General features: G+C 53.7%; 65 protein-coding genes (2 of these 65 only partly in view). 1 reads left to right on the forward strand and 64 read right to left on the reverse strand.

What is annotated here, in order from left to right; translation table 11 throughout:
• The 56 genes from pyrH to smc all read right to left on the reverse strand — a co-directional run.
• Window positions 1-362 carry the beginning of a UMP kinase gene (gene pyrH / locus KNP60_RS04650; RefSeq protein ID WP_034777246.1) on the reverse strand. Its footprint begins 364 nt before the window's first position, so 362 of the gene's 726 nt are visible here — the first part of the coding sequence; it begins with the start codon at window positions 360-362; the stop codon falls past the left edge of the window.
• A gap of 108 nt (window positions 363-470) precedes the next feature.
• Window positions 471-1,352, reverse strand: a complete 882-nt coding sequence (tsf, locus tag KNP60_RS04655) for a translation elongation factor Ts (RefSeq protein WP_034777244.1) — start codon at window positions 1,350-1,352, stop codon at window positions 471-473.
• A 117-nt stretch (window positions 1,353-1,469) separates the two neighbouring features.
• Window positions 1,470-2,210 (reverse strand): 30S ribosomal protein S2, encoded by a 741-nt coding sequence (rpsB, locus tag KNP60_RS04660; RefSeq protein ID WP_021067146.1) that lies wholly within the window; start codon window positions 2,208-2,210, stop codon window positions 1,470-1,472.
• A 152-nt stretch (window positions 2,211-2,362) separates the two neighbouring features.
• Complete coding sequence (locus KNP60_RS04665; protein WP_138859593.1) at window positions 2,363-2,731, reverse strand: hypothetical protein; 369 nt, start codon at window positions 2,729-2,731, stop codon at window positions 2,363-2,365.
• Window positions 2,732-2,744: 13 nt separating this feature from the next.
• Complete coding sequence (locus KNP60_RS04670) at window positions 2,745-3,515, reverse strand: FliA/WhiG family RNA polymerase sigma factor (RefSeq protein ID WP_034777239.1); 771 nt, start codon at window positions 3,513-3,515, stop codon at window positions 2,745-2,747.
• Window positions 3,516-3,526: 11 nt separating this feature from the next.
• A complete protein-coding gene (locus KNP60_RS04675) occupies window positions 3,527-4,012 on the reverse strand; it encodes a chemotaxis protein CheD (protein ID WP_034777237.1) in 486 nt (161 codons plus the stop codon).
• A complete protein-coding gene (locus KNP60_RS04680; RefSeq protein ID WP_034777234.1) occupies window positions 4,005-4,604 on the reverse strand; it encodes a chemotaxis protein CheC in 600 nt (199 codons plus the stop codon). Before KNP60_RS04680 ends, KNP60_RS04675 begins: the two co-directional genes overlap by 8 nt.
• On the reverse strand, window positions 4,594-5,025 hold the full coding sequence (locus KNP60_RS04685; RefSeq protein WP_034777232.1) for a chemotaxis protein CheW: 432 nt from the start codon (window positions 5,023-5,025) through the stop codon (window positions 4,594-4,596). The genes KNP60_RS04680 and KNP60_RS04685 overlap by 11 nt, the downstream gene beginning before the upstream one ends.
• 12 nt (window positions 5,026-5,037) lie before the next feature.
• On the reverse strand, window positions 5,038-7,011 hold the full coding sequence (locus KNP60_RS04690; protein ID WP_214710608.1) for a chemotaxis protein CheA: 1,974 nt from the start codon (window positions 7,009-7,011) through the stop codon (window positions 5,038-5,040).
• A 19-nt stretch (window positions 7,012-7,030) separates the two neighbouring features.
• Complete coding sequence (locus tag KNP60_RS04695; protein WP_034777227.1) at window positions 7,031-7,870, reverse strand: MinD/ParA family protein; 840 nt, start codon at window positions 7,868-7,870, stop codon at window positions 7,031-7,033.
• On the reverse strand, window positions 7,849-8,928 hold the full coding sequence (locus KNP60_RS04700) for a flagellar biosynthesis protein FlhF (RefSeq protein WP_214797020.1): 1,080 nt from the start codon (window positions 8,926-8,928) through the stop codon (window positions 7,849-7,851). The genes KNP60_RS04695 and KNP60_RS04700 overlap by 22 nt, the downstream gene beginning before the upstream one ends.
• Window positions 8,929-10,902 carry a flagellar biosynthesis protein FlhA gene (flhA, locus tag KNP60_RS04705; protein WP_251126271.1) on the reverse strand — a complete coding sequence of 658 codons (1,974 nt, stop codon included), beginning with the start codon at window positions 10,900-10,902 and terminating at the stop codon, window positions 8,929-8,931.
• A 58-nt stretch (window positions 10,903-10,960) separates the two neighbouring features.
• Entirely contained in the window at window positions 10,961-12,052 is a 1,092-nt protein-coding gene (flhB, locus tag KNP60_RS04710; RefSeq protein ID WP_034777221.1) for a flagellar biosynthesis protein FlhB, read from the reverse strand.
• On the reverse strand, window positions 12,049-12,819 hold the full coding sequence (fliR, locus tag KNP60_RS04715) for a flagellar biosynthetic protein FliR (RefSeq protein ID WP_034777220.1): 771 nt from the start codon (window positions 12,817-12,819) through the stop codon (window positions 12,049-12,051). Before fliR ends, flhB begins: the two co-directional genes overlap by 4 nt.
• The gene (gene fliQ / locus KNP60_RS04720) at window positions 12,816-13,088 is read right to left on the reverse strand and encodes a flagellar biosynthesis protein FliQ (protein WP_034777219.1); all 273 of its coding nucleotides are present in this window, start codon (window positions 13,086-13,088) and stop codon (window positions 12,816-12,818) included. Before fliQ ends, fliR begins: the two co-directional genes overlap by 4 nt.
• Before the next feature lie 11 nt (window positions 13,089-13,099).
• Window positions 13,100-13,765: a flagellar type III secretion system pore protein FliP gene (gene fliP / locus KNP60_RS04725; protein ID WP_034777218.1), complete on the reverse strand. Its 666-nt coding sequence runs from the start codon at window positions 13,763-13,765 to the stop codon at window positions 13,100-13,102.
• Window positions 13,762-14,256 carry a flagellar biosynthetic protein FliO gene (locus tag KNP60_RS04730; RefSeq protein WP_214797021.1) on the reverse strand — a complete coding sequence of 165 codons (495 nt, stop codon included), beginning with the start codon at window positions 14,254-14,256 and terminating at the stop codon, window positions 13,762-13,764. Before KNP60_RS04730 ends, fliP begins: the two co-directional genes overlap by 4 nt.
• The gene (locus tag KNP60_RS04735; protein WP_021067131.1) at window positions 14,253-14,618 is read right to left on the reverse strand and encodes a response regulator; all 366 of its coding nucleotides are present in this window, start codon (window positions 14,616-14,618) and stop codon (window positions 14,253-14,255) included. Before KNP60_RS04735 ends, KNP60_RS04730 begins: the two co-directional genes overlap by 4 nt.
• Window positions 14,619-14,630: 12 nt before the next feature.
• On the reverse strand, window positions 14,631-15,728 hold the full coding sequence (gene fliY, locus KNP60_RS04740) for a flagellar motor switch phosphatase FliY (RefSeq protein WP_214797022.1): 1,098 nt from the start codon (window positions 15,726-15,728) through the stop codon (window positions 14,631-14,633).
• Entirely contained in the window at window positions 15,725-16,717 is a 993-nt protein-coding gene (fliM, locus tag KNP60_RS04745) for a flagellar motor switch protein FliM (protein WP_353048640.1), read from the reverse strand. The genes fliY and fliM overlap by 4 nt, the downstream gene beginning before the upstream one ends.
• Window positions 16,718-16,723: 6 nt before the next feature.
• Complete coding sequence (locus KNP60_RS04750) at window positions 16,724-17,173, reverse strand: flagellar basal body-associated FliL family protein (RefSeq protein ID WP_034777211.1); 450 nt, start codon at window positions 17,171-17,173, stop codon at window positions 16,724-16,726.
• Window positions 17,166-17,384 (reverse strand): flagellar FlbD family protein, encoded by a 219-nt coding sequence (locus tag KNP60_RS04755; RefSeq protein ID WP_034777209.1) that lies wholly within the window; start codon window positions 17,382-17,384, stop codon window positions 17,166-17,168. Before KNP60_RS04755 ends, KNP60_RS04750 begins: the two co-directional genes overlap by 8 nt.
• Complete coding sequence (flgG, locus tag KNP60_RS04760; protein WP_138859600.1) at window positions 17,384-18,175, reverse strand: flagellar basal body rod protein FlgG; 792 nt, start codon at window positions 18,173-18,175, stop codon at window positions 17,384-17,386. The genes KNP60_RS04755 and flgG overlap by 1 nt, the downstream gene beginning before the upstream one ends.
• A gap of 11 nt (window positions 18,176-18,186) precedes the next feature.
• Window positions 18,187-18,618 (reverse strand): flagellar hook capping FlgD N-terminal domain-containing protein, encoded by a 432-nt coding sequence (locus KNP60_RS04765; RefSeq protein WP_214797024.1) that lies wholly within the window; start codon window positions 18,616-18,618, stop codon window positions 18,187-18,189.
• A complete protein-coding gene (locus KNP60_RS04770) occupies window positions 18,590-19,642 on the reverse strand; it encodes a flagellar hook-length control protein FliK (RefSeq protein WP_251128429.1) in 1,053 nt (350 codons plus the stop codon). Before KNP60_RS04770 ends, KNP60_RS04765 begins: the two co-directional genes overlap by 29 nt.
• 20 nt (window positions 19,643-19,662) lie before the next feature.
• Window positions 19,663-20,223 (reverse strand): MotE family protein, encoded by a 561-nt coding sequence (locus KNP60_RS04775; RefSeq protein ID WP_214797026.1) that lies wholly within the window; start codon window positions 20,221-20,223, stop codon window positions 19,663-19,665.
• A gap of 4 nt (window positions 20,224-20,227) precedes the next feature.
• A complete protein-coding gene (locus tag KNP60_RS04780; protein ID WP_034777199.1) occupies window positions 20,228-20,662 on the reverse strand; it encodes a flagellar FliJ family protein in 435 nt (144 codons plus the stop codon).
• Window positions 20,659-21,978, reverse strand: a complete 1,320-nt coding sequence (gene fliI / locus KNP60_RS04785) for a flagellar protein export ATPase FliI (protein WP_034777197.1) — start codon at window positions 21,976-21,978, stop codon at window positions 20,659-20,661. The genes KNP60_RS04780 and fliI overlap by 4 nt, the downstream gene beginning before the upstream one ends.
• A complete protein-coding gene (locus KNP60_RS04790) occupies window positions 21,965-22,687 on the reverse strand; it encodes a FliH/SctL family protein (RefSeq protein WP_214752717.1) in 723 nt (240 codons plus the stop codon). The genes fliI and KNP60_RS04790 overlap by 14 nt, the downstream gene beginning before the upstream one ends.
• Entirely contained in the window at window positions 22,671-23,678 is a 1,008-nt protein-coding gene (fliG, locus tag KNP60_RS04795) for a flagellar motor switch protein FliG (RefSeq protein ID WP_034777193.1), read from the reverse strand. Before fliG ends, KNP60_RS04790 begins: the two co-directional genes overlap by 17 nt.
• A gap of 5 nt (window positions 23,679-23,683) precedes the next feature.
• The gene (gene fliF / locus KNP60_RS04800; protein ID WP_214797027.1) at window positions 23,684-25,252 is read right to left on the reverse strand and encodes a flagellar basal-body MS-ring/collar protein FliF; all 1,569 of its coding nucleotides are present in this window, start codon (window positions 25,250-25,252) and stop codon (window positions 23,684-23,686) included.
• A 21-nt stretch (window positions 25,253-25,273) separates the two neighbouring features.
• Window positions 25,274-25,558, reverse strand: coding sequence for a flagellar hook-basal body complex protein FliE (gene fliE / locus KNP60_RS04805; RefSeq protein WP_034777189.1), 285 nt, complete (start codon window positions 25,556-25,558; stop codon window positions 25,274-25,276).
• A 13-nt stretch (window positions 25,559-25,571) separates the two neighbouring features.
• Window positions 25,572-26,000, reverse strand: coding sequence for a flagellar basal body rod protein FlgC (gene flgC / locus KNP60_RS04810; RefSeq protein ID WP_034777187.1), 429 nt, complete (start codon window positions 25,998-26,000; stop codon window positions 25,572-25,574).
• 2 nt (window positions 26,001-26,002) lie between these two features.
• Window positions 26,003-26,371, reverse strand: coding sequence for a flagellar basal body rod protein FlgB (gene flgB, locus KNP60_RS04815; RefSeq protein ID WP_034777185.1), 369 nt, complete (start codon window positions 26,369-26,371; stop codon window positions 26,003-26,005).
• A gap of 274 nt (window positions 26,372-26,645) precedes the next feature.
• Window positions 26,646-27,425, reverse strand: coding sequence for a GTP-sensing pleiotropic transcriptional regulator CodY (codY, locus tag KNP60_RS04820; protein WP_016508279.1), 780 nt, complete (start codon window positions 27,423-27,425; stop codon window positions 26,646-26,648).
• A 37-nt stretch (window positions 27,426-27,462) separates the two neighbouring features.
• Window positions 27,463-28,833: an ATP-dependent protease ATPase subunit HslU gene (hslU, locus tag KNP60_RS04825; protein ID WP_214752713.1), complete on the reverse strand. Its 1,371-nt coding sequence runs from the start codon at window positions 28,831-28,833 to the stop codon at window positions 27,463-27,465.
• The gene (gene hslV, locus KNP60_RS04830) at window positions 28,830-29,378 is read right to left on the reverse strand and encodes an ATP-dependent protease subunit HslV (protein WP_214752711.1); all 549 of its coding nucleotides are present in this window, start codon (window positions 29,376-29,378) and stop codon (window positions 28,830-28,832) included. The genes hslU and hslV overlap by 4 nt, the downstream gene beginning before the upstream one ends.
• Before the next feature lie 11 nt (window positions 29,379-29,389).
• Window positions 29,390-30,271, reverse strand: coding sequence for a tyrosine-type recombinase/integrase (locus KNP60_RS04835; protein WP_214797028.1), 882 nt, complete (start codon window positions 30,269-30,271; stop codon window positions 29,390-29,392).
• Between the two features lie 186 nt (window positions 30,272-30,457).
• Window positions 30,458-31,765: an FADH(2)-oxidizing methylenetetrahydrofolate--tRNA-(uracil(54)-C(5))-methyltransferase TrmFO gene (gene trmFO, locus KNP60_RS04840; RefSeq protein WP_034777179.1), complete on the reverse strand. Its 1,308-nt coding sequence runs from the start codon at window positions 31,763-31,765 to the stop codon at window positions 30,458-30,460.
• 2 nt (window positions 31,766-31,767) lie between these two features.
• Window positions 31,768-33,864, reverse strand: a complete 2,097-nt coding sequence (gene topA, locus KNP60_RS04845; RefSeq protein ID WP_034777177.1) for a type I DNA topoisomerase — start codon at window positions 33,862-33,864, stop codon at window positions 31,768-31,770.
• A 66-nt stretch (window positions 33,865-33,930) separates the two neighbouring features.
• Complete coding sequence (dprA, locus tag KNP60_RS04850; RefSeq protein WP_214797029.1) at window positions 33,931-34,722, reverse strand: DNA-processing protein DprA; 792 nt, start codon at window positions 34,720-34,722, stop codon at window positions 33,931-33,933.
• A gap of 55 nt (window positions 34,723-34,777) precedes the next feature.
• On the reverse strand, window positions 34,778-35,695 hold the full coding sequence (gene sucD / locus KNP60_RS04855) for a succinate--CoA ligase subunit alpha (RefSeq protein WP_034777173.1): 918 nt from the start codon (window positions 35,693-35,695) through the stop codon (window positions 34,778-34,780).
• Window positions 35,696-35,707: 12 nt separating this feature from the next.
• On the reverse strand, window positions 35,708-36,868 hold the full coding sequence (sucC, locus tag KNP60_RS04860; protein WP_214797030.1) for an ADP-forming succinate--CoA ligase subunit beta: 1,161 nt from the start codon (window positions 36,866-36,868) through the stop codon (window positions 35,708-35,710).
• 111 nt (window positions 36,869-36,979) lie between these two features.
• Window positions 36,980-37,249: an EscU/YscU/HrcU family type III secretion system export apparatus switch protein gene (locus KNP60_RS04865; RefSeq protein ID WP_034777170.1), complete on the reverse strand. Its 270-nt coding sequence runs from the start codon at window positions 37,247-37,249 to the stop codon at window positions 36,980-36,982.
• Window positions 37,246-38,094, reverse strand: coding sequence for a hypothetical protein (locus KNP60_RS04870; RefSeq protein ID WP_214797031.1), 849 nt, complete (start codon window positions 38,092-38,094; stop codon window positions 37,246-37,248). The genes KNP60_RS04865 and KNP60_RS04870 overlap by 4 nt, the downstream gene beginning before the upstream one ends.
• A gap of 11 nt (window positions 38,095-38,105) precedes the next feature.
• Complete coding sequence (locus KNP60_RS04875) at window positions 38,106-38,858, reverse strand: ribonuclease HII (RefSeq protein WP_214797032.1); 753 nt, start codon at window positions 38,856-38,858, stop codon at window positions 38,106-38,108.
• Window positions 38,859-38,899: 41 nt separating this feature from the next.
• A complete protein-coding gene (ylqF, locus tag KNP60_RS04880; protein WP_034777164.1) occupies window positions 38,900-39,760 on the reverse strand; it encodes a ribosome biogenesis GTPase YlqF in 861 nt (286 codons plus the stop codon).
• A 12-nt stretch (window positions 39,761-39,772) separates the two neighbouring features.
• Window positions 39,773-40,315, reverse strand: a complete 543-nt coding sequence (lepB, locus tag KNP60_RS04885; protein ID WP_034777162.1) for a signal peptidase I — start codon at window positions 40,313-40,315, stop codon at window positions 39,773-39,775.
• An 82-nt stretch (window positions 40,316-40,397) separates the two neighbouring features.
• Complete coding sequence (gene rplS / locus KNP60_RS04890) at window positions 40,398-40,751, reverse strand: 50S ribosomal protein L19 (protein ID WP_015881369.1); 354 nt, start codon at window positions 40,749-40,751, stop codon at window positions 40,398-40,400.
• A 114-nt stretch (window positions 40,752-40,865) separates the two neighbouring features.
• Window positions 40,866-41,582: a tRNA (guanosine(37)-N1)-methyltransferase TrmD gene (gene trmD, locus KNP60_RS04895; protein WP_214797033.1), complete on the reverse strand. Its 717-nt coding sequence runs from the start codon at window positions 41,580-41,582 to the stop codon at window positions 40,866-40,868.
• Window positions 41,572-42,087 carry a ribosome maturation factor RimM gene (gene rimM / locus KNP60_RS04900; RefSeq protein ID WP_034777158.1) on the reverse strand — a complete coding sequence of 172 codons (516 nt, stop codon included), beginning with the start codon at window positions 42,085-42,087 and terminating at the stop codon, window positions 41,572-41,574. Before rimM ends, trmD begins: the two co-directional genes overlap by 11 nt.
• A 53-nt stretch (window positions 42,088-42,140) precedes the next feature.
• Window positions 42,141-42,416, reverse strand: a complete 276-nt coding sequence (gene rpsP / locus KNP60_RS04905) for a 30S ribosomal protein S16 (protein ID WP_021067098.1) — start codon at window positions 42,414-42,416, stop codon at window positions 42,141-42,143.
• Window positions 42,417-42,497: 81 nt separating this feature from the next.
• Entirely contained in the window at window positions 42,498-43,838 is a 1,341-nt protein-coding gene (gene ffh / locus KNP60_RS04910; RefSeq protein WP_034777156.1) for a signal recognition particle protein, read from the reverse strand.
• An 11-nt stretch (window positions 43,839-43,849) separates the two neighbouring features.
• Window positions 43,850-44,173, reverse strand: coding sequence for a putative DNA-binding protein (locus KNP60_RS04915; RefSeq protein ID WP_034777154.1), 324 nt, complete (start codon window positions 44,171-44,173; stop codon window positions 43,850-43,852).
• Window positions 44,174-44,269: 96 nt separating this feature from the next.
• The gene (gene ftsY / locus KNP60_RS04920; protein ID WP_034777152.1) at window positions 44,270-45,271 is read right to left on the reverse strand and encodes a signal recognition particle-docking protein FtsY; all 1,002 of its coding nucleotides are present in this window, start codon (window positions 45,269-45,271) and stop codon (window positions 44,270-44,272) included.
• A complete protein-coding gene (smc, locus tag KNP60_RS04925) occupies window positions 45,268-48,825 on the reverse strand; it encodes a chromosome segregation protein SMC (protein ID WP_214797034.1) in 3,558 nt (1,185 codons plus the stop codon). The genes ftsY and smc overlap by 4 nt, the downstream gene beginning before the upstream one ends.
• A gap of 115 nt (window positions 48,826-48,940) precedes the next feature.
• Between smc and KNP60_RS04930 the strand changes: the two genes are divergently transcribed.
• Entirely contained in the window at window positions 48,941-49,135 is a 195-nt protein-coding gene (locus tag KNP60_RS04930; protein ID WP_021067093.1) for a DUF1128 family protein, read from the forward strand.
• 46 nt (window positions 49,136-49,181) lie between these two features.
• Here the strand turns inward: KNP60_RS04930 and rnc are convergent, their stop codons facing one another.
• The 8 genes from rnc to sdaAA form a co-directional block, all read right to left on the reverse strand.
• Window positions 49,182-49,961: a ribonuclease III gene (gene rnc, locus KNP60_RS04935; RefSeq protein ID WP_214752698.1), complete on the reverse strand. Its 780-nt coding sequence runs from the start codon at window positions 49,959-49,961 to the stop codon at window positions 49,182-49,184.
• Window positions 49,962-50,019: 58 nt separating this feature from the next.
• The gene (gene acpP / locus KNP60_RS04940; protein ID WP_021067091.1) at window positions 50,020-50,259 is read right to left on the reverse strand and encodes an acyl carrier protein; all 240 of its coding nucleotides are present in this window, start codon (window positions 50,257-50,259) and stop codon (window positions 50,020-50,022) included.
• Between the two features lie 59 nt (window positions 50,260-50,318).
• Window positions 50,319-51,059, reverse strand: a complete 741-nt coding sequence (gene fabG, locus KNP60_RS04945; RefSeq protein WP_214752696.1) for a 3-oxoacyl-[acyl-carrier-protein] reductase — start codon at window positions 51,057-51,059, stop codon at window positions 50,319-50,321.
• Window positions 51,052-51,972, reverse strand: coding sequence for an ACP S-malonyltransferase (fabD, locus tag KNP60_RS04950; RefSeq protein ID WP_034777148.1), 921 nt, complete (start codon window positions 51,970-51,972; stop codon window positions 51,052-51,054). The genes fabG and fabD overlap by 8 nt, the downstream gene beginning before the upstream one ends.
• Window positions 51,973-51,990: 18 nt before the next feature.
• The gene (gene plsX / locus KNP60_RS04955; RefSeq protein WP_034777147.1) at window positions 51,991-52,980 is read right to left on the reverse strand and encodes a phosphate acyltransferase PlsX; all 990 of its coding nucleotides are present in this window, start codon (window positions 52,978-52,980) and stop codon (window positions 51,991-51,993) included.
• Window positions 52,977-53,546 (reverse strand): transcription factor FapR, encoded by a 570-nt coding sequence (fapR, locus tag KNP60_RS04960; protein WP_021067087.1) that lies wholly within the window; start codon window positions 53,544-53,546, stop codon window positions 52,977-52,979. Before fapR ends, plsX begins: the two co-directional genes overlap by 4 nt.
• A 92-nt stretch (window positions 53,547-53,638) precedes the next feature.
• Window positions 53,639-55,669, reverse strand: coding sequence for an ATP-dependent DNA helicase RecG (gene recG, locus KNP60_RS04965; RefSeq protein ID WP_214752692.1), 2,031 nt, complete (start codon window positions 55,667-55,669; stop codon window positions 53,639-53,641).
• On the reverse strand, window positions 55,656-56,233 hold the 3' portion of the coding sequence (sdaAA, locus tag KNP60_RS04970) for an L-serine ammonia-lyase, iron-sulfur-dependent, subunit alpha (RefSeq protein ID WP_034777145.1). Its footprint extends 310 nt past the window's final position; only the last 578 of its 888 coding nucleotides appear in the window; its start codon lies off the right edge, out of view — the gene reads right to left on this strand; the stop codon is at window positions 55,656-55,658. The genes recG and sdaAA overlap by 14 nt, the downstream gene beginning before the upstream one ends.

Genomic DNA, 56,233 nt, shown 5'->3' on the forward strand with positions numbered 1-56,233 from the left:
TGACGCATCGCCCGGCGACGAATGTACGGTTCAGCCACTTGGCGCATTTCGATTGAGGTTTGGACGCGTGTTTGGACACCGTTCGTTTCAAGGCTATCTTGTAGCGCGAGCGAGTTCAATACCGTGGCGAGCATGCCCATGTAATCCGCATTCGCTCGGTCCATGCCGAGCTCGCTACCGGTCTTGCCGCGCCAGATGTTCCCGGCGCCTACGACGACGGCAACTTCGACGCCCATGGCGACCAATTCTTTAATTTGCCCAGAGATCGAATTGACGATGGCCGGGTCAATCCCGTACCCTTGATCTCCAGCGAGCGCTTCCCCACTCAATTTTAACACAATTCGCTTATATTTCGGTTCCATACTTTGCCTCCTCTTGCTTGAAAAAAGGGAACACGCTCCCTTAACGAACTAACTCAAGGTTATACAGACGTGTTCCCAATTTTGATAGCACCATGTGAATGATGCAGATTATTTTTTAAGTTGGTTCATTACTTCTTCAGCAAAGTTTTCTTCGCGTTTTTCCATACCTTCTCCAACTTCGTAACGTACGAATGAGTTGATACGGCCGCCTTTAGACTCTACGTATTTCCCAACTTTGAAGTCAGCGTCTTTAACGAATGTTTGGTCGACGAGGCAGATTTCCTCGAAGTACTTGTTCATACGTCCCGCAATCATCTTCTCGACGATGTTGGCAGGCTTTCCTTCGTTGAGGGCTTGCTCAGTCAAGACTTTCTTCTCACGATCTGCTTCTTCAGCCGATACTTCGTCGCGTGTCGCGTAAAGTGGGCGTGCTGCTGCTACGTGCATGGCTACGTCTTTTGCAACTGTTTCGTCTGTTGTACCGTCGAGGACAACGACTGAACCGATGCGGCCGCCCATGTGGAGGTACGTGCCGAAGACTGCATCGTCCGCTTTTTCAAGGACAGCGATGCGACGGAGTGAGATTTTCTCTCCGATTGTCGAAGCTTCTTCTTGAATGTGTGTTTCAAGCGTTTTACCAGCTACGAATTCAGAAGCGAGTGCCGCTTCAACTGTCGTTGCGCCTGAAGTGAGAACAGCTTTTGCTACGTCTGAAACGAGTGTTTGGAACTTCTCGTTTTTCGCAACGAAGTCTGTTTCTGAGTTAACTTCGACAAGCGTAGCTTTGTTGCCGTCAACCGCTACTGCCGTCAAACCTTCTGCTGCGATACGGTCGCCTTTAGCTGCTGCTTTCGCGATCCCTTTTTCACGAAGGAAGTCGATTGCTGCTTGCATGTCACCGTTTGTTTCAGTGAGTGCTTTTTTGCAATCGAGCATACCTGCGCCTGTTTTTTCACGAAGTTCTTTTACCATTGCTGCTGTAACTGCCATCGGAAATTCCTCCTTGTAAAACTTACGAATTTTTAAGAAAAAGCACTAAGGCTTTATATACGTGTCCTAAAAAAAGGTGATAAAAGGCTTTCCCTTTATCACCTGTTGTCTGACTGATTACTCAGCTTCTGTCGCTTCAGCTTCTGGAGCTACCGCTTCTTCAGCTACTTCTTCTTCGCCTTGTTTCGCTTCGATGATTGCATCTGCCATCTTCGAAGTGAGCAATTTAACCGCACGAATCGCATCGTCGTTCGCTGGGATGACGTAGTCGATTTCGTCTGGGTCACAGTTTGTGTCGACAATCGCAACGATTGGGATGTTCAATTTGTGAGCTTCTGCAATCGCGATCCGCTCTTTACGTGGGTCAACGATGAAGAGGGCATCAGGAACACCTGGCATGTCCTTGATTCCGCCGAGGAACTTCTCAAGACGTGTCATTTCTTTTTTCAAGATGATGACTTCTTTCTTAGGAAGTACTTCGAACGTACCGTCAGCTTCCATTTTCTCAAGCTGCTTCAAACGGTTGATACGTTTTTTGATTGTTGAGAAGTTTGTGAGTGTTCCACCCAACCAACGCTCATTGATGAAGTACATACCTGAACGGAGTGCTTCTTCTTTGATTGTGTCTTGAGCTTGTTTTTTCGTACCTACGAAGAGGACGTTTCCGCCTTCTGCCGCGAGTTCACGAACGAAGTTGTACGCCTCGTCTACTTTTTTGACCGTTTTTTGAAGGTCGATGATGTAGATGCCGTTACGCTCCGTGAAGATGTATTTCGCCATTTTTGGGTTCCAACGGCGTGTCTGGTGACCGAAGTGTACACCAGCTTCGAGCAATTGCTTCATTGAAATTACTGCCATGATAAATTTCCTCCTTGTGGTTTAAAAAAGTCCTCCGCCTCGTTCATCGTTGTATTCCGACCTTTCGGCACCGAGGAATACCATCCCGAGACGTGTGTGATGTGTTTAACACCAAAAAATACTATAGCATATGTCCGCCAATCCGGCAACTCTCACTTTTTACGAAGTTTGGCATATAAGGCGACTTCTCCTTCGCCTTTTCCAAGGAGTCGGGCCGTCTCCCGGACCGAATGGTGCAATAACACATCCTCCACGTGCGGGGCTGATTGCGTATCGTCGTCCGATGTCTCTCGCTTTGGCTCCGCATGGATCGACTGAGCACCTGCAACCTCTTCGTTTGAGGACGCTGGTTGTTTCACGACATCGTTCATCGATTCCATGAACGACAACAGGAGGGCCTCGGTCTCACGTTTCTCGTGCTCGAGTTGCGTGACGCGAGCGGTCAACGCCTGGACTTGACGAAATAAGATCAGCAGTCCGTAAGCGACGATACAGGCGATTGCGATATATACGATGGTCATCTCCATCCCTCCTTCACGATGTCTTTTCTTCTAAATACGAACGTCCAAGTGCAAGCTTTAACGTCTTTAACGCCTTGGAATGGATTTGGGAGATACGTGACGTCGACAGTTCCAACACTTCGCCAATCTCGGTCAACGTCAACTCGTCGAAGTAGAACAACGAGACGACGAGACGTTCTTTCTCGGACAAGTGCTCGATTTCGGTCGTCAGCACGTCGAGCAGCTCGCGCTGCAATAGCGTATCCTCCGGTTTCTCAGAGTCAGGGTCGAAATACGTGACGGACATGACCTTGCCTTCTTCTTGAAGCGTCACCGCTTCATCGATCGACAACATGTTCGCGAAATACCCTTCCGCCATCGCCTTCTCGATTTCCGACACCGGTAGTTCGCAGGCGCTCGCGAGTTCTTCTTTCGTCGGGGCCCGGTGCAACTTCTGCTCGAGTTGTTCGGCGATGTGATCAATTTTTTTCACGCGTTCGCGCACCGAACGCGGTAACCAATCGATTTTCCGCAGCCCATCGATGATGGCGCCACGTATCCGAAACGCCGCGTACGTGTCAAACTTGTTGTTGTGTTCTGGATCATATTTCATGAGGGCATCGTACAATCCCATGTAACCCAAACTTTTCAATTCGTCGCGTTCGACGCTCTTCGGGAGCGTCACGATCATTCGTTGCACGTGATAATGGATGAGGAACTCGTAGTGCGCCAATAGTTCATTCGCTGTATCCATATCGCGGTCAGTGTTCCAACGATCCCACAACTCGGTAAGCTGAGTCGTCATGTCGATCCCCCCTAGATTTCCTTAGTTCCTACGCTGACCGTTCGAATCGACAGGACGCAAGTCGCCACATCAAATTCGATCGTCCGTCCGTTATGCCCGCCACAGTCTTCTGCGATGAGCGGGATACGGTGCGCTTTCAGTGCGTTGCGCACGGCTTCGGCGTTTCGTTCACCGATCCGCATCGCCTCGTTCTCATACTTGAATTGAAACATTTGGGCGCCGCCGGCCATCTTCGCTTGCAGCCGACCCGCTCCGGCCCGTTTCAACGACGCGACGAGCGCATCGATGGCCGTATCCGCATATTTTCCTACTTCAACCGTTTGGTGTTTCCGGGCAATCGCCGAATCCGGCAACATGACATGGGCCATCGCCGCGATTTGGAGCCGGACGTCATACAAGATGACGCCGACGCACGAACCGAGTCCTGCCGTTCGCAATTTGTTCGGCGCGGTCGTCTGCTTCCATTCCGCGATGCCGATTTTGATGACTTCAGCCATGGCCAATCAACCGCTGTTGTATCCGTTCGAGCGAGCCATGCGTCGGTAGGAACAACACATGCCCAGCACTTACTTTCTCATCGATGCGGAACGTCGTATCGATGTAGAGTGCCGCATCTTCCTCAGGTTGGACCGACGTGACGACGAATTCGACGATCGAACCCGCCATGTCGACCGCTGTCGCCGGGACTTGGATGGAAATTGGGGTATCGAGCCAATCCCCAAGTGCCCGGGCGTAAGCCCCGCTCATGATGTTTCCGATTTCTTCCCATGCCGACTGGCCGAGCTCGTCCGCCGATTGGAACGAGAACGTGCTTCCAATGAGGGAAGCGACCATTGTTTCGGCATCATCGACCGGAAACAAGATGAGAATCATGCCGCTAATGTCACCGCCGAGCTCCAACAAGACGGACGCCACGTGACGTTCCGGCCCGCCGACGCGTTCCGGCAAATACGTGATCGGTTCCATCTCCGCCGAGGAGACGGTGATCGTGACCGGCTTGCCCAAGAGCGTCGACAATGCCGTCGCGGCATGACCAGAACCGATATTGCCGAGTTCTTTCAATAAATCTTGCTCGAACTCACTCAGCATGCTGTTCCTCGAATAATGCGTTGGCATCGAGGAGCGAGAACAATTTGTCCTCGCCCTTGGCGATCGCCGTCAAGTGAGCCGACAACATGTCTCGGCTCGACTCCGGAATCGGCTCGATGCGAACGTCTTCACTTTCCACGACCTCGTTGGCCCGGTCGACGATAAAGCCGGCATCGCCTTGATTGAGTGAAGCGATCAAAATCCGTGTTTCTTCGGTCGGTTCGACTGCCTCGTAACCGAGACGGAGCCGAAGGTCGATGACCGGTGTGACGACCCCGCGCAGATTGATGACACCTTTGACGTGAGCCGGTGCGTTCGGGACGCGTGTGACCGGTTGTACCCGTTCAATCGAGCGAACTGACTGGACATCGATTCCGTATGTGTTCGATCCCAATGAAAAGACTACCCATTTTTGTTCCATCCTTCTTCCTCCTTAGAACAGATCGTTGCTGTCGACAATCAAGGCGACACGCCCGTCTCCGAGTATCGTCGCACCAGAGATGGCCGGAATGCCCTCGAGATAAGTTCCGAGCGGCTTCATGACGATCTCTTGTTGGCCAATCAAGTCATTGACGACCACACCGACGAGCTTGTTTCCTTTGCGGACGACGACGACCGGGAATTGCGTCTTCGTTTCCGTTTCGATCGCGAACATTTCTTTCAAGTAAACGAGCGGGACGAGCTGACCTCTGAAGTCGAAGACGCGTTCGCGATGGGCCGTCAATATGTCGGCCTCGTCGAGGAGCGTCGTCTCGAGAATCGATGACAGCGGAACGGCGTACGTCTCATCGCCGACTTGTACGAGCATCGCCGAGATGATCGAGAGCGTGAGTGGCAAGCTGACTTGGAATTTCGTCCCTTGTCCGACGACCGTCTCGAGCGTGACGACCCCGCCGAGCGATTCGATTTTGTTTTTGACGACGTCTAGTCCGACGCCGCGACCCGAAAGATCGGTGACGACGTCTGCCGTCGAGAATCCAGGTGCGAAGATGAGCATGGCTACTTCGTTGTCCGTCATCGCCGTCGCTTCTTCAGGCGTGATGACGCCTCGTTCGAGTGCTTTTGAGCGGACTTTATCGACATTGATTCCTGCCCCGTCATCCTCGATTTCAATGAAGACACGGTTGCCGCCATGGTAAGCGCGAAGCGCGAGTCGACCTTGTTCCGGCTTCCCGGCTTCGAGGCGGACTTCCGGCAACTCGATGCCGTGGTCGATGGCGTTACGAATCAAATGGACGAGCGGGTCACCGATCTCATCGATGACTGTCCGATCGAGCTCGGTCTCAGCACCGGTGATCTCAAGTTGGACTTTTTTATGGATATCTTTCGCGACCGAACGCACCATGCGCGGGAAGCGATTGAACACTTGCTCGATCGGCATCATGCGGAGCGTCAAGACGAGCGATTGAAGTTCGTTCGTACCGCGTTTGATTTTCTCGACCGTTTCGTTCAGTTCAGGTTGACCGACTTCGTCGGCGAGCCGCTCAAGACGACCGCGATCGATGATGAATTCTTCGAACAAGTTCATCAGACGATCGATCCGCTCTAAGTTGACACGAATCGTCTTCGCTTGTGCGACGGCCTGTTCTTTCGGTTCGTCCGCCTCCACCGCTTTCGGTTTCACTTCGGCCACGGCGACGCTTTCGGCACTGACGGCGACTTCCGGCGCACCGGCCGCCGCACTCGTGTAAGGTGTCACTTGGACGTGCTCGACTTCCGACACTTGGGACACGGCATGCTCAATCACGTCCGCTGACTCCTGTGACACGAACAAGACGTCAAATGAGAGATCGAACTGTTCTTGCTCGATCGCCTCGGTCTCAGGAACCGTCCGGACGACTTCGCCGAGTTCTTGGAGGCGATCGAACACCATGTAGGCGCGCGCCGCTTTCAACACGACGGCATCCGATAGCTTCACATGAAGTTGGAACGCTTCGAAGCCGGTCTCTTTCGCTTGCGTGATGACCGAATCGGTATATAGGTCGGCCGTGAAGACCGTCTCATCGACCACCTCGACTGCTTTCGGAGTGCTACCGATAAATGACTGGAACGCGGACACTGTCGCCGTCACATCGATGTTTGCGCCTCTGCCTCCCGTCTCGATATCAGCGATCATCTCTTCGATTTGCTCCATTGCCGAGAACATCGTATCGAGCAACAACTGGTTGCTCTCTTTCTTTCCGGCTCGAACCAAATCGAGCGCGCTCTCCATCTCATGCGTCAAGTTGGCGACACTCTCGTATCCCATCGTCGCCGACATCCCTTTGAGCGTGTGTGCCGAGCGGAAAATCTCTTGAATCGCTTCCTGACTGCCCGTCTGTTCTAGTTTCAACAGCTGGGTGTTAACCGATTGGATATGTTCTTGAGATTCGTCTAAAAACAATCCTAAGTATTCGTTCACGTCCATCTATAATGCCTCCCTGTCGTTAGACTCGGTTCCACTGACGTTTCAAGTTCCCCATCAAGCGTTCCATAAAATGACGCGGTTTCGGTGGCGTCCCGGTCAATGTCGTTAAAATCCGTTCAAGCCGCCAACTGATGTCACTCTTCCGGTCCAGATGGTAAAACGGGACTTGGGCGATGACCGCTCGTCTGACCGTGGCGTCATCTGGTAAATACCCGAGGAATCGAATCGATTTCTTTAAAAACTGCTCACATGCAACTTCCATTCGTTCAAAACATTGCAGCGCTTCTTCACCCGATTGGGCCCGATTGACGATCACACCGAGCGGTAAGTCCGGACTTTGACGATGAACGAGCTTCGTATAGGCATATCCATCCATGAGCGAGGTCGGTTCAGGCGTCAAGATAAGGAACATCTCATCGCATCCCTCGATGAACTGGAGCGACGTGTCTGTCGCCCCGGCCCCCATGTCGAATAACACATAATCGTATTCGGTCAGCACTTCGAGTTCACGCATAAAAAATTGCATATCTGCATGTGAGAATTGGACTAGTTCGTCGAGCCCACTTCCCCCATGTAATATATCGACACCATGCACGTCTTTCTGAACCGAGGCGGCGAGCGGAATTCGCGCTTTTACCGAATCCATCATCGTTCGTGACCGCGACGCGTTCAATAAGATGTGCACGTTTGCCATCCCGATGTCGAGGTCGACGATCAAGACACGTTTTCCGAGCTCGACGAGACCGATGGCCGTATTGACGCAGACGTTCGTTTTACCGACCCCGCCTTTCCCGCTCGCAAAAGCGATTGTCGTCGGTGCGGTCTCCGTTTTCGCCCTCAGACGTCTTGCTTGGTCCATTGGGTCCACCCTTCTTTCTCAAGTAAACGATTCGTCAATCGGTCCGGCTCTCCGGCGACAAGGTCGTCCGGCACTTCTTGTCCGTCCGTCAGCCAAGCGACCGGCAGTCCGCTCTCGCGGACCATCCGATACATCGCGTGAATGTCACTCGTCTCATCGGCTTTCGTGAAGATGAGCGACTGGAGCGGCAACGGTTCGAATTGGCGATAGATCATGTCCATATCCCGCATCTTCGACGTCAAGCTGAGGACGAGCGACAAGCTCGTTTCCGAGAAATCGTGATGTCGCTCGAACTGTTCGACGTACGCCTCGTCGCGGAAGTTGCGACCGGCCGTATCAATCAAGATGATGTCTTTCCGTGCGAACAGTTGTTTCGCTCGTTTGAAGTCATTGAAGTCGTAGGCGACCTCGACCGGGATGTCTAAAATCTCGGCGTACGTTTTCAATTGTTCGATTGCCGCGATCCGGTACGTGTCCGTCGTGATGAGACCGACCGAGAGCCCATGCTCGAGTTTGTAGTGAGCGGCAAGTTTGGCGAGCGTCGTCGTCTTGCCAACCCCGGTCGGACCAACGAGCATCATATACCGTTTCGGTTCAGGGACAGCCAAGAAGGAACTCCGGATTTGATCACGCACGTAGCGTTCGACGACTTCCACCGATTTTGTCGTGTAATACAGCTCGTTGATCGCTTCGTCCCACGTCTCACCACGGAACGACTCAGAGGCGAGCAGTGATTCGACATGCGCCAGCGCTGCGGGCAACCGTCTCGACGTCGACACGGTCGCCGCCTGACTTGATTCGTTCGTTTGTTGCGGTGGACGCGTCGGAGCCTTCACGGGCTTCGATGGTGCGACGGGTTTCGTCGCGGCACGCGGTTTGACAGCGAGCGGTGCTTTCTCGAGCGCAGCGATGACCTCGACGTGTTGCGATGCGAACAGGCCGAGCCAGCCTTTTTTCACTTGACGGGAGTTCAAAATCACGGCGTCGTCACCAAACTCCTGTTTGACTTTCGCCATCGCTTCCGCCATCGTCTTGCCGGTATATTTTTTGATTTGCATTTAAATCACCCCAATACTTTTCACTTCAATCGAGCTGAGCAGCTCGTTGTAGGCGAGAACCGGCACGTCCGGATAATATCGTTCGAGCAGTTGTCTCACGAACAAACGGATCGTCGGCGAGCATAAAATGACGGCCGAAGCCCCGTAGCGTTCGAACATCGACAGTTGCTCACCCGAGCGTTCGATAATCTCGCGCGCCTGTTCCGGATCGAGCGCCAAATAGTTGCCGAACTCAGTTTTTTGAACGGCGTCTTGAATGAGCTGTTCGGTCTGGCCACCGAGTGTGACGACGTAGAGCGGTCCGTCCGGCGGGCTGACTTGGTCCGTCAATTGACGGGACAGGCCTTGGCGGCAATATTCGCCGAGGATATCGGCATCTTTCGTCACTTTTCCATAATCGGCCATCGTCTCGAACAAGAGCGGTAAATTGCGAATCGAGACGTGTTCTTTCAACAGATGACGGAGCACTTTTTGAATGTCGCCAATCGATAGGACGGATGGTGTCACGTCTTCGACGAGCACCGGGTGCGTCTCCTTCAAGTGTTCGACGAGTTGTTTCGTCTCTTCACGGCCGAGAAGGTCTGCCGAATGTTTCTTGAGCGTCTCCGTCAAATGCGTCGCGACGACCGATGGCGGATCGACGACGGTGTACCCGCTCATTTCAGCGCGAGTCCGCGTCTCTTCGTCAATCCAGAGAGCCGGGAGGCCGAACGCCGGTTCCGTCGTTTCGATGCCGTATACTTCCGGGTCTTCGATGCCAGGGCTCATCGCCAAGTAATGATCGAGCAACAGCTCCCCTTCAGCGACGACGTTGCCTTTCACTTTGATGCGGTACGCGTTCGGAGACAGTTGCAAATGATCTCGGATTCGGACCGTCGGCAAGATGAAGCCGAGTTCGAGCGCGAGCTGACGACGAATCATGACGACCCGGTCAAGCAGGTCGCCGCCTTGCGACTCATCGGCGAGCGGGATGAGTCCGTAACCGAACTCGAACTCGATGGCATCGATTTGTAGCAGCGACACGACGGTCTCGGTCGGTGCCATTGGTTCTTCTTCCGGTAGCGGTGTATCGATAACTCGTTTCATGTTGCGGCGCATCGCATACGCCCCATAGAAAGCGACTCCGGCGATGATGACCGTCACCGGGAGCAGACTCGGTGAGATAAACCCGAGCATGATCACAATCGAGCCGGCGATATAGAGGAGCGTCGGATTTTGACCGAGCTGGTCGACGACGTCTTCTCCTAAATTCCCATCCGACACGGCACGGGTGACGATGATGCCGGTCGCCGTCGAGATGAGGAGCGCCGGGATTTGACCGACAAGCCCGTCCCCGATCGTCATGAGTGAGAACGTCTGGAACGCTTCACCGACCGGGAGGCCCATTTGGACGGTCCCGATGATGATTCCAAAAATCAAGTTGATGACGACGATAATGATCCCGGCGATGGCGTCCCCTTTGACGAACTTCGAGGCCCCGTCCATCGATCCGTAAAAGTCGGCTTCACTTTGAATTTTTTTCCGACGGATTTGAGCGTCCTTGTCGTCAATCAATCCTGAGTTCAAGTCGGCATCAATCGCCATCTGTTTACCAGGCATGGCGTCGAGCGTGAAGCGGGCCGATACTTCCGACACGCGTTCCGCCCCTTTCGTGATGACGACGAACTGGATGATGACGAGGATGAGGAAGACGACGAACCCGACGAGCACGTTTCCGCCGACGACGAAGTTCCCGAACGTCGCAATAACTTCTCCCCCGTACCCGGTCGAAAGAATCGACCGCGTCGTCGACACGTTCAATCCGAGCCGGAATAGCGTCACGATCAACAAGAGCGAAGGAAAGACTGAGAAGTCGAGCGCTTCGCGGGCGTTCATCGCGACGAGCAGAATCAGCAAGGCGATCAGTATATTAACAATGATTAAAAAATCTAATATGAACCCCGGTAACGGGATGACGAGCATGACGACGATCATAAGAACGCCGATCAATACCGCGAAATCTTTCGCTTTTACAGCCAACACATACTCCTCCTCAAGACGGTTGTTTCAATTGATAGACGAACGCGAGCACTTCAGCGATCGCCTGATAAAACGACTCGTCAACGACTTCCCCGATATCCATTTGGGCGTAAAGTGCGCGGGCCAACGGTTTATTTTCCACAATCGGGATGTCATGTTCTTTGGCCACGTCGCGGATGTTGAAGGCGACTTGGTCGACGCCTTTGGCGACGACGAGCGGCGCAAAGTCTTTCGTGTCGTCATAGCGAATGACGACGGCATAATGGGTCGGGTTCGTGATGACGACGTCCGCGTTCGGAATCTCTTGCATCATGCGGCGCATCGCCATCTCCCGTTGTTGTTGTTTGATTTTTGACTTGATGAGCGGGTCACCTTCACTGTTTTTATACTCGTCCTTCACATCTTGTTTCGACATGCGAATCGATTTCTCAAAATCGAATCGTTGATAGAAAAAGTCAAGTAACGCGAGTGCGAGCAAGGCGACGCTCACCCATAGTCCAAGTTCAATCGTGATGCTCGCGAGCGCGATGACCGATTCACGGACATGTTCGACAGCCATCCGGGACAGCTCTTTTTGGTTTTGCCAGAGCACGGCAACAGCAGTCGTCAGGATAATCAATAATTTGAATAAGGACTTTAAAAATTCGACGACCGCTTTCATACTGATAATCCGCTTGACCCCTTTGATCGGGTCGATGCGTTCGAGTTTCGGTTGGATCGCCTCCGCCGAGAACAACGTCCCGATTTGAAGATAGTTGATTAAGATCCCGAACACGACCGCGACGACGAAGAACGGTCCCACAATCAAACCGACACGAAGCAACAAGTCGGTAAGCATCCCGGACAATCCATTCGATAAGTCGAACAACAAGTAACTCGTACCGAGCAAATCTTTCGTCAACCCGAACAGTTGCTTGCCGAGATACGGACCTAAAAACGATAACATGAGAAACATCGCGAACAAGGCGAACGCGCCGGTCAAATCGGCCGACTTGGCGACTTGCCCTTTCTTGCGCGAGTCCTCCCGCTTACGCGGGGTCGCTTTTTCGGTTTTTTCTCCTGCAAAAAATTGAAGATCGACCGATAAGGTATATAGAGGCTTCATGAGGCGTCTCCTAGCAATGTCATAAAATCACGCAACACTTCTTGTAAAATCGGGATGAACTGGCTGATGCCGTTCAAGGTCAACCCCATCATGACGACCATGACCGAGAAACCTGCAATCAGTTTGAATGAGAATCCGATCGCAAAAATATTGAACTGCGGGGCCGATTTCGCCAAGAACCCAAGCGCCATGTCGACAAGCAAGAGCGATGCCATGAGCGGAAAGGCGAGCTGTAAAGCGACCATCATCGTCATCGTGACGACCTTCACGGCCATCATGAGCGACGCTTCACTAAAGTTGATGATCGGCTGGCCCGGTGGATATATTTGAAAGCTATAATAGATGCCATCGATCAGCAGTAAATGTAAATTGCTCGACAGCATGATAAACAATGTGAAGATGTAATAAAAACGTCCGATCAATGGCGACTGGCCTCCGAACATCGGGTCATAGGCCGATGCCATCGCGAGTCCGAGCTGCAAATCGATGACCCCTCCCGCAATCTGGGGCGCGAAGAACAAAATATTGATCAATATGCCGAGCACCAAGCCGATCAGCACTTCGTATAACACTTGCAAGATATAGGCTTGCCCGAGCTCGAGCGGCTCCGTCACCGTGAACATCGCATAGTAGGCTAAAAAAGCACTGAAGGCGACGCGATGCATGACAGGTAGCTGTCGGGATGAAAACAACGGGACGCTCACGAAGAAACCGGACAGACGTGCGAACGTCAAACCGTATAGACTGATAAAGTCGACCGCGTTCATTTCGAGGCGACCTCGACCATCAGTTCAAAAATCAATCGGGTGAACCCTTCGATCTGTTGCAGCATCCAAGGCCCAAAGATGACGAGCCCGATAAACACCGAGACGATTTTTGGGACGAACGATAACGTCTGCTCTTGAATCTGTGTCGTCGCCTGTAAAATCGAAATGACGAGACCGACGACGAGTGAAATCAACAAGAGCGGCATCGAGATTTTTAATAACGTCCACACACTCTCCGTCGCCAAATAGATGACCATTTCCTGCGTCATATTCGTTCCTCCTACATACTTCTAAGCAAGGACTCCACAATCAAGTGCCATCCATCCACCAACACAAACAATAACAGTTTGAACGGCAAGGCGATCATGACCGGTGGAAGCATCATCATCCCCATCGACATGAGGACACTCGCCACAACCATATCGATAATTAAGAACGGCAAGAAGATCATGAATCCGATTTGAAACGCCGTTTTCAGTTCACTAATCGCATAGGCCGGGACCATCGCGAGGAGTGGGACGTCTTCGACCGACTCAGGTTGCTCATAGTTCCCATATTTAATGAATAATTGCAAATCTTCTTGGCGCGTGTATTGGGCCATGAACCGCTTCATCGTATTCCCCGCCTCTTCGAACGCCTCGTCTTGACTGATTCGGTCGTCCATGTATGGCGAGAGTGCCTTGTCATTCAACTCCGATAGCACCGGTGACATGACGAACAACGTGATGAACAGGGCGAGCCCGATAATCAGTTGGTTCGGCGGTGTTTGCTGCGTCCCGAGTGCCGGGCGGATGAACGAAAGTACGACGACGACGCGCGTGAAACAAGTCATCAAGATTAAGAAAGATGGCGCGAGCGTGAGCAGTGTCAACACGACTAACAATTTGATCGAAGTTGATGTGCTGTCTGGCGTCTCTAAGTTGATCAGTTGTTCAATCGTCGTCATCGTTTCTTCCTCACTTCTTCAATCTGGGCCAATTGCTGTTTAAACGTGTCGAGAAAAGCCGATGTGTTCGAGTTGTTCAAGGCTGGCGCGTCGTGGACCGCTTCATCCATCGCTTCGGCATCGACCCGATCAAGCAGTTGAATCGAGTCACCGACTCCGAGCACGTAAACTTGTTCGCCGAGCTTGACGAGTTGCACCGATCGGTCTTTGCCGAGCGGTACCCCGCCGAGATGTGTCAAATGCTGTGCCGTTTTGACGCCTTGCGTGCGTGCGTTCAACCAACGCACGAGGACGAGAAAACCGCCGATGACAACGACCATGCTCAAGATGAGCTTGATCGCTGTCCCGACCGATGAGACGGCCGATTTCACCGGCTGGTCTTCAGCGTCTGGCTGTTGTTGCTCGAACTGTTGATCGACGGTGGCGGCCTCGACCGTGGCCGGGGCGCTTAGCCCGACCACGAGAAGGATAATCAACCACCACTTGTTCATTGTGCGACCGTTTTCGAAACCGCTTCGACGACCCGTTCCGCATTGAACGGCTTGACGATGAAGTCTTTCGCCCCAGCTTGAATTGCGTCGATAACCATCGCTTGTTGTCCCATCGCAGAACACATGATTACTTTCGCGTTTGAATCAAAGCCACGAATTTCTTTCAAAGCGGCCAAACCGTCCATCTCTGGCATCGTGATGTCGAGCGTGACGAGGTCCGGCATGAGTTCACGATATTTTGCGACCGCATCCACGCCGTTCTCCGCTTCCCCTACGACTTCAAATCCATTCTTTGTCAAGATATCCTTAATCATCATGCGCATGAACGCCGCATCATCTACCACCAAAATTTTTGCACTCATTGTTCTTCCTCCTTAAACGATGCCAATCCGCTCGTGCGGTTGGATAATTTCTGTTACACGGACCCCGAAGTTCTCTTCGATGACGACGACTTCGCCGCGGGCAATCCGTTGTTGGTTCACATAAATATCGACCGGCTCACCGGCAAGTTTATCGAGTTCGATGATCGAGCCTTGCGACAACTCAAGCACTTCGCGGACCGAACGTTTCGTCCGCCCGAGCTCGACCGTCACGCTGAGCGGCACGTCATACAGCAGACCGAGGTTTGCTGGAATCGAATCGTTCGTCGCAGGCGCATGCAGCGGCATGAATTCCGCTTGACTGACAGCGACTTCCGGTGCCGACTTCACTTCCTGACGTACAGGTTGTTGGGGAGCCGGTGCTTTTGGCGCTTCTTGCTTCGGGGCGGCCGCAGCAGGTACGACCGGCTGAGGGGATGTGGCCGTCATCAATTCATTGACGAGCTGTTTCCCGAATTGAATCGGTGCGATTTGAACGATTTTTGAGTCGATCAACGTACCGACTTTCAAATTGAACTCGATCAACACCATCGTCTCCCAAAGTTCGAGACGATCGATGATCGTTTGGGTCTTCGTCGCATCGAACACTTCGACGAGCGGCGGTGAAATGTCAATTTTTTTTGAGAACACCGTCGACAAAGATGTCGCCGCTGCCCCCATCATTTGGTTCATCGCTTCTTGCACGGCCGAGAGTCGAATTTCGTCCAACCCTTCCGGATCGACATCGATCCCGTTCCCGCCGAGCATCAAATCCGAGATGATGGCCGCATCCTCACGTGTCAACACGAGGACGTTTTCGCCTTTCAAACCTTCTGTGTAACCGACGCGAAGCGCCACGTGCGGTGTTGGATAACGCTCACGGAGCGCATCGATTGTGACTTCACTGACGATTGGGGTCGTGATTTCTACTTTTTGTTGCAGTAACGTCGATAGTGCCGTCGCCGAGTTACCGAACGAGATATTCCCGATCTCTCCTAAGGCGTCGCTCTCCATCGAGTCAAGATGCTCTTCGGGCTTCGCCTCTGGTTTTGACGAGTCGCTCGTCCCTCGTAATAACGCGTCTATTTCATCTTGTGACAACATCTCACTCATTGCTCTTCCTCCTTCACCCGGTGGAGCACTTGGACGGCCATCCGCTTCCCGCTCACACCGACTTGCCCTTTGAACACTTTATTTTCCCCTACCATGATGGATAATGGGTCTTTCACCAATTGGTCGAGCGTCAAACAATCCCCGACCTCTAAATGTAACAAGTCACCGAACGTGATCTCCGTCTCTCCGAGCAGAGAAACGACCTCAACCGTCGAGTTCATCAATTGGGCTTTGAGCGGTTCCTTGCTGTTGCCGCTCGCATTGCGGCGGTTGGCCTCTTGCATCCAGTAATGGCTCGACAGTTTGGATAACACCGGCTCGATCGTCACGAACGGCAAGCAGACGTTGATCGTGCCGCTCACTTCGCCGATGGTGACACCGATCGAGATAAGGACGACCGTCTCGTTTGGCGAGACGAGTTGAAGAAACTGCGGATTGACCTCGACCGCGGTCATCTCTGACTTGATCTCGGCAATCGACTCCCACGCCTCCCCGTATCCGGCAAACGCTCGTTTATATAACTGGGTCAAGATGCGCATCTCGATTTCTGTGAAGCTCTCGACTTTTTCGATTTCGACCCCTGGACCACCAAGCAGACGGTCGAGCATCGCATATGAGATGTTCGGGTTGACCTCGATGATGAAGCGGCCGTTGAGCGGCGGAGCCTCAATCAAGTTGATCATCGTCATACTTGGAATGGAATGAATGAATTCATCGTACGGGAGCTGCTCGACCGAATTGACCGTGAACTGCACGTACGTCCGGAGCTGAGCCGAAAAGAACGTCGTCAACATGCGCGTGAAATGTTCATGGATTCGGGTCAGACTTCGGATTTGGTCTTTCGAGAAGCGGACCGCCCGTTTAAAGTCATATTGCCGAACCTTCCGCTCTTCTTCTTGATTTAAAAAGGAGTCGGCTTCGACGTCGCCACTGCTTAACGCCGATAGCAAGGCATCAATTTCTTGTTGAGATAAGACTTCTCCCATGATGCCACCTCACTGTATGATTTTCTTCGTCATATAGACTCGTTGGACCTCACCTGACTCCAACAGTCCGTTTAATTGTTTACGGAGCGACTGCTCAAATTTCTGCATGTCTTCCTTCGTCGTCAACTGGGCTTTCGTCATGCCGGCCAAATCACCAAGGATGACGTTATGCACTTGAAACTTGCGAAGTTCGAGATCTTCTTTCGTTTCAGCGGCATCGGTCACGATTGTGAACTGGACGTTGATGAAACGCTCATCTTGAATGTTCGTTGTCATGTCGTCTGTCGTGAAGCTACGTTCGGCCAACTCTTCGGCGGTGACCGGTTTCGTTTTCGCCGTCACGTTGTCTCCGAACAAATATTTATAAGTCATGAATCCGGCCCCGCCCATGACGAGCAGGACGACTAGCAAGATGAGCACCATCTTCATGGCACCACCTTTTTGTTTTTCTTCACTCATCTTCTTCACCTCGTATGCCTGTCGTTCCAATCAGACCGATCGAGGCATAAAATGCCGTCGTCCGGTCGATGATTTGTTGTTTCGTCTCGCTGACGATATACGTTTTTCCGTTATACAAGTGAATGATCGTATCCGGTTCGGCCTTGACCGTCTCGATGAACAAGGCGTTCAATACGAGTTCTTCACCCCGGAGTGTCGTGACGCGAATCATCAGCGTTTCAAGTTGACGAGTTCTTGGAGGATCTCGTCCGATGTTGTGATGATACGAGTGTTCGCTTGGAAACCACGTTGAGCGACAATCATTTCTGTGAACTCTTCCGACAAGTCGACGTTCGACATCTCGAGCGCGCCCGAGACGAGTTCTCCACGTCCATCTTGTCCAGGGATGCCGATGTTCGGTTCACCTGAGTTTTGCGATTGAATGAAGTTGTTTGCTCCGACTTTCGAGAGTCCGGCATTGTTGGCGAACGTGACGACTTGGATTTGACCGACGACCGTCGATTCCCCGGCATTGTTCACATAGCTGACTTGTCCGTCTTTACCAATCGAGAGTGACTTCGCACCGGCTGGGATGTTGAGGCGGTCACCCGTCGTACTGAGGACGTAGGCTCCATCTCCATTGACGAGGTCGCCCGTGTTATCTGTATAGAAGTTACCGGCCCGTGTGTATTGCGTTTGACCGTTCACATCCAAGGCGAAGAATCCTTCTCCTGAGATCCCGACGTCAAGTGCTCGCCCTGAGTTTTGCATGGCTCCTTGGTTATAGACGTTGTCGACGGTCGCCATTGTGCCCCCGAGACCGACTTCTTTCGGGTTGACCCCGCCGCTTACTCCGTTCGCCGCGGTCGCACTACCGACTTGCTGACTGACGAGGTCCTTGAACGTGACCCGACCTTTTTTATAGCCGAACGTGTTGACGTTGGCGATGTTGTTCCCGACGACGTCAAGCTTGGATTGGAAGTTCTTTAAACCACTGATTCCTGAGTACATTGCTCTTAACATGATGAATCCTCCTATGCTTGTTTGATGGAAGTGATGTTATACACGTTGATGGACGTCCCGTCCTCAAGGTCGGCGACATAGCCGGCTTCGGTCTTCGAAATCGAGAGGACACGACCCGAGCCTTTGATCGTCTCGGTTTCCGTCTCCGTCATATAATCGACCGTTTGACCGATCATATTGCTGAACTCCGAAATCGAAGCCATTTGCCGATCGACAAGGGCCGAATCGAGTTGTTTCGAAATCGTCTGCATCTGTTCGAGAGAAGAGAACTGGGCCATCTGGGAGATGAACTCACGGTCTTCCATCGGTGACATCGGGTCTTGGTTGGCGAGTTGCGCGAGCAACAGCTTCAAGAACATGCTTTGATCATATTGGTTCGTTGCTTTCGGCATCGATTGATCCGGTAACGTATAGTCACTCGTCTTCGGCTGGATGGTCGTCATCTTCTGGTTCTCCTTTCGGTTGTTCCTGCTGCTCCGGTTCCGGTTGGTCGAACTCGTTGAATCCGGATCCTTTCGTCTCGAGCGCCTGTTGGGTCAAGTTGATCTCGACACGGACGTTTTGCGTCAACGGTTGAAGCGTCTGTTGCAACTGTTGGACCTGTGACTGAAGCAACTGCTTCGCTTCTTGGTTGCTCGCAAACAGTTTGACGACGAGTTCCCCATTTTGACGTTCGAGTTTGACGACGAGCTCGCCTAACTGTTCAGGATAGAGGCGGACCGTGAACACTTTAGATCCGTCGGCTCCGCTCTTGAACGGTGCACGTTGCAAAGCGGCTTCGATTCGGGCCTGCAAATTCTCCGGCAGTGAACCTTTTGAGGCATACATCACCATTTCCGAATCAATTTGCGGTTTCGACCAGGTCATCCCTTTGGGCATCCATTCGGTCTCTTTTACCGAGGGTTGCAATTGCGCAACTTGTGTTTCGGTTTGAGTAAGTCCGGGTATAGATTTAGGGGTCTGTCCGAGCGTCCCTTTAAACTGCGCAACGACTTGTTGGATGATGCGCACGTTCTCTTCCACTTGATCGGTCGGCACGGGTGTAACGAGTGCTTCCGTTTCCTTTTTCGTCAGCGTGAACGAGATTGTCGGCGCCGCCATTTGTCCAGCTAGGAGTGCGGGCGTCACGGCCGATGTCGTCTCAAGAGTTGCCGCTGACTGATCCGGGGCGACTTGATTTAAAATCCCAATATAAGCATCCATAAACTTTCGGTAAGCATCTGCCGGCAGTGATTTCAACCATTGCAGGCTGTCGGGCTGTTGGAGCCATTGCTCCAATCGGTTCGATACATTCTCGAGCGGAAGCGATTCCTCGTCTTCCGTGGCGACCGCCACCTCTGTAGATGGCGTCGAGGTCCCGAGCATCGCCGAGAGCAACTCCAAAAACTGTCCGGTCGGGGTCGCAGCCGCTTCCCCGCCTTTTTGGGTCGTCCCTTGTAGCGATTGGGCGAGTAAGGCGATATTCATCATCACGTCCTCCTTTCCTGTCATTGGAGCAACTGGGTCACGACGGCGGCCTGTTGGGCATCCATCCGTCCTAAAATGTCGGCTTGTTGCTTCGGTGACAATTCTTTCAATAAGTTGGCCACTTGCGGGCTTTCGAGTTCATTCATGATGGCAGCAGCTTGTTTCGCGGACATCTCTTCATAGACGCGAGAGACGTCCGAGGTTTCTTCTTCCGCCGCACTTGCCGTCGCCAATTCCGCGACGAGCCGGTCACGCTCTTTGATCAACTTCGATACTTCCTCTTGGCGCGCCTTCACTTCGTTCGTCAACTCGACATTGTCCGCTCGAAGCTTCTCAATCTCGGCGTTCGCCACTTTCAAACGATTCGCGGTATCGTTGTCGATCCCGGTCACGTTCACGTCTGTCTTCACTTTTTCTTCCGGCTCTTGTTTCGCACCGATCTCTAGAAACGGGACCGATAACAACGGACGGTCCATCGCATAGTTCATGACGACGATCCCTCCAACGAGTAGAAAGATGGCCGGGACGAGAACGAGCGCGACCAGTAGCTGTCTTCCCCGCTTCGAGTTGTCTTTTTCCATCGGTTTACTTCCCTTTCCCGTGATGAATCACTGCCAGCTCATCGATGAAATGTTGCTCGATGAGCTTCGTCGCAGCCACTTCATGTTGACTGACTTTTTCATGCAGCGTTACATATTTCTTTTCCTCAACGACTTTTCCGAGCAAGCGCTCTTGTGACAGATGGTACCGATTGCGCGCCTGCTGGACGACGAGCTGTTGCGTCTCGATTTGACGTTTCAGCCGTTCGCGTGTCTGCTCACGATATTGCGACATGAGCAGGTCGATGACGCCATCCTGTTCATCTTGACTCTTCATGAGCGACTCGTACGTCAACACGAGCCGATAGAGCGCCTCCATCTCCGTCTCGAACCGTGCTTTCTGTTGTCTCATCTCCGTCGCGGACTCTTCTTTCTCATGTTCCGCGATCGGCATGATGCGTTCTAACAATAGTCTGTTCATGGTTCACCTCGCACGATCTTGGCCAAACGTTCGAGCGATTGCTCGAGCGGGGCCTCTTCTTCGATGGATTGCTTTAAAAAAGTCAATAACGCTGGGTATTGCTCAATCGCCGTATCGATTGCCGGGTTCGTCCCTTTTTTATAGGCCCCGATATTGATCAAGTCCTCGGCGTCCAAGTACGTCGCCAACCAGCCGCGGAACGTTTGGGCGGCCTCACGGTGCATCGGCCCCGCAATTTGGTTCATGACACGGCTAATCGACTTTAAGACGTGGATCGCCGGGAACTGGCCACGGTTCGCGAGCGAACGGTCCATGACGAAGTGGCCGTCCAGTATGCCTCGCACCGCGTCTGCGATTGGTTCATTCATATCATCCCCGTCGACAAGGACGGTGTAAAAAGCGGTGATCGAGCCCGTCACAGCGGTACCGCTTCGTTCCAACAGTTGCGGCAACATCGCGAACACGGATGGGGTATACCCTTTTGACGTCGGAGGTTCACCGGTCGCAAGACCGATTTCCCGTTGCGCCATGGCAAAGCGGGTCACCGAGTCCATCATGAGGACGACTTCCTTGCCTTGGTCCCGGAAGTATTCAGCGATGGCCGTCGCCGTATAAGCCCCTTTCAATCGGACGAGAGGCGGTTGGTCGCTCGTCGCCACGATGACGACCGAGCGGGCCATCCCTTCTGGTCCGAGCTCTTTCTCGATGAACTCTTTCACTTCACGGCCACGTTCACCGATTAAAGCGATGACGTTTATGTCGGCCGATGAGCGTTTGGCGATCATCCCGAGCAGAGTCGACTTCCCGACTCCTGAACCCGCGAACAACCCGACCCGTTGCCCTTTACCGACCGTTAACAGACCGTCGATGACGCGGACGCCGGTCGACAAGACATCTAAAATCCGCGGTCGCTCGAGCGGGTTCGGTGGCTTCCGAAGGACATCGTAGCGTTTTCCCGGAGTGACTGCTTCACCGGACAAGGGACGGCCGAGACCATCGAGCACTTGTCCGATCAGTTCGTCACCGACCGGGACTTGGAGCATCCGACCCGTCCCTTTGACCATACAGCCCGGAGCGATTTGGGTCGTCTCCCCGTAAGGCATGAGGAGCACGCGGGCCTCATTGAATCCCACGACTTCCGCCTCGACATGTTGGCCGGACGGGAGTTCGATCAGACAGCGCTCTCCGATAAAAGCGCTCGGCCCCGTCGATTCAATCATCAGTCCGACGACTCGACAGACCCGGCCGACTTTCCGGACGTATTCGTCCTCGGCGGATGCCGTGATCGACTGAAGGACGTGGTCAATAAGCGCCATCGGCCAAAACCTCCTCGATTTTGGATTGGATGCGTTCAAAGCTGTAAGTCAAATCGAGTTCGTCACCGTGGTGCGGAGTCTCGATCCGGACGCTCGTCTCACTCAAACCGGCATCCGCCCGATATTTCAAAGGCGGACCGTCTGGTGTCGCCCACTCCGAATCGAAACGTTGAATCGAAGCGAGACGGGTCGGATGGACGTACACCGTCAACGACTCGGCATCGAGCTGACGGAGCAACTGTTCTCGAATCCGGTCGGCGAACAACGCCTCATCTTTCCGGACAAGCTCTGTTGTGACGCGGGCGCTGACCTCGAGGGCGAGGGCGACGAGTTGCCGCTCCGCGTCCCGCCACTTCGTATCGAACAGTTGTTCAAGTTCGACGGCGACGGTGTTCAGCCGCGTCGTCAACTCGTCGTACTCCGCCTTGCCTTCCCGTCTACCGTGGTCAAACCCTGCGTCAAACCCTTCTTGTCGGGCTGACGTCAACACTTCCTCTCTCAGCACCGCGAGTTCTTGTTCCATCGAGGCACGGCGACTCTGAAGCGCTTCTTCGTCTAACCGGAGTTGTTCACGCTTTTGTTCCAACTGCTCATTTTCTTGGTCGTCATGCTCCACCGATACCGGCTCAAGAAACGGTTTCGAGTCGATCCGTTGCGGTTCGAGCGGTGTCGCATAATAGCGTTTAATCACGTTAGACAACGATGTCATCTCCTCCGCCGCGGCTGATCACGATCTCTCCGACGTCTTCTAAGCGACGGATGATGCCGACGATACGGCTTTGCGCTTCTTCGACGTCACGCAACCGGACAGGCCCCATGAATTCCATGTCTTCTTTGAACGTTTCGACCATTCGCTGTGACATGTTTTTGAAGATGATCTGTTTGACTTCTTCGGACGACACTTTGAGGGCAAGCAATAGGTCGTCGTTTGCCACTTCGCGGATGATTCGTTGAATCGCACGCGAATCGAGCGTGACGATATCTTCGAAGACGAACATCCGTTTTTTGATTTCCTCGGCCAGTTCCGGGTCTTCAATTTCAAGCGCATCGAGGATGGTGCGCTCGGTCGTACGATCGACCCCGTTGAGCACTTCGACGACCGCTTCGATGCCACCAGACTGGGCGTAGTCTTGCATATCGGTCTGGGACAAGTTTTTCTCGAGAATCTGTTCAATCTCGTGAATGACGTCCGGATTGAGTCGATCCATCGTCGCGATCCGCTTGGCGACTTCCGATTGAATCTCAGGCGGGAGTTCCGATAGGATTTGTCCCGACTTGACCGGTTCGAGATGCGCCAAGATCAAGGCGATCGTCTGCGGATGCTCGTTCTGGATAAAGTTGAGCAACTGCTTCGGGTCGGCCTTACGGGCAAACTCGAACGGTCGAACTTGGAGCGTCGATGTGAGCCTATGGATGAGGGCCATCGCTTTCTCTTCTCCGACCGCTTTCTCGAGCACCGTTTTCGCAAACCCGATCCCGCCTTGCGTGATATAACTTTGTGCCATGGCGAGCTCGTGGAACTCGCCCATGATCGCTTCTTTTTGTTCGGACGATACTTTCTTCAAGGCCGAGATTTGTAACGTCAACTGCTCCATCTCTTCTTCCGACAGATGTTTGTAGACGTTCGCAGCCACCTCAGGTCCAAGCGAGATCATGAGCATGGCCGCTTTTTCCCGGTTCGCTTGTTTTGCGTAATTCACAGTACTCACTCCTCAGACATCCAAGTACGGAGAAGTTTGGCGAACTCTTCAGGATTGCTCTCTGCCAATTTCTCCAACTGTTTCTTCTTGACGGCCCCTTCGCCTCGTTCTTCAAGGTCGAGGTCCGGTACTTCGTCTTCATATGGGACTTCCCATTCGTTCGACTCGGCAATCGGTTCACGTTTGCGTTTACGCATCGCGAAGAACAAGAGCGCGAGCAAGACGACGGCCCCTGCTGCTGCCGCATACATCCACCACTGGGTAGGTTGTTCGACCGCAGCCGCTTCTTCCGTCTCAGCGAACGGACGCGATACGACGACGACTTTCTGTTCAAGTTCCGCCTCTGTGAGCGCCTCGCCGGTCTTGGCGAGTGACGTCCGGATAATCGAGTACATCATCGTCTCGAGGTCACCTTCGAGTTGTGGGTCAATCGTCGTCGCCCCGTTCGGCGGTTCGACGATCAATTGAACACCGAGATCACGGATCGAGTACGGTGCGTTTTGAATCTGTTTCGTGATGCGGTTGACTTCATAATTGATGATTTCATGATTCTTTTCGCTCTCTTCTTCCCCGGTGCCGGTGGCGGCCGGGAAATTGACCGTGTCATTCTCGGCCGTGCCCGCCGCGGTCGCCGCGCCGGTACCGCCGGTGTACGCTTCGGCGATTCGTTCGGCCGATGTGACGATCCCTTCCATGCTGTCCTCGTTGACAGGTGTCACGAGGTTCTGCTCTTCTGCCGCTTGCGTCGTGTCGATATCGGCCGTAACCGAGACGAGGACGCTCCGCTCTCCTAAGAGGACGGAAAGCATCTGTTGAATCTGTTGACGGACATCTTTCTCAACTTGACGCTTCAAGACGAGCGGATCGGTGGATGATCCTCCTGCCGTCGTCGTTTGGTCCAAATCGTAATACGTAAAATATTGGTCCATGACCGAGATGTTTTCTGGTTTCAAGTTCGGTACGCTCTTACTAATCAAATGGTAGAGCCCTTTGACCGTCGCCGGTTCAAGATTCGTACCTGCTCCTAAATTTAAGACAATCGACGCCGTCGGCTCGCCCTGGTCTTCCGCCAAGAAGACCGATTTCTCAGGAATCGAGATGATGACTTTCGCTTGGTTGATCCCTTCGATCTGTGTGATCAACCGTTCGAGCTCGGTCTGCATCGCACTCCGTTCGATGACGGCCATCTCGCGGTCGGTCGTTCCGAAACCGGCATTTTCACTGAAGAAACTGTAGTCGATTGCGCCTGACTTCGGGATGCCCGCTGCCGCGAGGCTGACTTTCAATTGATCGACCTGTTCGCTCGGTACGTATACACTCACGCCGTTCGATGTCGCTTTAATTTCGGCTTTCACACCGTCAGCCGTCAGCTTCTCCGTCACCTCGCCCGCTTCTTGGGCGGACAGGTTCGTATAAAGCGGAGCCATGTTCGGGCGCGACAGCCAGACGGTCAAGACCACCGCGACGAGAAGTACGCCGGCGATGACGAGGCCCCAAAAGATTTTACGGTTCGTCTTCATCGTTTGAAGGGAACCGGTCAGTGAACCGAATCGTTCTTTTAACTTTTCATTCATCGCAACTCGTCATCCTCTACATTAAACTTGCATTCGCATCATTTCTTGATAGGCCTCGACCGCTTTGTTTCGCACCTCAATGGCGAGTTGCATCGCAATCGACGACTCTTCACTTTGAATCATGACTTGATGTAAATCTGCTTTGCCGACAGCAAGGTCGGCCCGGGCTGAACTCGTCGCTTGTTGGACATCGTTCAACGAGCGCATCGCCTCGTTCAAATACGTACCGAACTGAGACGGTGTCTCTTTTACCGTCGGCGTGACGGTCGGTTGTGTACCGATCAACTGTATCGGGTTAATTTGCATCGTTTGTCACTCCTTATCCTTTACCGATTTCCATCGCTTTGACGAGCATCGCTTTCGTGGCGTTCATTGCAGCAATGTTTGCCTCGTATGACCGGGTGGCCCCCATCAAATCGACCATTTCTTTCAACAAGTCGACGTTCGGCATTTGAACGTAGCCGCGGTCATCCGAATCTGGATGGCTCGGGTCATAGACGAGCTTGTACGGGCTTTCATCTTCCACGATTTGTGATACTTCGACGCCGCCGCTGACGGCGGACAACTGTTGTCGAAACGGTGCTTCCTGCAAGACGGTCATTTTCCGCGTATACGGTTGCCACTCTCCGTCGACGAGTTTGCCTCGTGTCGTCTGGGCGTTCGCGATGTTTGCGGATACCGTGTCCATCCGAAGCCGCTGTGACGTCAATGCCGTCGCCGAGATATGAAAACTATCAAACATCCCCATCGTTAACGTCCTCCTCTAATGACGGTCTTGAGTCCGCCGAGCCGGCGGTTCAATTGTTCCATCATCGCTTCGTATTGAAGTTGGTTCCGGGCCAACTCGCTCATTTCATAGTCGAGGTCGACGTTGTTCCCGTCACTTCGCATCGCTCCTCCGGCCCGGTCCGTGATTGTCGTTGCCGCTCGCTCGCTCGGACGTCCACCCGCCAATTTGAGACGCATCTCGTTGTTCAACGTCTGTTCGAACACGGCTTGTTTCGCCCGGAAGTTCGGGGTATCGATATTTGACAGGTTATGGCTGATGACCTTCTGATTTACGACCGAATGATTGATCGCTTGCTTCATTAATTGATAGTCGGTGCCGATCCAATTCATGCGTTTCACTCACTTTCACCAAAAGAATGCATGTATATACCTTATTTGGAAAATCTACTATTACATTGAAACAAATCTGTAACAGTGTTGAAAGATATTTTTGTTAAAACAGGTAAATGCTATCTTCTGTTTTTGTCGAATTTACGACGAATTCTGAAAATAATTACTTTTGCACTAAAAAAAGTCGCCCCCGACGTATCGGAAGCGACTTTGTAAGTCGAAAGTCCTAATTCAATAGACTTTCCTATAATTCATATACTGAATTGTCTTTATTTCAATTCGATTTCAACTTTTGTAATTCGAACAAGAAGTTGTCATTTAGTATCTTAATATACGTTCCTTTCATACCAAGCGAACGTGATTCGATGACGCCTGCGCTTTCCAATTTGCGGAGCGCATTGACGATGACCGAACGTGTGATTCCCACTCTATCGGCAATTTTGGAAGCAACTAACAGCCCTTCGTTTCCACCGAGCTCCTCGAAGATATGTTCGATTGCTTCGAGCTCTGAATAAGAGAGCGAGTTGATCGCCATTTGAACGACCGCCTTCTTACGGGCCGACGCCTCGGCTTCAGCCGCTTTCTCACGCAGGATCTCCATTCCGACGACCGTCGCGCTATATTCTGCCAAGACGAGGTCGTCTTCTGTGAACTCATTGTTGAGACGACCGAGTACGAGTGTCCCGAGACGTTCGCCGCCTCCGATGATTGGGACGATCGTCGTCATCGAGTCGAGGAACAGTTCACGGTTCTCAACCGGGAAGGCTGTATATTCACTGTCGATGCCGATGTTTTCTGTCGTCTCTTTCACGTTGAACAAGTTCGAGGCATAAGGCTCCGGGAATTGGCGGTCGACTAAAAACGCCTTCATCCGTTCGTTCTCGATCTGTTGTTTGATCGCGAAACCGAGCAAGCGGCCGCGACGGCTCACGATGAACGTATTCGCTTCGAGTACTTCGCGCATTTTGTCCGCCATTTCTTTAAAATCAACGTGTGCGCTTGCCTCTTGTTGAAGCATCGTGTTCAATTGGCGTGTTTTGTCTAGTAAGTTCATAATTCTTATTTTCCTCCCTGTATGTGCATACAGAATCTTATAGTATAAATTGGCTCAAGTCTCGATCTTCCGCGATCGATCCGACTTTTTCTTTCACATAAGCCGGTGTGATTTGAACGTGTGTCTGCGGCATATCGGCCGCCTCGAACGACAAGTCCTCAAGCACGCGCTCCATGATCGTGTACAAGCGGCGGGCCCCGATGTCGTCCGTCTCTCGGTTGACGTGCGTGGCGATACGAGCGATCTCTTCGATGGCCGAATGCGTGAACTCGACACTGATCTCCTCAGACTCGAGAAGAGCGGTGTACTGCTTGATGAGTGCTTGGGACGGCTCGGTCAAGATCTTGACGAAGTCTTCTTCGGTCAAGCTGCCCAATTCGACGCGAATCGGGAACCGACCTTGAAGTTCAGGAATCAAATCGGACGGTTTGGCCATATGGAATGCGCCGGCGGCGATAAACAGCACGTGGTCCGTCTTGACCGGGCCATACTTCGTCACGACGGTCGACCCTTCGACGATTGGGAGGATGTCACGTTGGACCCCTTCCCGCGAGACACCGGCGTGATCTTGCGACTTCGTCGCAATCTTGTCGATCTCATCGACGAAGATGATGCCCATCTGTTCACTGCGGCGGACGGCCTCGTCATGAACCTCGTTCATGTCGAGCAAGTTCTCCGCTTCTTCAGCGACGATGAGCGGTCGTGCTTCACGGACTGGCAGTTTGCGCTTTTTCCGTTTTTTCGGCACGATTTGACCGAGCATGTCTTGGAGATTCGATAACCCTTCCATGCCTTGTCCTTGGAACAGGTCGACGGTCTGTTTTTCTTCGAGGTTGACCTCAATCAACCGTTCTTCAAGCTCACCGAGTTCAAGCAAGCGGCGCAGTTGCGCGCGATCGGACGACTGTGTGCTCGTCGGTTCCTCGGTCTTTTGACCTTGACCCCCGAACAGCGCCTCAAACGGATTGGATGCGGTCGGCTCGACCTTGGCTTTCCCTTGCAGGGCGTCGAGGATGCGTTCGGTCGCTGCGACCTCGGCTTGTTCTTTCACGCCCTCTTTCTTCTCTTCCTTCACGAGACGGACCGAATCTTCGACGAGGTCCCGGACCATCGACTCGACGTCACGGCCGACATAACCGACTTCCGTGAACTTCGTCGCTTCGACTTTGACGAACGGTGCGCCGACGAGTTTGGCCAACCGTCGCGCGATTTCCGTTTTCCCGACACCGGTCGGTCCGATCATCAAGATATTCTTCGGTGTCACTTCATCGCGCAAGTCGGCGCTCAGTTTTTGACGCCGATAGCGATTGCGGAGCGCGATCGCGACCGCGCGCTTCGCATCTTTCTGTCCGATGACGAAGCGGTCTAACTCCGCTACGATTTGGCGGGGTGTCAGTTCACGTTTCATTCAGAATCGCCTCCGATCGTTTCTACGATGACTTGGTCGTTCGTGTAGACGCACAGCTCCCCGGCAATCTCGAGAGCGGCACGGGCTATGTCTTCTGCTGTTTTCTCCGGCGAATGCCGCACGAGGGCACGTCCGGCGGCGAGGGCGTAGTTTCCGCCCGAACCGATGGCCAAGATGCCGTCGTCCGGTTCAATCACTTCCCCGTTCCCAGACACGAGCAATAAGTGATCGCTGTCCATGACGATCAACAACGCCTCAAGTTGGCGGAGCATCTTATCCCCACGCCACTCCTTGGCCAGCTCGACGGCCGCACGCGGCAAGTTTCCGTTATACATCTCAAGTTTCGATTCAAACTTTTCGAAAAGGGTGAACGCGTCGGCGACGCTGCCGGCGAATCCGGCGACGACTTTGCCGCCATAAAGACGTCGTACTTTTTTGGCCTTGTTTTTCATGATGACGGCGTTCCCGAACGTGACTTGTCCGTCTCCGCTCATCGCGCCGTGTCCGTTATGGCGGACCGCGAAAATCGTGGTTGCATGAAACATCTGATGACCTCCTACTTTCTCGGATGTGTAGCTTGATAGACCGCTCGCAGACGCTCGGTCGAGACGTGGGTATAACGTCCGGTCGTGGAGAGCGACTCGTGTCCGAGCAGTTCCTGGACGGCGCGAAGGTCCGCCCCGCGCTCGAGCAGGTCCGTCGCAAAACTGTGACGGAGTGAGTGTGGCGTCAACGGCTTGTGAAGGCCTCCCAGCTTCCGGAGTCGCTTCATAACGTAGCGAATTTGGTCCGTTGTCACCCGATTCCCTTTTTGACTGAGAAATAATGCCGTTTCCTGAGTCGTCGCGCACGTTTGCCGCATGTCTAAGTAACGGTCGAGCGCCTCGATGGCGAACTGCCCGATTGGGATGTAACGTTCTTTCTTCCCTTTCCCGACGACATGGACGAACGCGAGGCCCGCATCGTAGGACGACACGTCCATGCCGCACAACTCGGCGACACGCATGCCTGTCCCGTACAACATCTCGACGATCGCGACATCACGTGCCCGTAGGAATGGGTCGTCTTGCCCTTCGGCTGCCTTCAAAAGCTGTTCGACCTCGCTCGGCACGGCGAACGTTGGTAGCGTCTTTCGCCGTTTCGGTGACGTCAAACCATGAAACAACGGTTCACCGCCCGTTTCACGTGCCACAAATTTCCCGAATTGTTTGAGACACGATACTTTTTGGGCGACCGTCGTCGTGGCGGTGTCTGCCTCATAAAGAGCATATAAATAACGCCGCGCCGACTGCACATCATAAGGATCTTGATGTGTCGATTGGCAATAAACGGCGTACTGGTCGAGCGTCTGCTCGTAAGAGCGTTTTGTATGAGGAGACAGTCGGCGTTCGACTTGGCAATAGCGCAAAAACGATTGTTGATCGTCAACGAATCTCATCCTCTCGCCCCCTCGTTTTCAGCTTAAAAACGCATGTTCCCGTCAAATCGAAATTAGCATAGCATACACAGTCAGAGGTGACAATAGATACCTCTTCAATAATCTGAAAATTTTCAAAGTGTTGTACAAATTACACAATTGAAATTTAGATTCATCAAAAAGGAGCCAAAAAATGGCTCCTTTCCCTTAAATCTCTTTATACTGTTGAATCGTTTCGAGGGCACGGTTCGCGTAGCGCTCGTAACGTTCTTGTTTCTTCATCTTCTTCGGAGCGTCTTCAAGCGACGGCACGAGACCGAAGTTCGCGTTCATCGGTTGGAAGTGTTTCCCGTCCGTTGTCGTGATGTAGTGCGCCATCGAACCGAGCATCGTCTCACGCGGGAGAACGACGAGCTCTTCCCCAGCGATCAGCTTCGCCGCGTTGATCCCGGCGAGGAGACCGGAGGCCGCCGACTCGACATACCCTTCGACACCGGTCATCTGGCCGGCAAAGAACAACGTGTCGCGTGTGCGGGCCTGATACGTCGGTTTCAAGAGGCTCGGTGAGTTGATGAACGTGTTCCGGTGCATGACACCGTAACGCACGATCTCGGCGTTCTCAAGACCTGGAATCAATTGAATGATTCGTTTCTGTTCTCCCCACTTCAGGTGCGTCTGGAAACCGACCAAGTTGAAGAGCGTCCCGGCCGAGTTATCTTGCCGCAATTGCACGACCGCATGCGGACGTTTGCCCGTCTTCGGATCTTCGAGGCCGACCGGCTTCATCGGTCCGAATAAGAGCGTCTTCTTGCCGCGTTGGGCGAGTACTTCAAACGGCATGCAGCCTTCGAAGTAAATCTCTTTCTCGAACTCTTTGAGCGGGACGACTTCGGCTTTGACGAGTTCGTCATAGAACAAGTCGAACTCCTCTTCCGTCATCGGACAGTTGAGGTAGGCCGCTTCGCCCTTATCGTAACGTGACTTCAAGTAAACCTTGTCCCGGTCGATCGTCTCGCCGTCCAAGATTGGAGCGGCTGCGTCGTAGAAGTACAAATAGTCTTCACCAGTGAACGCTTTGAGCGAAGCCGAAAGGTCAGGCGATGTGAGCGGCCCGGTCGCCATGATGACGATCCCGTCCGGAATCGCCGTGATCTCTTCGTTGTGCACGGTCACGTTCGGATGGTTTTTCAACGTGTCGGTCACGAATCCTGCGAAGTCGTGACGGTCGACGGCGAGAGCGCCGCCGGCCGGTACGCTCGCCGTATCCGCCGCTTTCAAGATGAGCGAGTCGAGCGTACGCATCTCTTCCTTCAAGACACCGACCGCATTTTGGAGCCCGTTCGCCCGGAGCGAGTTCGAGCAGACCAATTCCGCGAATTGGTCCGTATGGTGTGCCGGCGTCTTTCGCACCGGTCTCATTTCATACAAATCGACTTGAATCCCGCGCTTCGCGAGTTGCCAAGCCGCCTCGGAGCCGGCGAGGCCCGCTCCGATCACAGTTACACGTTGCTGCAAAGTTAATCCTCCTCTAACTGATGTACCTCGGCATGGGTACAGTTCGTACATTGATATTTCACGCCGTCTTTGATTTTTTTCTCGACCATCATCTTACCACATTCCGGACACGGTTTCGCGACCGGTTTGTCCCATGAGACGAACTCACAGTCTGGATAGTTCGAGCAGCCGTAGAATAGACGACCTTTTTTACTGCGTCGTTCGACGACTTGTCCGTCTTTGCAGCTCGGACATGGGACGCCGATCTCGACTTGTACCGGTTTCGTGTTCGTACAGTTCGGGAAGTTCGAGCACGCCATAAATTTACCGTAGCGGCCCATTTTGATGACCATCGGCGCACCGCATACTTCACAGTCGATGCCAGCCGGTTCATCTTTCACTTCGATCTTCTCGATCTCGGCCTCGGCCCGTTTCAAGCGTTTCTCGAAACTGCGATAGATTGGGGCAACGACGTCGGTCCATTGGACTTCCTCGTTCTCGATCGAGTCGAGGAGCGTCTCCATGTCGGCCGTGAACTGTACGGTGATGAAATCGTTGAAATACTCGTCAATCATCTCGATGACAAGTTCACCGAGCTCCGTCGGGACGAACTTCTTCTCTTCGAGGACGACGTAGCCGCGTTTTTGAATCGTGTCGAGCGTCGGTGCATATGTCGACGGACGACCAATCCCGAGCTCTTCCATCGCCCGCACGAGCCGTGCCTCGCTATAACGCGGCGGCGGTTGGGTGAAGTGCTGTTTCGGCTCGATCGTGTCGAACTTGACGAGGTCGTCGACTTCGAGCGGTGGGAGCAACCCTTCTTTTTCTGGATTCGTATCTTCGATATCATCATCTTTCGATTCGATATACACTTTCATGAAACCTGGGAATTTGACGGTCGACCCGTTGGCACGGAAAATCATGCCGTTCGATTCGACGTCGATTTTTACCGTGTCGAGGATGGCCGGCGCCATTTGGCTCGCCACGAGACGTTCCCAAATCAACTTGTACAGTCGGAGCTGGTCGCGTGACAGGTATGCTTTGACCGAGGCCGGGTCACGTAACGCCGATGTCGGACGAATCGCTTCGTGGGCATCCTGGGCGTTTGCCGCCTTCTTCTCTTTTTGTTTCTGCAATGCGACATACTCTTCACCGAACGTGGACTCGATATACGATTTCGCTTCTTCTTTCGCCAAATCTGAGATCCGTGTCGAATCGGTACGCATATACGTGATCAAACCGACGGTACCTTCTTTCTTACCGAGGTCGATCCCTTCGTAAAGCTGTTGCGCGAGCATCATCGTTTTCTTGGCACGGAAGTTGAGCTTACGGGCCGCATCCTGTTGGAGCGAACTTGTCGTAAACGGGAGCGAGGCGTTCCGCTTCCGCTCTTTCTTCGTGACATCGATGACTTTGAACGAGTCGTCGATCGCGTTGAGCACCGCGTCGGCGTCTGCCTCGCTCTTGAGCTCCAGTTTCTTCCCGTCTTTCCCATAAAACGATGTCTCGAACAATTCGCCTTCATGGTTGAGCATGAGTTTGATCGTCCAATACTCTTCTGGGTCGAAGGCGTTGATCTCCCGCTCCCGGTCGATGATCATTTTGACGGCCACTGATTGGACACGTCCGGCCGATAAGCCTTTTTTGACTTTCTTCCATAATAATGGGCTCATCCCGTATCCGACGAGACGATCCAAAATTCGCCGCGCTTGTTGGGCGTCGACGAGATCGTGATTGATTTTACGTGGGTGCTTGAATGACTCCTTGATCGCATCTTTCGTGATCTCGTTAAAGACGACCCGACATTCTGTCGTTTCGTCGACACCGAGGGCACGCGCTAGATGCCAGGCGATCGCTTCCCCTTCGCGATCCGGGTCAGCCGCGAGAAAGATTTTCGTCGCTTTTTTGGCTGCCGTCTTCAATTCTTTCAAAACTGGGCCTTTTCCACGAATCGTAATGTACTTCGGTTCAAAGTCATGTTCCACGTCGACACCGAGTTGACTTTTCGGTAAATCGATGACGTGACCCATTGACGCTTTGACCGTGTAATTCGATCCTAAATAACGTTTAATTGTCTTTGCTTTCGCCGGTGATTCGACGATCACCAAATATTTTGCCATACATCTGCTCCCCTTTTAGAGGTCGTTTTAAATCCCTACCATAATATTCATGTTGTCGCTCGTTTGTCAACGTCCAATCCTTGAACGCATTAGAATTTGGTCGGAAGTCGTCAATGGAATCGCCCCGTCCTCAATCAATCGATTCGGACCTGCCGCGAGCGGATCAAGCGGGCTTCCGGGTACCGCAAACACCATCTTTCCTTGCTCGAGCGCATGTCCGACCGTATTCATCGTCCCGCTCTTCTGACGGGCCTGAATGACGACGAGCTGATCGCCGAGTCCGCTGACGAGACGATTACGTTCTAAAAATTGAAATTTTTTGACAGGTGTTTCCGGTGGGTATTCGGTGAGGAGTAACCCGTGTCTCGAAATTCGTTCGAACAGCGGCGCATGCGCTTGAGGATACATGTGTGAAAAGCCCGCTCCGAGGACAGCGATTGTCGGACGGTTATGCTGGAGTGCCAACTCATGGACGAGACCATCGATGCCGAGCGCACCGCCCGATACCGAGACAGTTTCTTCTATTAAAGGGTAGAAATGCTCGACGAGACGATGGCTGATGCGATTCAATTCACGGCTTCCGACCAAAGCGGTCGTTTGTTGTTGTAGTACCTCTAAATCGCCTCGGTAAAACAAACAATACGGCGGGTTCGGTATGTCGAGCAACGCGCGCGGGAACGCGTCGTCTTCCCACGTCAAAAAACGGTCGTACGTGACCGTTGAACGAAGCGCCCGTTTTGCTTTGTTCCAGACGTTCGGATGGAAGGGACGAGTGCTCGAACCCGGATGCGATAAGTAATGATGGACGAACTCGACCGGCAGCCGTTCAGCCGCGAATCGAGCGATTGTTTGATTCATCACAATCACCTCTAAAAAAATGAGGGATGGCGCGCATCCCTCATTTCCGAATGGTTTACGTGGTCGGTTGACCCGTCACGCAAGCTTCATACAATCCTTCTTGCTTCAACACCCGGATGAGCGTCTCTCCGATGACGGCAGGCGTCTCGGCGACTTCGATCCCGTTGGCATTCAACGTCTTGATTTTCTCGGCGGCCGTTCCTTTTCCGCCTGAGATGATGGCGCCCGCATGGCCCATCCGTTTCCCTTCAGGAGCGGTTTGACCGCCGATGAAGCCGATGACTGGCTTCGTCATGTTCGCCTTCACCCATTCAGCAGCCTCTTCTTCAGCCGTCCCACCGATTTCACCGATCATGATGACCGCTTTCGTGTCCTCGTCTTCATTGAACGCTTGGAGCGTGTCGATGAAGTTCGTGCCGTTGACCGGGTCTCCCCCGATTCCGACAGCTGTCGATTGTCCGATTCCGGCCGTCGTCAACTGATGGACCGCCTCGTACGTGAGCGTCCCTGAACGCGAGACGATACCGACGTGGCCTTTCGTATGGATATAGCCTGGCATGATGCCAAGTTTTGCTTCCCCTGGCGTGATGATTCCCGGGCAGTTCGGTCCGATGAGACGGGCCGGCTTGTCCTCGAGGTAACGCTTCACTTGAATCATGTCGATGACCGGGATACCTTCTGTGATACAGATGATCAACTCGATGCCGCTATCGGCCGCTTCCATAATCGAATCGGCTGCGAACGCAGGTGGCACGTAGATGATTGACGCGTTCGCGCCAGTCGCTTCGACTGCCTCGGATACCGTGTTAAAGACCGGTACGCCGTCAAGGACGGTCGTGCCACCTTTACCAGGTGTCACCCCTCCGACCAATTTCGTGTTATATGCCAGCATCTGTTCGCCGTGGAACAGACCTTGTTTCCCCGTGATCCCTTGAATGATCACTTTTGTATCTTGATTCGCCCAAATACTCATGTCGTTTCCCCCTTATCGAACGAGTGCCGCGATTTTTTCTGCACCGTCAGCCATCGAGCTCGCCGAAGTGATCGCAAGTCCAGATTCATCGAGAATGCGTCGTCCCGCATCCACGTTCGTACCTTCTAAACGGACGACGAGTGGCAAATCGAGACCGATTTCTTTCGTCGCCGCGACGATACCTTCAGCAATGATGTCACACTTCATGATGCCACCAAAGATGTTAACGAAGATTCCTTTGACTTGGTCATCTGACAAAATCAATTTGAACGCTTCCGTTACTTTTTCTTTCGTTGCACCGCCGCCTACATCGAGGAAGTTAGCGGGTTCGGCGCCATAATGCTTGATGATATCCATCGTCGCCATGGCCAGGCCGGCACCGTTAACGAGGCAACCGATGTTGCCGTCGAGCGCGATATAGCTGAGGTCGTGTTTTGACGCCTCGACTTCACGCGGATCTTCTTCTGTCGTGTCGCGCAGGTCGACGATGTCTTTATGACGATAAAGCGCGTTGCTGTCGAAGTTGAGCTTCGCATCGAGGGCGATGACGTTTCCGTCTTTCGTCGTGACGAGCGGGTTGATCTCTGCGATTGTGCAATCCGTCTCGACATACACTTTGTACAGTTTCATGACCATGTCACTGAACTTGTTGACGAGCTTGGTCGGCACTTCCATCTTGAAGGCAAGACGGCGCGCTTGGAACGGACGGAGTCCGACGACCGGGTCGACGACCTCTTTATGAATCTTTTCTGGTGTATGTTCAGCGACTTCTTCGATGTCCATACCGCCTTCTGATGAACCCATGATGACAATTCGGCCGATCGAACGGTCAAGCACAAGTCCTAAGTAAAATTCTTGATCAATCGCAGATCCTTCTTCGATGTAAAGGCGTTGCACGACTTTCCCTTCAGGTCCAGTCTGGTGCGTGACGAGCGTCTTGCCGAGAATCTCTGACGCATACTGTTTGACTTCCTCATCCGTCTTCGCAAGTTTGACACCGCCGGCTTTCCCGCGGCCCCCTGCGTGGATCTGGGCTTTGACAACTTTTAGTTCACCGTCTAGCTTGGCAGCGGCTGTAACTGCTTCTTCAACACTAAACGCCGGATAGCCCGTAGGTACGGCCACTCCGAACGCACGAAGCAATTCTTTCGCCTGATACTCATGGATATTCATTTCGTTTCCCCCTTAGTCCCCTTTAATATCGGCACGTCTATTGTAACGAAAAACTGAAAGCGCTGTCTATCGTTCTTGCTTTAAGTTTTCATCTTTTTTTCACATCTACCCCTAGACATCTTCGATTTTTCCTTGTTCCATCTGATAAAGAAACACGAAAAGCTCGGCGATGACCTGATAAAGGTCGTCCGGAATATGCTCCTCAATCTGTAAAGCGGACAATAGTGACAATAGCGCCGGGTCCTCATGGATCGGGACCCCGTTCTCCTGCGCGAGCGCGAGCATGCGCTCGGCGACGAGTCCGCCCCCTTTGGCGACGACACGCGGGGAATCCATCGATTGCTCGTAGGACAAGGCGATCGCTTGCTTACGGTCCGTCATATGCGTTGATCCACCTTTCCGAGCGGGGCGAACGTGTCTGGCACGGATTCCCGCTTTTCTTCGAACGAGAAGCGTGACAGTTCATAGCCGCTCGCTTCAAACGCCTTGCTGAGCGACGGCTCATAAGCGTTGACGAACGGGCTCAAATCGTGCCGTTCATTGAACACTTTGATCGAGACGTGTCGCTTTTGGACGAGCAGATCGATACCCGTCTCTCCAAACTTCGGTGTCTCCAAAAATAGGACGATGCGTGCGTGGTCGGCGTCAATCATCTCGCCCTTCGGCGCCTCGAGGCGGAATCGGACTTGTTCAAACGGTCCTAATTGCGGTATGTGAAATGCTTGAGCGACGTATGGCGGCGTCTGAAGGGCATTAAACGTCTCCTGTGCCCGGACGAACTGCTCGAACTTCGGGTCTCCTTTCGCTTTGAACAATTCGCCGATGAGTTGCTTCACATCCGACCCGGCTCCGCTCTCGAGCAGTTGACGCCCTTGTGCCTGAAGCGATTCAGGCGTGTCGAGCGGCTGACGGGCGAGCCGTCCGAGTTCCGAACTTAAAAGGGCGAGCGGGGACCGTGCTGCTTGCGCAAGGGCTTCTGCTTGTTGCGGCACGACTTTCAAGACGAGCTTCGGTTCGAGCTCGGTGACGACCATCTTGTACGTGACATTCTCTTTGACGTCAGCGTTCACCCCGACCCGGAATAAGCCTTGCGGCAGTTGCATGACCGCCTCGCCTCCCGGCAGCAGCTGGAGCACCCGACCGACGACCGTATTGCCGATGAGCAATTGCCGCGAATTCTGTTCCGTGACCTTGAACGGCATGACGCCTTGATGATCGATCCGCATGATGATCCCTCCTACATATGTTTAATCGGCGCGAACGATTTTCGGTGGATTGGCGTGATCCCCTGTTCCGCTAGTCCGGCCAAGTGCGCTTTCGTCCCGTAACCGGCGTTCTGTTCGAAACCGTAGCCGGGATAGAGGACGGCGTAGTCTTCCATCATGTTGTCACGGACGACTTTGGCGACGACGCTCGCCGCCGCGATCGATACGCTCCGGGCGTCGCCTTTGATGAGCGATTGTTGCGGGACGTCGAGCTCGAGCGTCATCGCGTCAATCAAGAGCGCATCGACTTCACCGAGTTGCCGGACCGCCTCCATCATCGCGAGTTTCGTCGCCTCGTAAATGTTGACGCGGTCAATCACGTCGGCGTCGACGATGCCGACGCCGACCATGGCCTCGTCCATGAGGGCCCGATACGCGACTTCACGTGCTGATGGCGACATCAGTTTCGAGTCGTTCAAGCCCGGATGATAAAATCCTTCCGGCAAAATCACGGCCGCGGCGACGACCGGACCGGCGAGCGGTCCTCGACCGACCTCATCGACGCCACCGATGCGGACGTAGCCGTTTGCCTTCAACTCGTCCTCGAACACGCTCCGGGCCGCATAATCGTCCTTGCGCTCACGTTCGACCTTGAACTGGCGCTCACGCTGCCTGAGCAACGTCTGGACGCCTGCGCGCGGGTCATCCTTCAGTTCGGCCCGGACTGCTTCCCACTCTTCATATCGGACCGTCTGTAGCCGTTGTTTAATCGCTTGAATCGTCATGCTGTTCCTCCTATTCAAAAAAGCCCTGTTTGCACAGGACTTCACGCCATCTCATGGTCGGCCGGTGTCTCAAGAGAGACCCGTCCGATTTTTTCATGACGTAGTTCGTTCAATAGTAATTCGCTCGCCTTCTCGAAATCGACGTAGCCGCCGCTGACGAGTCCACGTTTCTTCCCGATCAATTCGAGCAGTTCGACGGCGTCTTCCGGCAGTTGATCGATTTTGAATCGCTCTTTCACCTGTTCCGGATAGCGGGCCGATAGCTCACGGGCCGCATAGAGCGCGATATCATCAAGGTTCAAAATATCGTCCTTGATGGCACCGGTCGCCGCCAAGCGATAACCGACCATCTGGTCCTCGAACTTCGGCCACAGAATCCCCGGCGTATCGAGCAATTCCATCTCGCCGCCTTTCATCTTGATCCATTGCTGACGCTTCGTGACACCCGGACGGTCGCCAGTGACAGCGATATTGCGTCCAGCGAGGCGGTTGATGAGCGTCGATTTCCCGACGTTCGGGATGCCGATGATGAGGGCGCGGATCGGACCGGGATTCCGGCCTTTCTCACGCATGCGGTCATGCTTTTCTTGCATGAGCTTCTCGGCGCCCGACATGAGCTGCTTCAAGCCTTTGCTATGTTTCGCGTCGACGGCGACGACCTCGACGTCGTCACGCTTCAAGGCGCGGAGCCAGGCGTCGGTGACGACGGGATCGGCCATATCCGCTTTATTCAAGACGATGAGACGCGGTTTGCCTTCCGTGATCTCATCGACCATCGGGTTACGGCTCGATTGTGGGACGCGTGCATCGACGAGTTCGATGACGACATCGATGAGCTTTAACTTTTCTGTTACTTGTCTTCGTGCCTTGGCCATGTGGCCAGGGAACCATTGAATTGCCAAACAAACACCACCTTATTCTTGTACGGTCCCGAAATCGCCGAGCGGCCAGAACACGAAGTTCGTTTTGCCGACGACGTCCTCTTTCGGGACAAAGCCGATTTCACGGCTGTCTTTCGAGTTTTGTCGATTGTCACCCATCACGAAGTACGAACCTTCCGGGACGACTGTTTCGCCCGTCACTTGTTCGAGCGTGAAGTTTTCGGTAAGAGGAAAGCCGTTCATCTGGGCCTGGAAATCCTCTAAATACGGTTCTTCGACCGCTTCGCCGTTCAAGTAAAGCGTATCGTCCCGATATTCGAGCGTGTCGCCAGGAATGGCGATGACGCGTTTAATATAGTCTTTTGATTCCGTCGCGTGGAAGACGATAATATCGCCCCGATCAAGCTCACCGACATAGTTCGAAATTTTGCTGACGATCATGCGATCGGCATTTTGGAGCGTCGGCATCATTGACTCTCCCTCGACGATGACAGGTACAAAGATGAACGTCCGGATCACGAACGCGATGACGAGCGCCACGACGATCGCCTTAAGCCAACTGAACACTTCTTTCAACTTGCCTCACTCCTCTGTCCGTTTGAACTTATTGTACTAGAAAAAAAGAAGCTTGTCGCAAGCGACAAGCTTAATCCCCATCTTAACGACGGATTTCTTTAATACGTGCTGCTTTACCGCGAAGGTTGCGGAGGTAGTAGAGTTTCGCACGACGGACTTTACCGTAACGAACGACTTCGATTTGCGCGACACGCGGTGAGTGAAGCGGGAATGCACGCTCAACACCTACGCCGTAAGAAATCTTACGGACTGTGAATGTTTCGCTGATGCCGCCACCTTTACGCTTAATGACAACGCCTTCGAAGATCTGGATACGCTCACGCGTTCCCTCTACGACTTTAACGTGGACACGTACTGTGTCACCAGGACGGAAAGCAGGTACGTCCGATTTGAATTGTTCTTCTGTGATTTCACGGAACAGTTTTTGTGTGTTCATGAATTGTTCTCCTTTTTCTTCAATGTTCATATCTTCATCTGCCCAAGCATCCAACAGCGGAACATCGGTAATCGGTGGGGGTTAACCCACATGCTCAAACATAGCATAATTTGGTCAATCGCGCAACGATTCAATGAATTTTTTATCCGCCTTCGACAGGTCGATTTGCTCGAGCAGTTCCGGCCGCCGTCGATACGTGCGTTCAAGTGACCGTTCACGACGCCACGTCTCGATGTTGGCATGATTGCCCGACAAGAGGACGTCCGGTACCTTGAGGCCCCGGAAGTCGGCTGGACGCGTATAGTGCGGGTATTCGAGGAGTCCCGTCGAAAACGAGTCGTCCTCGTGGCTCGCCTGGTCGCCGAGCACTTCCGGGATGAGGCGCACCGTGGCATCGATCATGACCATCGCCGCGAGCTCACCGCCGGTCATGACGAAATCGCCGATTGACACCTCGTCCGTCGCGAGCTCGTCATGGATCCGTTGGTCGAACCCTTCATAATGACCGCACAAAAAGATGAGGTGTTCCTCGGACGCCCACTCTTCTGCCATTCGTTGGTCAAAACGGCGTCCGGTCGGTGTTGTGACGATGACACGGGGACGCGTCTTCCCAATCGCGTCAAAGGCGTCAAAAATCGGTTGCGGGGTGAGTAGCATACCCGCCCCGCCCCCGTACGGATAATCGTCGACTTTGTGGTGCTTGTTCGTCGAGAAGTCACGGAAGTTCGTGAACGCCATCTCGACGTGACCGAGCGTGCGCGCCCGTCCGACGATCGAATGATCGAGCGGGGCGAACATCTCAGGGAATAACGTTAAGACATCAATCTTCATCGTCGATCATTCCCGGAATCGGGGTGATGACGACACGTTTCGCCTCGACATCGATGTCGCTCACGACCGATTCGATGTACGGGATGAGCGCATCCGACTTGCCAGGACGTTTGATGACCCAGACGTCGTTCGCGCCGGTCTCGAAGATGTCATCGACGACTCCGATGACCTCGCCATCGACGACAGCCTCACAGCCGATAATCTCATGGTAATAAAACTCATGTTCCGGCAACTCGTGGACGTGCTCGACGTGGACATACAGCTTCATCCCTTTATATTTCTCGACGAGATTGATGTTCTCGAGCCCTTTGAACGTGACGAGATGGAACTGCTTGTGTGGACGATACGTCGTCACTTCGAACGGAACTTTCTTGCCGTCGATGTCTAAATAGAGCGTCTCGCCCTTCTTGAAGCGCTCCGCCGGAAAATCGGTCGCGGCGAGCAACTTCAATTCTCCTTTTAAGCCATGGGTGTTGGCGATCTTACCTACGTATAACCATTCCATTGTTATGCCTCCTCACAAAAATGGGCCGACCTCATAAAAGGTCGGCCACATCCTTACTTCGCGTTTTTCGCGTTGTGGAATTTCTCCATGATCCCTGCTTTAGAGAACAAGTTACGTACTGTGTCAGATGGCTTCGCGCCGTCTGCCAACCATTTGAGAGCGAGTTCTTCGTTGATGCGAACTTCTGCTTCTGGTTTTGCAACCGGGTTGTAGTGACCGAGTTGCTCGATGAAGCGGCCATCACGTGGTGAACGTGAATCAGCTACAACGATCCGGTAGAAAGGTGATTTGTTTGCGCCCATGCGCTTGAGACGAATTTTAACTGCCATGGTAATATACCTCCATCATGTGTTTAAGAATTGACAACTTTAATAGTATACTGCTTTTTTGTCCGACTGACAAAAGTTTTCTTAGAAGAATGGAAGGCCGAGACCTTTTTTCTTCCCTTTCATTTGTCCTGACATCTGCTTCATGAGCTTCTTCATGTCATCGAACTGTTTGATGAGACGGTTCACTTCCTGGATGGAGCGACCGCTCCCTTTTGCGATCCGCTTGCGACGACTCGCGTTGAGCACTTCAGGATTGGAGCGCTCATGCTTTGTCATCGAGCGAATGATCGCCTCGACATGATCGAGTTGCTTCTCGTCGATTTGGACGTTCTTCAACCCTTTCATCTTACCTGCACCAGGTAACATCGAGAGCAATTCATCAATCGGGCCCATGTTTTTCACTTGACCCAATTGCTCGATAAAATCATCGAACGTGAACGATGCGTCGCGAATTTTGCTTTCAAGCTCTTTCGCGGCATCTTGGTCCATCTGTGACTCGGCTTTTTCAATGAGCGTGAGCACGTCACCCATTCCAAGAATCCGTGACGCCATGCGTTCCGGGTGGAAAGGTTCGAGGGCATCCAACTTTTCACCGAGACCGACGAACTTAATCGGCGCTCCCGTGACTGCCTTGATTGAAAGGGCTGCCCCACCACGTGTGTCACCGTCGAGCTTCGTGAGCACGACGCCGGTGATTCCGAGTTTCTCATTGAAGCTATCGGCCACGTTGACCGCATCTTGACCCGTCATCGCATCGACGACGAGGAAGATTTCATTTGGTTTGGCAATCGTCTTCACGTTTTCGAGCTCGCCCATGAGCGTCTCGTCAATATGAAGTCGACCGGCCGTATCGATCAACACGAAATCGTGATGATTGGTTTTGGCGTACTCGAGCGCTTTCGTGACGATTTCTTCCGGCTTCACTTGGTCGCCAAGTGAGAACACCGGTAAATCGAGCTGCTTGCCGAGTGTCTCGAGCTGTTTGATGGCCGCAGGCCGATAAATATCTGCCGCGACGAGAAGTGGACTCCGGTTATGCTTTTTGCGAATCAAATTCGCGAGCTTACCGGTCGTCGTCGTTTTCCCCGCACCTTGTAACCCGACCATCATGACGACTGTCGGTGGTTTTGGGTTAAATGTGATTGGGACGACGTCGCTTCCCATCAAGTTCGTTAGCTCTTCATGAACGATTTTGACAACTTGTTGGCCAGGTGTCAACGATTTCATGACGTCTTGGCCGATGGCCCGTTCTTTCACGTCGTTGACGAACTGTTTGACCACTTTGAAGTTGACATCGGCTTCAAGGAGAGCGAGACGAACTTCTCTCATCATCTCTTTGACATCTGCTTCGGAAATTTTACCTTTCCCTCGCATTTTCGCCAGTGTCGATTGCAACCGTTCGGATAATCCTTCAAATGCCATGCTTCAGCCCCCTACTCTAAATTCTCAAGCGCCGAAATCGTTTCCGTCAAATCGGGCGAGTGCTCGACTTGACGTTTGAGCGTTTGAAGCAGTTGTTGCCGCTGTTCGAATTTCTCGAACAAGGCCAACTTCTCCTCATACTGCTCAAGCATCGCTTCGGTACGCTTTATGTTATCGTAGACCGCTTGACGGCTGACTTCAAACTCTTCCGCAATCTCTCCGAGCGAGTAGTCATCTAGGTAATAAAGAGACATATAGTTGCGCTGTTTCGGTGTGAGAAGCGCTTGATAAAAATCGAACAGATAGTTCATTCGATTCGTCTTTTCGAGCGACATGACCTCCACCTCCACATGTTAAGTGAAATCCCTTTACAACTACCAATAGTACAGCCGTCCCCACCTCTTGTCAAGTTTTTTTCTTAACAGTGAAAGTTAGGCGAGGTCATCGTTTGTCTGTTGTTTTTCTTCGAAGATGTCCCCGAATAATCCGTACACGAACTGTTCCGGGTCGAACGCCTGTAAATCATCAACTTTCTCACCGAGACCGACATATTTGACCGGGATATCGAGCTCGTTTCGAATCGCGAGCACGATCCCCCCTTTAGCCGTCCCGTCGAGCTTCGTGAGGACGATCCCGCTCACGTTCGTCGCTTCTTTGAACGCTTTCGCTTGAACCATCGCGTTTTGTCCCGTTGTGGCATCTAACGCGAGCAATACCTCGTGCGGCCCGTTCGGTACTTCACGTTCGATGACGCGCTTCACTTTCTCGAGCTCTTTCATCAAGTTGACCTTGTTTTGCAAACGTCCGGCCGTGTCACAGATCAAGACGTCGACGCCGCGTGATTTCGCTGCCTGCACAGCGTCGAACACGACCGCGGCCGGGTCCGACCCTTCGGCTTGACGGATGACCGGGACTCCGACGCGTTCGCCCCAGACTTGGAGCTGATCGATGGCACCGGCCCGGAACGTGTCGCCTGCCGCGAGCATGACCGAACGCCCTTCCGACTTCAATTGATGGGCGAGTTTGCCGATCGTCGTCGTTTTGCCGACACCATTGACGCCGACGAACAAGATGACCGTCAATCCGTCCTGCATGTTCAACTCACGATCCGCCTCGTCTTCTTGGAGACGGTTCGCCACGACTTCGACGAGGGCGTCACGGACAGCGACCGGGTCTTTCAAATTGCGACGTTTCACTTCCTCTTTCAAATCTTCGACGAGGTCCATCGTCGTCGTCACGCCGACATCCGCCTGGATGAGCAAATCCTCGAGTTCATCGAAGAAATCCTCATCGACTTCGCGGAACCGATAGACGAGGTCGTTGACGGCACTGGCAAATCCGTCTCGTGTCTTCGTCAATCCGTCGGTAAACTTTTGCGACACCTCTTGTGTCGAGGTCGTCAATTTATCTTTTAACTTCTTAAAAAAACTCAACTTAATTCCTCCATCTCTTGTTCCGTCTCGACGACGCGCTTCGCTTCGGATAGTTCGACCGAAAGCACCTCGGAGACACCGTTTTGTTGCATCGTCACGCCGTAGAGCGTGTCCGCCGCCTCCATCGTCCCTTTACGGTGGGTGATGATGACGAATTGTGTATCGATTGAGAGCGTCCGGATATATTCCCCGAACCGATGGACGTTCGCCTCGTCGAGAGCCGCCTCGACTTCATCGAGCACACAGAACGGGACGGGTCTCGTTTTCAGGATGGCGAACAGAAGCGCGATCGCCGTCAAGGCCCGCTCTCCGCCTGATAACAGACTGAGCGTCTGCAACTTCTTCCCGGGCGGTTTGGCGACGATCTCGATGCCCGTGTTGAGCAGGTCGGACTCGTCGACGAGTTTCAAATCGGCCTCACCCCCGCCGAACAGCTCGTTGAACGTCTGTTTAAAATGACCACGAACGAGCGTGTACGTCTCTTTGAACAAGCGCGTCACTTCACGGTCCATCTCGGTGATGATGTCGTATAAATCCTCTTTGGCGCTGACGAGGTCGTCCCGTTGCTCGGACAAGAACATGAAGCGTTCATTGACGAGATCGAACTCCTCGATCGCGTTCAAGTTGACCGGTCCGATTTCTTCGATTTGACGAACGAGTAGTTTGAACTCTTCTTTCGCCTCATCGAGCGGAATCGTGAGGGTCGGAAGCAAATCGAGGACGAGCCCTCGTTCCTCGAGCGCGTCAAGTTTCCACTTCCGCTTCAACTCGAGCTCGTTCGCCTCGGTCTCGAGCTTGCGGACATCCGCCTCGACCCGACGACGCACGTCCGACGCCTGTTGTTCACGCTGTCTGAGGATGCGATACGACTCTTCTTCAGCGTGGAGCTGTTTCGTATGCAACGCCATCCGCTCTTTCAATCCGTCCATCTGTTTGACCGCCTCGACGTGCTCGAGCTCGAGCTCGGCAGACGAGACGACCCGGCCGCTTGCCACATGTTCGAGCTCACGCTCGATCTGCCCAAGACGGGCCGTCTGTTTAGCGACCTCGGCCTCGAGCCGCTCGACTTCTGCGCGGACGCGGTCGAGGTCGAGCATATTGCGTTGACGATCGAGTTCATTTTGACGAATGGCTGCCTGAAGTTGCCCCGTCGTCTCGGCGCCTTTGGCTTGCTCGCCGCGGAGCGCCTCGAGTTCGGTCCGAATCGAGGCTTGCAATGCATCAGTCGCCTCGAGTTCTTCGGCGAGCCTTGTCAACTCATTCGTGGCGGATGCGATCGTTTGGGCGTAACGCGCCATCTCATGGTCGAACAGTTCGAGTTGCGCTTTGGCGTCTTGCGACACCCGTTCCAAGTTTCTAAACGCCTGTTCCGTCGAACGGAGCGTCTCTTCGGCCTCGCGCTTCTTGAGCCTGAGCGTCTGGAGCGACGCACGCAGTCGGGACATCTCATCGGTGTACGTCGACACCCGCAACTGTTGCTCGTGAAGCATGGCCAACCCTTGCGTCAATCCTTGCTTCAAATCATCGAGTTCACGGGACTGGGTGAACAAGGCGACACCTTGCTTCCGGCTACCCCCGGTCATCGAACCGCCAACGTTGACGATATCCCCTTCGAGCGTGACGATGCGATAGCGATACCCCGTCGTCTTGGCGATCCGGTTGGCCACCTCGAGGGAATTGGCCACGATCACGGCGCCGAGGAGCGACCGTTTCAATTTCTCGTAGGCCGGGTCCGTCTCGACGAGGTCGGCGGCGATGCCGACGAATCCGTCGACTGATTCGAGACGGTGTGCGACTTCACTCGGGACGTAACGTTCCTTCACGCTCGTCATCGGTACGAACGTGGCTCGTCCGGCACTTGCTTTCCGCAATCGTTCAATCTCTCGGCGTCCGACTTCTTCCGTCTCGACGACGATATGTTGTTGCGTCTGACCGAGCGCCGTCTCGATGGCGGCCTCATAGGACGGGAGAACGCGAATCAATTCTGCGACGGCACCGAGCACGCCCGGTCCCCGTTCTTTCAAGACAAATTTGACCGCATGGAAATAGCCTTCGTACGACTGTTTCATCCGTTCGAGCAACTCGATCCGGTCCTCGGTCTTCTGACGCCGGCGGTCAAGGTCGTGGTACGACTGTTCGGCCCGCGACAATTTGTCTCGAAGCGTCGCTTCCCGTTCGGTCAAATCAGCTTCTTCCGCCATGAGCGTCTCCCACGTGTCCCGAGCCTCGTCGAGACGAGCTTGTTCGGCCTCGAGTGATGCCGTCTGTTCGGTCCGCACGTCAAGGCGATCCTTGTTTTCACGAAGCAGACGAGCTTTCGCTTCTTCCGCTTGTTCGATATCGCGCCGTTCTCGCTTCTGTTGGTTGCTCAGCGTGGCCCGTGTCGTCGCCAACTCGAACGCTTCGCCTTGAAGCTGTTCGATTTCTGCGTTAAAGTCACGCGTCGCCGCCGTCAATTGCGCGTCAAGTTCGGCCCGTGCCGCTTCCACGGTATGTAACGCCTCAGCTTTTGACGCCATATCCGCGTTTGCCACGTTCAACTTCTGCGTCAACTGTTCGGTCTCTTCGGCCAATTCGACACGTTGGCGCTCGAGGCGTTCTTTCGTCTCCGCCCCGTGCTCTTCACGGGCTTTCGCGAGCTTGATCTCACCTGTCAACCGTTCCAGCTCGGTCGCTTGAGACCGTTCTTCTTGATGGAGCGTGTCGAGCGTTTCTCGATCTTTGGCGAGTGCCGCCTCAAGCGTCGTCCGCTCTTCTGAAATCGCGGTCAACGCGCCGTCTTGCTCGGCGAGATTCGTCTCGGCCGTCCGCAGTTGCTCGGACACACGAGCGATGCCCGTACCAAGTTCTGTGATCTCGGCGCCGAGAATACCCGTCTCGAGCTCATCGTGGCGCGCTTTGGCGACTTGATACTCGCGTGCGAGCGCGGCCTGCTCTCGGAGCGGTTCGACCCGATCGGCGAGTTCATACAAAATGTCATCGACCCGAGACAAGTTCAACTCGGTGTCTTGGAGCTTCCGTTCGGCTTGTTTTTTACGCTGCCGGTACTTCAACACCCCGGCCGCTTCTTCGATGACAGCCCGACGATCTTCCGGTTTCCCGGAGATGACTTGCTCGACCCGTCCTTGCCCGATGATGGCGAACGCATCGCGTGATAGGCCCGTATCCATGAACAGGTCGATCACATCTTTAAGCCGGCACGGCTTCTTGTTCATGAAGTAGTCGCTGTCGCCGCTCCGCGTGACGCGGCGCGTCACACTGACTTCTTCATATGGCAACCGCAAATGGGCGTCCGTGTTGTCTAGGACGAGCGTCACTTCGGCGACGTTGCGATGGTTCTCACCTTCACTGCCGGCAAAGATGACGTCTTCCATTTTCGCTCCGCGGAGCGATTTGGCCGACTGCTCACCGAGTACCCAGCGAACAGCGTCCGATATATTTGATTTTCCGCTCCCGTTCGGCCCAACCACGGCTGTGACGCCGGGACGAAAATCCAGTTCAATCCGCTTGGCAAACGATTTAAAGCCAGCGAGTTCGATTCGTTTTAAGTGCATCGTGACCATCCTATCCTCAGTAAGCATTCATTTGTTTATTTTACCACAGTTGCCAGTTCGTCAAAATGCTAGAATCATGCTATTCTAAAAAGAACTGTAGAAAGGGGTACGACCGATGACTAACGAACAAATGATTGAGGAAATTCTCGACAAAATGAACATCATCAACCGCGGCGCCATCAAAGCGGAAGAATATAACCGTGCCGACGCCTCGGCCGTCAAAGAGATTTACGACTACGTGATGAACCGCTCATCGCTGTCGATCTCTGAAGTGGATGGGATTGTCGAAGAACTCGGACAATTGACGTGATGAGATGACAGAAAAGGAGTGGACCCATTGAGGTCCACTCCTTTTCTTATAGGCCGGCGTACTGCCGGTTGAATTCGATCAACGCTTCTTTCGCCGCGAGTTGCTCGGCTTCTTTCTTCGATCGGCCGATGCCTTCGCCGACGATATCGTCTGACAGACGGGCATGGGCGACGAACTCCCGGCTATGGGCCGGACCACGCTCTTCGATAATCGTGTACGAGACAGGCCCGAGACCTTCTCGCTGGACGCTTTCTTGGAGCTGACTCTTATAATCGGTCTGTTCTTCAAACACACCGGCCAAGACTTTCGGAAAAACCGCTTCGGCGAGGAACTGTTCGACTGGTTCAATCCCTTGGTCCAGATAGAGCGCGCCGATGTATGACTCGAACACATCCGCGAGTAGCGCCGGACGCTTGCGTCCGCCGGTCAACTCTTCGCCTTTCCCAAGCAAGATAAAATCAGAGAAAGCATAGGCTTCCGCAAAGTTGACGAGTGACGGCTCACAGACGATGGCCGCCCGCAACTTCGTTAATTCCCCCTCGGAGCGCTCCGGATACGTCTCATACAAAAATCGAGACACCGTCAACTCGAGCACCGCGTCGCCTAAAAACTCTAAGCGCTCATTGTCTTTTTTCAGACCGCGTTGTTCGTTGACGTATGAGGAGTGGGTGAACGCTTGCATCAATAGGTCTTGGTTCGCGAATCGAACCGACAGCCGTTCTTCAAGTACTTTAAACTGCTCGAGAATCCGTGACCGCTCGAGCTCATTTCGCCGACGCCGTTGCGCCGACCCTTGACGGTCAAACCGTCGCTTGTCCTTTGTCATAATTCCCTCCGTGTATAAGCACAAGCCCACCGCTCATGACGAGCGGTGGGAGGCTTGATTACAATTTAGTTTCGATGTAAGCGACGACGTCGCCAACAGTCGCGAGCTTCTCAGCATCTTCGTCTTCGATTGTGATATCGAACTTGTCTTCAAGGTCCATGACCATTTCCATTACTTCGAGCGAATCCGCACCGAGGTCATCCTTGAATGATTTGTCGGCTGTGATCTCAGATACATCTTTCCCGAGTTTCTCTGCCACTGCTGCTTGTACGTCTACTAAGATTTGTTCTGTTGTCATGATAAAATCCCTCCAAATTAAAGTATATAAAATGTGTTTCGATTGGTAAAGTTCTGATTTTAAGCCATCGTCATGCCGCCGTCAACGGCAATCGTCTGACCCGTCACGTAAGCCGCTTGGTGAGAGGCGAGGAATGAGACGAGGTTCGCCACATCTTCGACCTGACCGAAGCGATTGAACGGGATTTGACCGAGCGTCGCCTCGCGTTGCGCATCTGTCAACGCGTCGGTCATGTCCGTCTGGATGAAACCAGGACAGACGGCGTTCACCGTCACGTGACGTCCGGCGAGTTCACGCGCGACCGACTTCGTCAGCCCGATGAGCCCCGCTTTCGCCGCCGCGTAGTTCGCCTGACCGGCATTCCCCGTGATCCCGACGACCGAAGCGATATTGATGATGCGTCCCGTCTTCGATTTCAAGAGCGTCCGCGTCGCGGCTTGCGACGTCAAGAACGCACCTTTCAAGTTTGTCGACAGGACATCGTCAAAGTCAGCTTCTTTCATGCGCATAAGCAGACCATCCCGCGTGATGCCTGCATTGTTGACGAGACAATCGATGCGGCCGTACGTGTCGACCGCCGTCTTGATGAGTGCTTTCACATCATCACTGTTCGAGACGTCGGCTTTGACGGCGATGGCCTCGCCACCGTTCGCTTCGATCTCGCTGACGACAGCGTTCGCTTTCTCAACACTACCCGAGTAATTCACGACGACCCGAAAGCCGTCCTCCCCTAAACGCTTCGCGATGGCGGCCCCGATTCCTCGAGATGCGCCTGTCACGATTGCTACTTGGTCATGCACGTACTTCTCCTCCTAACGCGGCCACCTCTTCGAGCGTCGTCGCCTGTTTGATCGTCACTTTCGAATCGATCCGTTTGATAAGACCTGACAGTGGTGACGTCGGACCGAACTCGATGAACGTGTCGACACCAGCGTCGATCGCTTTGCGAACACACGCTTCGAATCGGACCGAGGCGTACAATTGCTCAGTGAGAAGTGCTTTCAATTTTTCCGGGTCGGTATGGACATCCGCATCGACGTTGGAAATAATCCCAATCGCCGCCGGTTTGAACGGCGAAGAAGCGAGCACATCTTTGAACCGCGTCGCGGCCGGCATCATGTAGGAGCTGTGGAACGCCCCTGAGACGTTCAGCGGCAAGACGCGTTTCGCACCCGCCTCTTTCAAGTCTGTTTCGGCCTGTTTGACCGCATCGACATGCCCCGAGATGACGAACTGACCCGGACAGTTGTAGTTGGCGATTTGTACAAGGTTCCCGCTAGCACTGATTTTCTCCGTCACATGGAACGCTTCGTCGACATCGGTCATACCGATGACGGCTGCCATCGTCCCATCCTTCACTTCTGACATGAGCTTGCCGCGTTCGTGGACGAGCACGCTCGCTTCTTCCAAGTCGATGACGCCCGCGACGACGAGTGCCGCATATTCTCCGACGCTGTGACCGATCACCAAGTCTGGAGTGGCCCCCGTTTTGGCGTGAGCTTGTGCGAGTGATGCCGCATGCGCCACGATGGCCGGTTGGGCCACTTCTGTCCGTTGAAGCTCTTCTTTTGATCCTGCCGCCATGGCGTCGAGTAAATCAAATCCGAGGCGACGGTTGATCGCTTGCAGTTGTTCAGGATTGTCGAGGAACGTTTGGCCCATGCCGACGGCTTGTGACCCTTGTCCCGGAAATACCCATGCTGTTTTCCCCATGTACTCACCTTCTTTGAATTAGTTTGTGGCTTTTGCTTGTTTGATTTTCGCGACGACGTCGTGATCGACCATGATTTTCGCCTGTTTGAGCGCGCTCATGATGGCGAGCGCGTCGCTCGAACCGTGTGCTTTAATGACCGGGGCGTTGATTCCGAACAAGCCGGCCCCACCGTGTTCCCGATAATCTAATGTTTGTTTCAATCGCTTCAACTTCGGTTTTAAGACGAGAGCGGCGAGCTTCGAGACGAGATCGCTCGTGAACTGCTCTTTCATCATCTTCATGAGCATCGACGACGAACCTTCGACACCTTTGAGCAAGATGTTTCCGGCGAACCCTTCCGTGACGATGACATCGACATCACCGGACATCGCCTCGCGCGCTTCCACGTTGCCGACAAAGTGGACCGGGGCTTGTTCAAGGAGGGGGTACGCCTCTTTCGTGAGGGCGTTTCCTTTCCCAGCCTCGGTCCCGATGTTCAGTAGCGCGACCCGCGGACGTTTGACGCCACGAACGTGCTCGGCATAGAGCGAGCCCATGATCGCATAGTCGACCAAGTGCTCGGCCTTCGCGTCCGGGTTGGCCCCGACGTCTAAAATGACGACACCGCTACCCGTATATGTAGGGAACGTAGGTGACAACGCGGGGCGCTCGATTCCTGGGATCCGTCCGATGACGAACAGTGACGCCGCCATGAGAGCACCGGTATTCCCAGCCGAGACGAGTGCGTCGGCCTCTCCGTCTTTGACGAGTTTGGCCGCCACGACGAGTGAGCTGTCCTTTTTGCGACGGACGGCTCGGACCGGTTCGTCGTCCCCGGTGATAACTTCGCTCGCTGGAACGATTTTGATTCGCGGGTCGGTCAACCCGTACGAAGCGAGTTTGACCTCATCTCCGACTAAAAACAGTTCCATCGATTCGTTCGGGAATGCGTCGGCAAACTGCTTGACGCCTTCCACGATCGCTTTCGGGGCGTGATCCCCGCCCATTGCATCAATTGCTAATTTCATGCCTGTTCCTCCTCACCGCGACGATAAATCGTGAAGTCTCCGCTAAAGACACACTCTTCGCCGACATAACTATCCACTGTGACGTCCGTTCTTCCGTCCCGACGCAGTTTGATCACACGAGCCTTGGCAACGACTCGCTCTCCAAGATGGACTTGGCGACTGAAGCGGATGTCCGCTTTAGTGGTCAACGCCAATTCATCATTGATGAGCGCCACCGCTAACGAGTTGGCCTGGGCGAACAATACATGTCCCCGGGCGATCTCGTTGCGGCTAAAGACGTGTTCTCTCTCAATGTCGAGAACCGAGATGGCCGATTCATCGAGCTTCAAGTCAATCATATCACCGATGACCTCGCTCATGGCGAGCGACTTCACTTCATCGAGGTGTTCTGAAGCAACATGCTTGATCCGTTCTCTCACTTCCGGAATTTTCAACTCCATCCGATCGAGACGAATCGTTTGAATACTGACGGCGAACTGCTTCGACAGCTCTTCGTCTTTGATGAACGGGTTACGATCAATCGTTTCTTGCAATAAGCGTTGCCGCTCTTTCTTAGGTACCCGCATTCAGTTCCCTCCTAAACTCTATGCTAAAGAACTTAATACCTGGTACTAATAGCAGTATATATTCTTTAGATTGTATTTTCAAGTGTTGTTTCTCATTCCAAGCGGCTCCCGACGAGTAAGTCGAGTCGCTTCAAGTATTGACGGAGCGGCGCATACGTCGCTTCATTCCAAAACGCCTCGCTGCCGAGCAGACGAACCGCGTCTTGCATCGCCACTTCCATCACTTTTAAATCAAGTACGGGATCGGCGACGCGGAAGCTCGGAAGACCGCTTTGGGCCGTCCCAAAGAAATCACCGGCCCCGCGCAATTCCAAGTCTTTCTCGGCCAAGACGAATCCATCGTTCGTCTCCGTCATCGTCTTCAAACGAAGTTTGCCGACATCGGACTTCGGGTCCCCTACCAATATACAATAAGATTGGTCGGCGCCTCGACCGACGCGTCCGCGCAACTGGTGTAGTTGCGCCAAGCCGAACCGCTCCGCATCATGGATGATGATCAGCGAGGCGTTCGGGACGTTCACGCCGACCTCGACAACCGTCGTCGAGACGAGGATTTGGAGGGCATTGCTGGCGAACGCCTTCATCACGTCATCTTTCTCGGTGCTCGACAGTTTTCCGTGCATGAGACCGACCGCGTAGTTTGGGAAACGTTCCCGCAACACTTCGTAGAGCGCAGTCGCACTCTCGACCTCGAGCGTGTCCGATTCCTCGATGAGCGGGGCAATCACGTAAGCTTGGCGTCCAAGCGTCAGTTCACGGTCGACCATCGCGTGGACCCGATCGATTTGGTCGGTCTTGGCCCAATACGTCTCGATCGGTTTCCGGCCGGCCGGCATCTCATCGATCGTCGAAACGTCCATCTCGCCGAAAGCACTGATGGCGAGCGTCCGTGGAATCGGTGTCGCCGTCATATAGAGCACGTCGGCGAGCTCCGCCTTGTCACGGAGCATCTTGCGCTGTTCGACTCCGAACCGGTGTTGCTCGTCGGTGATGGCTAAATGTAGGCGCGAGAACTCGACCGGCCCTTGGATCAAGGCGTGCGTCCCGACGATGATATCGACGTCCCCCGCTTTGATGGCCTGAAGCAACTCAGTACGGGCCTTGCCTTTGACCGAACTCGTCAATAAACCGACTCGAATCCCGTACGGCTCAAACAGCGCTTGAAGCGAGGCGAGATGCTGTTCAGCCAAAATCTCGGTCGGGACCATGAGCGCCCCTTGATAGCCGGCGCTTACCGTCGCATACAAGGCGATCGCGGCAACGACTGTCTTTCCGCTCCCGACATCCCCTTGTAGCAACCGATTCATTCGTTCTGGCACTTCTAAATCCCCGACGATTTCCCGGATGACACGCGTCTGCGCCCCGGTCAACGGAAACGCAAGTTGTTTGACGAATTCGTTCAATTGAGGCTTATCGAGCGTGAGGGCACGGCCTTTACCCGACCGTTCCATCTTCCGGAACGCCTGAAGCTTCAATTGATAGAGCAGACATTCTTCATAGACGTAACTGCGGCGTGCCTGTTTGTACGTCTCGACCGAATCAGGGAAATGCATCCCTTTTAACATCGTCTCCCGGTCCTCGAGACGATAGCGTTGCCGAATCAATTCCGGCAGGCGGTCCTCGAACGAGGTCGTCTGTTCAAACGCAAGCTTGACGATCCGGCTGAAGTTCTTCTGGGTCAACCCGGCCCGAAGCGAATAAATCGGTTGCAGCCCGTCCGACAGTTCACCGAACTCGAGGTCGGTCGCGCTGATTGTCATCCGGTTCATGTCCCATTTCCCTTTGACCGTCACGGTGGCGCCGAGCGTGAGCTTGTCTTTATAGAACGCCCGGTTGAACATCGTCACGTGGACGACGTAGCGTTCCTCGAGCAATAGCCGAAATTGGAGCCGGTTCTTGCCTTTACTGTAATAACGGACGAGCGGTTCCGCTTGGACGGTTCCGCTCCATTTGACGAGATCGCCGTGGATGGCCGTCGTCACCGTGCCGCTATTATAATTTTCATAACGAAACGGGACGTGCTCCAGCACGTCCTCGATTCGTTCGAGACCCATCGTCTCTAATTTTTTGGCCATCTCTGGCCCGACCCCTTTGAGCGTCGTCAGCGCCTCACTTCTCGACATTTTCTTTCTCTCCAAAGATGTTTCGTTCGAGACGGCGGGCCGTCGGCGTATTGGCAAGTCCGCCGCGGGCTGTCTCTTTCAACGCGGTCGGCATCATCTGGCCGATCTCATGCATCGCCGAGATGACCTCGTCACAAGGGATGCGAGACGTGATACCAGCGAGGGCCATATCGGCCGCGACAATCGCGTTCGCTCCACCCATGGCGTTCCGTTTGACACACGGCACTTCGACGAGACCCGCCACCGGGTCACAGACGAGACCAAGCATGTTTTTCAAGGCGATCGCAAACGCCGTCGCCGATTGTTCCGGCGTCCCACCGGCTGCTTCGACGATGGCCGCCGCGGCCATTCCGGTCGCCGAACCGACTTCCGCCTGACAACCACCGGCCGCCCCTGAAATCGAGGCGTTGTTGGCCACGACGAACCCGAACGCACCAGACGTGAACAAGTACCGGACCATTGCCTCGCGGTCCATCTCCAGACGTTCTTTGACCGCAAACAACGTACCCGGTACGACACCGGCGCTACCGGCCGTCGGGGTTGCACAGATGCGTCCCATCGCCG

Source organism: Exiguobacterium sp. s5, from assembly GCF_018618075.1.
Lineage (GTDB): Bacteria > Bacillota > Bacilli > Exiguobacteriales > Exiguobacteriaceae > Exiguobacterium > Exiguobacterium mexicanum_A.

Coding starts and splice junctions, on each gene's coding strand:
- tsf (WP_034777244.1), bottom strand. CDS start 1,352: ATGGCAGTTACAGCAGCAATGGTAAAAGAACTTCGTGAAAAAACAGGC.
- rpsB (WP_021067146.1), bottom strand. CDS start 2,210: ATGGCAGTAATTTCAATGAAGCAATTGCTCGAAGCTGGTGTACACTTC.
- KNP60_RS04665 (WP_138859593.1), bottom strand. CDS start 2,731: ATGACCATCGTATATATCGCAATCGCCTGTATCGTCGCTTACGGACTG.
- KNP60_RS04670 (WP_034777239.1), bottom strand. CDS start 3,515: ATGACGACTCAGCTTACCGAGTTGTGGGATCGTTGGAACACTGACCGC.
- KNP60_RS04675 (WP_034777237.1), bottom strand. CDS start 4,012: ATGGCTGAAGTCATCAAAATCGGCATCGCGGAATGGAAGCAGACGACC.
- KNP60_RS04680 (WP_034777234.1), bottom strand. CDS start 4,604: ATGCTGAGTGAGTTCGAGCAAGATTTATTGAAAGAACTCGGCAATATC.
- KNP60_RS04685 (WP_034777232.1), bottom strand. CDS start 5,025: ATGGAACAAAAATGGGTAGTCTTTTCATTGGGATCGAACACATACGGA.
- KNP60_RS04690 (WP_214710608.1), bottom strand. CDS start 7,011: ATGGACGTGAACGAATACTTAGGATTGTTTTTAGACGAATCTCAAGAA.
- KNP60_RS04695 (WP_034777227.1), bottom strand. CDS start 7,870: ATGGACCAAGCAAGACGTCTGAGGGCGAAAACGGAGACCGCACCGACG.
- KNP60_RS04700 (WP_214797020.1), bottom strand. CDS start 8,928: ATGCAAATCAAAAAATATACCGGCAAGACGATGGCGGAAGCGATGGCG.
- flhA (WP_251126271.1), bottom strand. CDS start 10,902: ATGATCGTCGTCATGCTCGTCATCCCGTTACCGGGGTTCATATTAGAT.
- flhB (WP_034777221.1), bottom strand. CDS start 12,052: ATGAAGCCTCTATATACCTTATCGGTCGATCTTCAATTTTTTGCAGGA.
- fliR (WP_034777220.1), bottom strand. CDS start 12,819: ATGAACGCGGTCGACTTTATCAGTCTATACGGTTTGACGTTCGCACGT.
- fliQ (WP_034777219.1), bottom strand. CDS start 13,088: ATGACGCAGGAAATGGTCATCTATTTGGCGACGGAGAGTGTGTGGACG.
- fliP (WP_034777218.1), bottom strand. CDS start 13,765: ATGACGACGATTGAACAACTGATCAACTTAGAGACGCCAGACAGCACA.
- KNP60_RS04730 (WP_214797021.1), bottom strand. CDS start 14,256: ATGAACAAGTGGTGGTTGATTATCCTTCTCGTGGTCGGGCTAAGCGCC.
- KNP60_RS04735 (WP_021067131.1), bottom strand. CDS start 14,618: ATGAGTGCAAAAATTTTGGTGGTAGATGATGCGGCGTTCATGCGCATG.
- fliY (WP_214797022.1), bottom strand. CDS start 15,728: ATGAGTGAGATGTTGTCACAAGATGAAATAGACGCGTTATTACGAGGG.
- KNP60_RS04750 (WP_034777211.1), bottom strand. CDS start 17,173: ATGAGTGAAGAAAAACAAAAAGGTGGTGCCATGAAGATGGTGCTCATC.
- KNP60_RS04755 (WP_034777209.1), bottom strand. CDS start 17,384: ATGATTCGCGTCACGACACTCCGGGGTGAAGAACTCGTATTGAACGCC.
- flgG (WP_138859600.1), bottom strand. CDS start 18,175: ATGTTAAGAGCAATGTACTCAGGAATCAGTGGTTTAAAGAACTTCCAA.
- KNP60_RS04765 (WP_214797024.1), bottom strand. CDS start 18,618: ATGACGACCATCCAGCCGAAGACGAGTGACTATACGTTACCGGATCAA.
- KNP60_RS04770 (WP_251128429.1), bottom strand. CDS start 19,642: ATGAATATCGCCTTACTCGCCCAATCGCTACAAGGGACGACCCAAAAA.
- KNP60_RS04775 (WP_214797026.1), bottom strand. CDS start 20,223: ATGGAAAAAGACAACTCGAAGCGGGGAAGACAGCTACTGGTCGCGCTC.
- KNP60_RS04780 (WP_034777199.1), bottom strand. CDS start 20,662: ATGAACAGACTATTGTTAGAACGCATCATGCCGATCGCGGAACATGAG.
- fliI (WP_034777197.1), bottom strand. CDS start 21,978: ATGGCGCTTATTGACCACGTCCTTCAGTCGATCACGGCATCCGCCGAG.
- KNP60_RS04790 (WP_214752717.1), bottom strand. CDS start 22,687: ATGACATCGTTGTCTAACGTGATTAAACGCTATTATGCGACACCGCTC.
- fliF (WP_214797027.1), bottom strand. CDS start 25,252: ATGAATGAAAAGTTAAAAGAACGATTCGGTTCACTGACCGGTTCCCTT.
- fliE (WP_034777189.1), bottom strand. CDS start 25,558: ATGCAAATTAACCCGATACAGTTGATCGGTACACAACCGACCGTCACG.
- flgC (WP_034777187.1), bottom strand. CDS start 26,000: ATGGGGATGTTTGATAGTTTTCATATCTCGGCGACGGCATTGACGTCA.
- flgB (WP_034777185.1), bottom strand. CDS start 26,371: ATGAATTGGATCGGCACCGACTATCAATTAATGAAGCAAGCGATCAAT.
- codY (WP_016508279.1), bottom strand. CDS start 27,425: ATGAACTTACTAGACAAAACACGCCAATTGAACACGATGCTTCAACAA.
- hslU (WP_214752713.1), bottom strand. CDS start 28,833: ATGAAACGTGAACTGACACCCCGCCAAATCGTAGCGGAGTTAGACCGC.
- hslV (WP_214752711.1), bottom strand. CDS start 29,378: ATGTTTCATGCAACCACGATTTTCGCGGTCCGCCATAACGGACACGGC.
- KNP60_RS04835 (WP_214797028.1), bottom strand. CDS start 30,271: ATGAGATTCGTTGACGATCAACAATCGTTTTTGCGCTATTGCCAAGTC.
- topA (WP_034777177.1), bottom strand. CDS start 33,864: ATGGCAAAATATTTGGTGATCGTCGAATCACCGGCGAAAGCAAAGACA.
- dprA (WP_214797029.1), bottom strand. CDS start 34,722: ATGAATCAAACAATCGCTCGATTCGCGGCTGAACGGCTGCCGGTCGAG.
- sucD (WP_034777173.1), bottom strand. CDS start 35,695: ATGAGTATTTGGGCGAATCAAGATACAAAAGTGATCATTCAAGGGATC.
- sucC (WP_214797030.1), bottom strand. CDS start 36,868: ATGAATATCCATGAGTATCAGGCGAAAGAATTGCTTCGTGCGTTCGGA.
- KNP60_RS04865 (WP_034777170.1), bottom strand. CDS start 37,249: ATGACGGACCGTAAGCAAGCGATCGCCTTGTCCTACGAGCAATCGATG.
- KNP60_RS04870 (WP_214797031.1), bottom strand. CDS start 38,094: ATGCGGATCGATCATCAAGGCGTCATGCCGTTCAAGGTCACGGAACAG.
- KNP60_RS04875 (WP_214797032.1), bottom strand. CDS start 38,858: ATGACGATTCAAGCGATTAAACAACGGCTACAGACGGTCCGATATGAA.
- rplS (WP_015881369.1), bottom strand. CDS start 40,751: ATGAACACACAAAAACTGTTCCGTGAAATCACAGAAGAACAATTCAAA.
- trmD (WP_214797033.1), bottom strand. CDS start 41,582: ATGAAGATTGATGTCTTAACGTTATTCCCTGAGATGTTCGCCCCGCTC.
- rimM (WP_034777158.1), bottom strand. CDS start 42,087: ATGGAATGGTTATACGTAGGTAAGATCGCCAACACCCATGGCTTAAAA.
- rpsP (WP_021067098.1), bottom strand. CDS start 42,416: ATGGCAGTTAAAATTCGTCTCAAGCGCATGGGCGCAAACAAATCACCT.
- ffh (WP_034777156.1), bottom strand. CDS start 43,838: ATGGCATTTGAAGGATTATCCGAACGGTTGCAATCGACACTGGCGAAA.
- KNP60_RS04915 (WP_034777154.1), bottom strand. CDS start 44,173: ATGTCGCTCGAAAAGACGAATCGAATGAACTATCTGTTCGATTTTTAT.
- smc (WP_214797034.1), bottom strand. CDS start 48,825: ATGCACTTAAAACGAATCGAACTCGCTGGCTTTAAATCGTTTGCCAAG.
- KNP60_RS04930 (WP_021067093.1), top strand. CDS start 48,941: ATGACTAACGAACAAATGATTGAGGAAATTCTCGACAAAATGAACATC.
- rnc (WP_214752698.1), bottom strand. CDS start 49,961: ATGACAAAGGACAAGCGACGGTTTGACCGTCAAGGGTCGGCGCAACGG.
- acpP (WP_021067091.1), bottom strand. CDS start 50,259: ATGACAACAGAACAAATCTTAGTAGACGTACAAGCAGCAGTGGCAGAG.
- fabD (WP_034777148.1), bottom strand. CDS start 51,972: ATGGGGAAAACAGCATGGGTATTTCCGGGACAAGGGTCACAAGCCGTC.
- plsX (WP_034777147.1), bottom strand. CDS start 52,980: ATGAAATTAGCAATTGATGCAATGGGCGGGGATCACGCCCCGAAAGCG.
- fapR (WP_021067087.1), bottom strand. CDS start 53,546: ATGCGGGTACCTAAGAAAGAGCGGCAACGCTTATTGCAAGAAACGATT.
- recG (WP_214752692.1), bottom strand. CDS start 55,669: ATGTCGAGAAGTGAGGCGCTGACGACGCTCAAAGGGGTCGGGCCAGAG.